The sequence below is a fragment of the Streptococcus sp. V869 genome, from assembly GCF_054353515.1.
The window spans coordinates 1-57671 of the sequence record NZ_JBTHHW010000004.1 but is presented as its reverse complement, the minus strand read 5'-3'; the positions used below and the strand labels follow the sequence as shown (position 1 = coordinate 57671).

The 57671-nt window shown below is 41.4% G+C and carries 42 protein-coding genes, 2 tRNA genes, 3 rRNA genes and 4 pseudogenes (1 of these 51 running past the window's edge); 40 read left to right on the top strand and 11 right to left on the bottom strand.

What is annotated here, in order from left to right; translation table 11 throughout:
* The 6 genes from cls to ACXYSN_RS08150 form a co-directional block, all read left to right on the top strand.
* Positions 1 to 380: the final stretch of a cardiolipin synthase gene (gene cls / locus ACXYSN_RS08175; RefSeq protein WP_458636715.1), read on the top strand. 1153 nt of this gene lie to the left of the window's left edge; the window shows 380 of its 1533 coding nt (coding positions 1154-1533); its start codon lies beyond the left edge, outside the window; the stop codon is at positions 378 to 380.
* Positions 381 to 632: 252 nt separating this feature from the next.
* Positions 633 to 923: a thiamine-binding protein gene (locus ACXYSN_RS08170; RefSeq protein WP_458636714.1), complete on the top strand. Its 291-nt coding sequence runs from the start codon at positions 633 to 635 to the stop codon at positions 921 to 923.
* On the top strand, positions 886 to 1644 hold the full coding sequence (locus tag ACXYSN_RS08165) for an ABC transporter permease (protein WP_458636713.1): 759 nt from the start codon (positions 886 to 888) through the stop codon (positions 1642 to 1644). Before ACXYSN_RS08170 ends, ACXYSN_RS08165 begins: the two co-directional genes overlap by 38 nt.
* Positions 1645 to 1681: 37 nt before the next feature.
* Positions 1682 to 2689, top strand: coding sequence for an ABC transporter substrate-binding protein (locus ACXYSN_RS08160; protein ID WP_458636712.1), 1008 nt, complete (start codon positions 1682 to 1684; stop codon positions 2687 to 2689).
* Positions 2689 to 3417 carry an ABC transporter ATP-binding protein gene (locus ACXYSN_RS08155; RefSeq protein ID WP_458636711.1) on the top strand — a complete coding sequence of 243 codons (729 nt, stop codon included), beginning with the start codon at positions 2689 to 2691 and terminating at the stop codon, positions 3415 to 3417. Before ACXYSN_RS08160 ends, ACXYSN_RS08155 begins: the two co-directional genes overlap by 1 nt.
* 364 nt (positions 3418 to 3781) lie before the next feature.
* A complete protein-coding gene (locus tag ACXYSN_RS08150) occupies positions 3782 to 4075 on the top strand; it encodes a DUF7675 family protein (protein WP_458636710.1) in 294 nt (97 codons plus the stop codon).
* 124 nt (positions 4076 to 4199) lie between these two features.
* Here ACXYSN_RS08150 and ACXYSN_RS08145 read toward each other — a convergent pair whose 3' ends face one another.
* Positions 4200 to 4760, bottom strand: coding sequence for a DUF4190 domain-containing protein (locus ACXYSN_RS08145; protein ID WP_458636709.1), 561 nt, complete (start codon positions 4758 to 4760; stop codon positions 4200 to 4202).
* Positions 4761 to 5030: 270 nt separating this feature from the next.
* Here ACXYSN_RS08145 and ACXYSN_RS08140 point away from each other — a divergent pair, with 270 nt between their 5' ends.
* The 3 genes from ACXYSN_RS08140 (at position 5031) to ACXYSN_RS08130 (ending at position 8775) form a co-directional block, all read left to right on the top strand.
* Positions 5031 to 5489, top strand: a complete 459-nt coding sequence (locus ACXYSN_RS08140) for a CtsR family transcriptional regulator (RefSeq protein ID WP_458636708.1) — start codon at positions 5031 to 5033, stop codon at positions 5487 to 5489.
* Positions 5490 to 5495: 6 nt separating this feature from the next.
* Entirely contained in the window at positions 5496 to 7928 is a 2433-nt protein-coding gene (locus ACXYSN_RS08135) for an ATP-dependent Clp protease ATP-binding subunit (protein WP_458636707.1), read from the top strand.
* Positions 7929 to 8001: 73 nt separating this feature from the next.
* On the top strand, positions 8002 to 8775 hold the full coding sequence (locus tag ACXYSN_RS08130; RefSeq protein WP_458636706.1) for an NUDIX domain-containing protein: 774 nt from the start codon (positions 8002 to 8004) through the stop codon (positions 8773 to 8775).
* Between the two features lie 36 nt (positions 8776 to 8811).
* Here ACXYSN_RS08130 and ACXYSN_RS08125 read toward each other — a convergent pair whose 3' ends face one another.
* Positions 8812 to 9042 (bottom strand): hypothetical protein, encoded by a 231-nt coding sequence (locus ACXYSN_RS08125; protein ID WP_458636705.1) that lies wholly within the window; start codon positions 9040 to 9042, stop codon positions 8812 to 8814.
* Positions 9043 to 9321: 279 nt separating this feature from the next.
* Between ACXYSN_RS08125 and ACXYSN_RS08120 the strand changes: the two genes are divergently transcribed.
* Positions 9322 to 10008: a hypothetical protein gene (locus tag ACXYSN_RS08120; RefSeq protein ID WP_458636704.1), complete on the top strand. Its 687-nt coding sequence runs from the start codon at positions 9322 to 9324 to the stop codon at positions 10006 to 10008.
* A gap of 122 nt (positions 10009 to 10130) precedes the next feature.
* The gene (locus tag ACXYSN_RS08115; protein WP_458636722.1) at positions 10131 to 10817 is read left to right on the top strand and encodes a YoaK family protein; all 687 of its coding nucleotides are present in this window, start codon (positions 10131 to 10133) and stop codon (positions 10815 to 10817) included.
* 52 nt (positions 10818 to 10869) lie between these two features.
* Here the strand turns inward: ACXYSN_RS08115 and dusB are convergent, their stop codons facing one another.
* A complete protein-coding gene (gene dusB, locus ACXYSN_RS08110; protein ID WP_458636703.1) occupies positions 10870 to 11850 on the bottom strand; it encodes a tRNA dihydrouridine synthase DusB in 981 nt (326 codons plus the stop codon).
* Positions 11837 to 12709: an Hsp33 family molecular chaperone HslO gene (gene hslO / locus ACXYSN_RS08105; RefSeq protein ID WP_458636702.1), complete on the bottom strand. Its 873-nt coding sequence runs from the start codon at positions 12707 to 12709 to the stop codon at positions 11837 to 11839. Before hslO ends, dusB begins: the two co-directional genes overlap by 14 nt.
* A 285-nt stretch (positions 12710 to 12994) precedes the next feature.
* On the opposite strand from hslO, the gene ACXYSN_RS08100 reads away from it, so the two are divergent.
* From ACXYSN_RS08100 to ACXYSN_RS08055, 10 genes and pseudogenes are all read left to right on the top strand, one after another.
* On the top strand, positions 12995 to 13126 hold the full coding sequence (locus ACXYSN_RS08100; RefSeq protein WP_006150987.1) for a teichoic acid D-Ala incorporation-associated protein DltX: 132 nt from the start codon (positions 12995 to 12997) through the stop codon (positions 13124 to 13126).
* A gap of 17 nt (positions 13127 to 13143) precedes the next feature.
* Positions 13144 to 14694: a D-alanine--poly(phosphoribitol) ligase subunit DltA gene (gene dltA / locus ACXYSN_RS08095; RefSeq protein WP_458636701.1), complete on the top strand. Its 1551-nt coding sequence runs from the start codon at positions 13144 to 13146 to the stop codon at positions 14692 to 14694.
* Positions 14691 to 15935, top strand: coding sequence for a D-alanyl-lipoteichoic acid biosynthesis protein DltB (gene dltB / locus ACXYSN_RS08090; protein WP_458636700.1), 1245 nt, complete (start codon positions 14691 to 14693; stop codon positions 15933 to 15935). Before dltA ends, dltB begins: the two co-directional genes overlap by 4 nt.
* 14 nt (positions 15936 to 15949) lie before the next feature.
* Positions 15950 to 16189 (top strand): D-alanine--poly(phosphoribitol) ligase subunit DltC, encoded by a 240-nt coding sequence (dltC, locus tag ACXYSN_RS08085; protein ID WP_000351968.1) that lies wholly within the window; start codon positions 15950 to 15952, stop codon positions 16187 to 16189.
* Positions 16182 to 17450: a D-alanyl-lipoteichoic acid biosynthesis protein DltD gene (gene dltD / locus ACXYSN_RS08080; protein ID WP_458636699.1), complete on the top strand. Its 1269-nt coding sequence runs from the start codon at positions 16182 to 16184 to the stop codon at positions 17448 to 17450. The genes dltC and dltD overlap by 8 nt, the downstream gene beginning before the upstream one ends.
* Before the next feature lie 248 nt (positions 17451 to 17698).
* On the top strand, positions 17699 to 18139 hold the full coding sequence (adcR, locus tag ACXYSN_RS08075; protein ID WP_458636698.1) for a zinc-dependent transcriptional regulator AdcR: 441 nt from the start codon (positions 17699 to 17701) through the stop codon (positions 18137 to 18139).
* On the top strand, positions 18139 to 18843 hold the full coding sequence (locus ACXYSN_RS08070) for a metal ABC transporter ATP-binding protein (protein WP_458636697.1): 705 nt from the start codon (positions 18139 to 18141) through the stop codon (positions 18841 to 18843). Before adcR ends, ACXYSN_RS08070 begins: the two co-directional genes overlap by 1 nt.
* Positions 18836 to 19642: a metal ABC transporter permease gene (locus tag ACXYSN_RS08065; protein WP_414271135.1), complete on the top strand. Its 807-nt coding sequence runs from the start codon at positions 18836 to 18838 to the stop codon at positions 19640 to 19642. Before ACXYSN_RS08070 ends, ACXYSN_RS08065 begins: the two co-directional genes overlap by 8 nt.
* Before the next feature lie 9 nt (positions 19643 to 19651).
* On the top strand, positions 19652 to 21154 hold the full coding sequence (locus ACXYSN_RS08060) for a zinc ABC transporter substrate-binding protein AdcA (protein WP_458636696.1): 1503 nt from the start codon (positions 19652 to 19654) through the stop codon (positions 21152 to 21154).
* A 126-nt stretch (positions 21155 to 21280) separates the two neighbouring features.
* A pseudogene (locus ACXYSN_RS08055) lies at positions 21281 to 22134 on the top strand (VOC family protein).
* Positions 22135 to 22183: 49 nt separating this feature from the next.
* Here the strand turns inward: ACXYSN_RS08055 and ACXYSN_RS08050 are convergent.
* The gene (locus ACXYSN_RS08050; protein ID WP_458636695.1) at positions 22184 to 24196 is read right to left on the bottom strand and encodes a DUF2079 domain-containing protein; all 2013 of its coding nucleotides are present in this window, start codon (positions 24194 to 24196) and stop codon (positions 22184 to 22186) included.
* A gap of 486 nt (positions 24197 to 24682) precedes the next feature.
* Between ACXYSN_RS08050 and ACXYSN_RS08045 the strand changes: the two genes are divergently transcribed.
* Positions 24683 to 24940, top strand: coding sequence for a metal-sensitive transcriptional regulator (locus tag ACXYSN_RS08045; protein ID WP_006150993.1), 258 nt, complete (start codon positions 24683 to 24685; stop codon positions 24938 to 24940).
* A gap of 97 nt (positions 24941 to 25037) precedes the next feature.
* On the opposite strand, the gene ACXYSN_RS08040 is transcribed toward ACXYSN_RS08045, so the two are convergent.
* Genes ACXYSN_RS08040 through ACXYSN_RS08030 form a run of 3 tightly spaced genes read right to left on the bottom strand, consistent with a single transcriptional unit; the run spans position 25038 to position 27301 of the window.
* Complete coding sequence (locus tag ACXYSN_RS08040) at positions 25038 to 25331, bottom strand: rhodanese-like domain-containing protein (RefSeq protein ID WP_458636694.1); 294 nt, start codon at positions 25329 to 25331, stop codon at positions 25038 to 25040.
* Positions 25321 to 26976, bottom strand: a complete 1656-nt coding sequence (locus ACXYSN_RS08035; protein ID WP_458636693.1) for an FAD-dependent oxidoreductase — start codon at positions 26974 to 26976, stop codon at positions 25321 to 25323. Before ACXYSN_RS08035 ends, ACXYSN_RS08040 begins: the two co-directional genes overlap by 11 nt.
* 19 nt (positions 26977 to 26995) lie before the next feature.
* Positions 26996 to 27301 (bottom strand): rhodanese-like domain-containing protein, encoded by a 306-nt coding sequence (locus ACXYSN_RS08030; RefSeq protein WP_006150962.1) that lies wholly within the window; start codon positions 27299 to 27301, stop codon positions 26996 to 26998.
* Between the two features lie 532 nt (positions 27302 to 27833).
* On the opposite strand from ACXYSN_RS08030, the gene rpoB reads away from it, so the two are divergent.
* The 5 genes from rpoB (at position 27834) to ACXYSN_RS08005 (ending at position 43636) form a co-directional block, all read left to right on the top strand.
* A complete protein-coding gene (gene rpoB, locus ACXYSN_RS08025; protein WP_458636692.1) occupies positions 27834 to 31436 on the top strand; it encodes a DNA-directed RNA polymerase subunit beta in 3603 nt (1200 codons plus the stop codon).
* A 32-nt stretch (positions 31437 to 31468) separates the two neighbouring features.
* Positions 31469 to 35119 (top strand): DNA-directed RNA polymerase subunit beta', encoded by a 3651-nt coding sequence (rpoC, locus tag ACXYSN_RS08020; RefSeq protein WP_458636691.1) that lies wholly within the window; start codon positions 31469 to 31471, stop codon positions 35117 to 35119.
* Between the two features lie 242 nt (positions 35120 to 35361).
* Positions 35362 to 41529, top strand: coding sequence for a CshA/CshB family fibrillar adhesin-related protein (locus ACXYSN_RS08015; RefSeq protein WP_458636690.1), 6168 nt, complete (start codon positions 35362 to 35364; stop codon positions 41527 to 41529).
* Between the two features lie 142 nt (positions 41530 to 41671).
* The gene (locus ACXYSN_RS08010) at positions 41672 to 42235 is read left to right on the top strand and encodes a sugar O-acetyltransferase (protein WP_458636689.1); all 564 of its coding nucleotides are present in this window, start codon (positions 41672 to 41674) and stop codon (positions 42233 to 42235) included.
* Between the two features lie 153 nt (positions 42236 to 42388).
* Entirely contained in the window at positions 42389 to 43636 is a 1248-nt protein-coding gene (locus ACXYSN_RS08005; RefSeq protein WP_458636688.1) for a carbohydrate-binding domain-containing protein, read from the top strand.
* A gap of 61 nt (positions 43637 to 43697) precedes the next feature.
* On the opposite strand, the gene ACXYSN_RS08000 is transcribed toward ACXYSN_RS08005, so the two are convergent.
* The 3 genes from ACXYSN_RS08000 to ACXYSN_RS07990 form a co-directional block, all read right to left on the bottom strand.
* A complete protein-coding gene (locus tag ACXYSN_RS08000; RefSeq protein WP_000020982.1) occupies positions 43698 to 43901 on the bottom strand; it encodes a CsbD family protein in 204 nt (67 codons plus the stop codon).
* A gap of 116 nt (positions 43902 to 44017) precedes the next feature.
* Positions 44018 to 44650, bottom strand: a complete 633-nt coding sequence (locus ACXYSN_RS07995) for a DUF421 domain-containing protein (protein WP_458636687.1) — start codon at positions 44648 to 44650, stop codon at positions 44018 to 44020.
* Positions 44647 to 45099, bottom strand: coding sequence for a DUF3290 family protein (locus ACXYSN_RS07990; RefSeq protein ID WP_458636686.1), 453 nt, complete (start codon positions 45097 to 45099; stop codon positions 44647 to 44649). The genes ACXYSN_RS07995 and ACXYSN_RS07990 overlap by 4 nt, the downstream gene beginning before the upstream one ends.
* A 189-nt stretch (positions 45100 to 45288) precedes the next feature.
* On the opposite strand from ACXYSN_RS07990, the gene ACXYSN_RS07985 reads away from it, so the two are divergent.
* The 13 genes and pseudogenes from ACXYSN_RS07985 (at position 45289) to rrf (ending at position 57670) form a co-directional block, all read left to right on the top strand.
* On the top strand, positions 45289 to 46053 hold the full coding sequence (locus ACXYSN_RS07985; protein WP_458636685.1) for a nucleoside phosphorylase: 765 nt from the start codon (positions 45289 to 45291) through the stop codon (positions 46051 to 46053).
* 32 nt (positions 46054 to 46085) lie between these two features.
* Positions 46086 to 47462 carry a TrkH family potassium uptake protein gene (locus tag ACXYSN_RS07980; RefSeq protein WP_458636684.1) on the top strand — a complete coding sequence of 459 codons (1377 nt, stop codon included), beginning with the start codon at positions 46086 to 46088 and terminating at the stop codon, positions 47460 to 47462.
* A 13-nt stretch (positions 47463 to 47475) separates the two neighbouring features.
* Positions 47476 to 48141 (top strand): potassium channel family protein, encoded by a 666-nt coding sequence (locus tag ACXYSN_RS07975; RefSeq protein WP_458636683.1) that lies wholly within the window; start codon positions 47476 to 47478, stop codon positions 48139 to 48141.
* A 152-nt stretch (positions 48142 to 48293) separates the two neighbouring features.
* Positions 48294 to 49193, top strand: a pseudogene (locus tag ACXYSN_RS07970) (SSURE domain-containing protein); the annotation flags it as partial.
* An 18-nt stretch (positions 49194 to 49211) separates the two neighbouring features.
* Positions 49212 to 49622 carry an LPXTG cell wall anchor domain-containing protein gene (locus tag ACXYSN_RS07965; protein ID WP_458636721.1) on the top strand — a complete coding sequence of 137 codons (411 nt, stop codon included), beginning with the start codon at positions 49212 to 49214 and terminating at the stop codon, positions 49620 to 49622.
* 80 nt (positions 49623 to 49702) lie between these two features.
* Positions 49703 to 50400, top strand: a pseudogene (locus ACXYSN_RS07960) (response regulator transcription factor).
* A pseudogene (locus ACXYSN_RS07955) lies at positions 50397 to 51431 on the top strand (sensor histidine kinase). The pseudogenes ACXYSN_RS07960 and ACXYSN_RS07955 overlap by 4 nt, the downstream one beginning before the upstream one ends.
* Before the next feature lie 201 nt (positions 51432 to 51632).
* Positions 51633 to 52244 (top strand): 30S ribosomal protein S4, encoded by a 612-nt coding sequence (gene rpsD / locus ACXYSN_RS07950; RefSeq protein WP_006144803.1) that lies wholly within the window; start codon positions 51633 to 51635, stop codon positions 52242 to 52244.
* A 240-nt stretch (positions 52245 to 52484) separates the two neighbouring features.
* Positions 52485 to 52556 (top strand) — tRNA-Glu (locus ACXYSN_RS07945).
* A gap of 227 nt (positions 52557 to 52783) precedes the next feature.
* Positions 52784 to 54329: ribosomal RNA gene (locus ACXYSN_RS07940) — 16S ribosomal RNA — on the top strand.
* Positions 54330 to 54379: 50 nt separating this feature from the next.
* Positions 54380 to 54452 (top strand) — tRNA-Ala (locus ACXYSN_RS07935).
* A gap of 124 nt (positions 54453 to 54576) precedes the next feature.
* Positions 54577 to 57478 (top strand): 23S ribosomal RNA (locus tag ACXYSN_RS07930).
* Positions 57479 to 57554: 76 nt separating this feature from the next.
* Positions 57555 to 57670: ribosomal RNA gene (gene rrf / locus ACXYSN_RS07925) — 5S ribosomal RNA — on the top strand.
* The 16S, 23S and 5S rRNA genes sit together here with 2 tRNA genes alongside, the layout of an rRNA operon.
* Position 57671 lies beyond the last annotated feature (1 nt).

The window sequence follows — 57671 nt, the reverse complement described above, 5'->3', positions numbered from 1 at the left end:
GAGGCGTAGATGTACGAATTGTAACTCCATATATACCGGATAAAAAGCTCATCCAGTTGGTAACTCGAGGATCTTATCCAGACCTCTTGTCTGCTGGTGTACGTATTTTTGAGTATACTCCTGGTTTTATCCATAGTAAGCAAATGATTGTCGATGATCGATTTGCAGCTGTCGGAACCATAAATCTAGACTATCGTAGCTTGGTTCATCATTATGAAAATGCGGTTTTATTATATGAAACACCGTCTATTGCAGCTATTCGTAAAGACTTTGAAGAGATTTTTGAAGTGTCGCAAGAAATCTTCTCAGATACCATAAATCCAACATGGTATCAAATGATGATCAAAGAAATTACACAGTTATTTGCACCTATGCTTTAATAGAAAGAGACGGTTTTTCGTCTCTTTTTCTGTAAGCAGTTTCCTTGACATCTTATTTATTTTTCGTTATCATATGTCCATATAATATATGGGAGTCTGTGTACAGTCTGAGAGGAAGTGTTAAACTTCGACCGCACCTGATCTGGGTAATGCCAGCGTAGGGAACGATACTTAGCCGAATTTTGCACCTTTTTCATATATGAAAAAGGTTTTTCTTTTTGTTAAAAGAAAACCTGAGAAGAGGAGGTTTTTATGAAAGCAAGCATTGCCTTGCAAGTTTTACCCTTATCACAAGGAATTGATCGAATAGCAGTGATTGATCAGGTAATAGCTTATCTACAAGCTCAATCAGTGACGATGGTCGTAACGCCTTTTGAAACAGTCTTAGAGGGAGAGTTTGATGAACTGATGCGCATTCTCAAAGAAGCGCTAGAGGTAGCAGGTAAAGGGGCAGACAATGTTTTTGCCAATGTGAAAATAAATGTAGGAGAGATTTTAAGCATCGATGAGAAACTTGAAAAGTATCATGAGACGGCATATTAGTCTGCTAGGATTTTTGGGTGTCTTATTTCTTTGGCAGGTAGCGGGTTTGTTAAAACTCTTACCAAAGTTTATCTTGCCGACACCACTTGAAATCCTTCAGTCTTTTGTTCGTGACAGAGAATTTCTCTGGTACCACAGCTGGGCAACCTTGAGAGTAGCCTTATTAGGTTTGGTCTTGGGTGTCTTGATAGCCTGTATCCTGGCCGTCCTTATGGATAGTCTGGGCTGGTTAAATGACCTGATTTACCCAATGATGGTGGTTGTCCAGACCATTCCGACCATTGCTATAGCACCTATCCTGGTTTTATGGTTGGGTTATGGAATTTTGCCCAAGATTGTCTTGATTATCTTGACGACAACTTTCCCGATCATCGTCAGTATTTTAGATGGTTTCAGGCATTGTGATAAGGATATGCTGACCTTGTTTAGTCTGATGCGAGCCAATCCTTGGCAAATCCTTTGGCACTTTAAAATCCCTGTCAGCCTGCCCTACTTTTATGCAGGACTGAGGGTCAGTGTCTCCTACGCCTTTATCACAACAGTGGTATCTGAGTGGTTGGGAGGCTTTGAAGGACTAGGTGTTTACATGATTCAGTCTAAAAAACTGTTTCAGTATGATACCATGTTTGCGATTATTATTCTGGTGTCGATTATCAGCCTTTTGGGTATGAAGTTGGTCGATATTAGTGAAAAATATGTGATTAAATGGAAACGTGCTTAAAATAGAGCGTTTTGGAAAAAGAAAAGAGGAAATAAAAATGAAGAAAACATGGAAAGTGTTTTTAACGATTGTAACAGCACTTGTGGCTGTCGTGCTTGTGGCTTGTGGGCAAGGAACTGCTTCTAAGGATAACAAAGAAGCAGAACTTAAGAAGATTGACTTTATCCTAGACTGGGCACCAAATACCAACCATACAGGGCTTTATGTAGCCAAAGAAAAAGGTTACTTCAAGGAAGCTGGAGTGGATGTTGACTTGAAATTGCCACCAGAAGAAAGTTCATCAGATTTAGTAATCAATGGAAAGGCACCGTTTGCTATCTATTTCCAAGACTATATGGCTAAGAAATTGGAAAAAGGAGCAGGTATTACTGCCGTTGCAGCGATTGTAGAACACAACACATCAGGAATTATCTCTCGTAAGTCTGATAATATCAATAGTCCTAAAGACTTAGTCGGAAAGAAATACGGAACCTGGAATGATCCAACTGAGCTTGCTATGTTGAAAACCTTAGTAGAATCTCAGGGTGGAGACTTTGAGAAGGTCGAAAAAGTACCAAATAACGACTCAAACTCAATTACACCGATTGCCAATGGCGTTTTTGATGCTGCTTGGATTTACTACGGTTGGGATGGAATCCTTGCTAAATCGCAAGGTGTGGATGCCAACTTTATGTACTTGAAAGATTATGTCAAGGAGTTTGACTACTACTCACCAGTTATCATCGCAAACAACGACTATCTGAAAGATAACAAAGAAGAAGCTCGCAAAGTCATCCAAGCCATCAAAAAAGGCTACCAATATGCCATGGAGCACCCAGAAGAAGCAGCCGATATCCTCATCAAGAATGCACCTGAACTCAAGGATAAACGTGACTTTGTTATCGAATCTCAGAAATACTTGTCAAAAGAATACGCAAGCGACAAGGACAAATGGGGACAATTTGATGCTGACCGCTGGAATGCCTTCTACAAATGGGATAAGGAAAATGGAATCCTCAAGGAAGACTTGACTGATAAAGGATTTACCAACGAATTTGTAAAATAATGACAGAAATTAGACTAGAACACGTAAGCTATGCCTACGATGATGAAAAGATTTTAGAGGATATTAACCTGCAAGTGACTTCAGGTGAAGTGGTCTCTATCCTAGGCCCCAGTGGTGTAGGAAAGACCACTCTCTTTAACCTGATTGCAGGGATTTTAGAAGTACAATCAGGGCGAATCATTCTTGACGGAGAGGAAAATCCCAAGGGGCGCGTGAGTTATATGCTACAAAAGGATCTGCTCTTGGAACACAAGACTGTGCTAGGCAATGTTATCCTGCCCCTCTTGATTCAAAAGGTGGATAAGGCAGAAGCTATTGCCAAAGCGGATGAAATCCTTGCTACCTTTCAGTTGACAGCCGTACGGGATAAGTATCCTCATGAACTCAGTGGTGGGATGCGCCAGCGTGTGGCTTTGCTCCGAACCTACCTTTTCGGGCATAAACTCTTTCTTCTAGACGAGGCCTTCAGTGCCTTAGACGAGATGACTAAGATGGAGCTTCATGCCTGGTATCTTGATATTCATAAACAGCTAGGTCTGACGACACTCATCATTACGCATAGTATTGAGGAGGCCCTCAATCTCAGTGATCGCATCTACATCCTAAAAAATCAGCCGGGCCAGATTGTATCTGAAATTAAACTAGATTGGTCTGAAGGCGAAGACAAGGAAGTTCAAAAAATTGCCTATAAACGGCAAATTTTAGCCGAATTGGGTTTAAATAATTAGAAACATAGAGAGTGGGTGAAGTTTAACCTTTACCAGCTCTTTTTTATCTATAAATGGGAATTTTGATAGATAAAAAGTGATATAATTGAGGTATGGTGTTGTGATGATAAAATAAGAAATTAAAAAGTATTTAGATACAGATTTTGAATTTAATGTAAATGGCTGAGGTGCTTGTTTTTTATCGAGTATATGTGTCGTTGGTTATGATTATGAAGGTCAGCAGTTTGATACAATTGATGAAGCTATGGAAGCTAAAGTTTTTGATGGAAAAAGTTTAGTGGATATATGGGATGAAGTTTTTCTACAAGTATCATAAAATAAAAATATGGACACATTCTTGCAATAGATGATAGAAAGTGATTAAATGATGTTAAATAATGAACTAAACGACTACAACAAACAAGACTCATCCGATGAAATAGATGAACCCATTTTTTCGGAGTCTAATCTTGAAGGGTACAGTGATTTTTACAAAGATAGTGAAGAGGAAGAAGTTTGGTGGATTGATAAAATAGGTGTTATAGGAGAGATTCTGTTCAGCTTTGATAAGAAAAAAATTTATAACCTTTTTCTTGACTATCCTCACAATATGACTGAAGAAGAGGTTAAAATTTTTGATAGCGAGAATCCGTTTTGGACTGACTTTTTCTCTCGGTGATAGAATATGAACTATAGTAGAAAAAACTGTGAACAATTCACACTACAAAAAACTTCGGTATACCATTAATGATACCGAAGTTTTATTTTTAGATGTTTAATATTCACGTCTGTAGATCAATGCTTTATTCTAATCCCATCGATACTTTAGAGATGAGCAAGTAAGAACCATCCTCTTGTTTGTCAAATGTCAGAGTAACAGACTGGATATTATTACCTGTTGATACATAAGAAATGACTTTGTTTTCGCGGTCCTTTTTCTTGGTTGTGCTTTCTTTTGATGGTTTTCCGTGCTCTTTGATAACATCTTCATAGTTGGTACCACCAGCACCTTGCTTCAGAATATCTCCTTGTTTGAGAGCATCGAATTGTGCTTTTGTCCATGTAAATTCTTCATCTGATTGATTAGTAGACACGGCATTTTGAGTAGCATTCTTTTGGATTTGATTATAGATAACTTGACTACCTACAGCAAAAACAATAGATGCTACAGAAAGAATAGTACCAATAATAGCTAATACTTTTTTATTTTTACGGTTTATGCATAATCCTACAATACCTAGGATAAGTGCAAGGATGGCGATTAAGAATGAAATTTGATTGATACCAGGAATCCAAGAACCAAGGAGTGCAATAGCTCCTAAAACAATAGCTAGGATACCAAAAATTTTATTTTCTTGTTTCATAGCGAAACCTTTCTCAGCTTTTATTGTGAATCAGAATTTGCACATGTTTGATACTCGTTAACATACTTTCAAAGGATTTGAAAGCTAGCTGTAACTTCTTTATTATAACATAAATGTAGAATAGAAAATAAAATAAAGCAAAGTTTGCTAACGGTAGCTATTTTTAAAAGTCAGTATTTTCAAGGCTTGAGCTCTAAAAATTTGACTTATAGAGTCTTAAATGATAGTATAGTCAAAGATAGTCAAAGTTTAAGAAGGAGGTAGCAAGCTATGAAATTTAAAAATACATCGGATCATATTGAAGCCTATATCAAGGCAATTTTAGAACAATCTGGTATCGTAGAATTGCAACGAAGTCAGCTAGCGGATACCTTTCAAGTCGTACCTAGCCAGATTAACTATGTAATTAAAACTCGTTTTACAGAAAGTAGAGGATACCTGGTTGAGAGTAAGCGAGGAGGTGGCGGTTATATTCGGATCGGTCGAATTGAATTCTCCAACCACCATGAAATGCTCCGCGATTTATTGTATTCAGTAGGTGAAGAAGTCAGCCAAGTCATCTTTGAAGATGTTTTAAAACTTTTACTTGAACAAGAACTCTTGACTCGTCAGGAGATGAATCTGTTAGTTGCAACGACCTCAGATCGTGTTTTGGGCGAGGAAGCTGATTATATTCGTGCCAATATGCTTCGTCAGATATTGCATGAAGTAGATAGAAAAGGAAAATAAAATTACATGAAATATTCAAAAGCATTGAGAGAATGTATAGACAGTGCCTTTCTAGTGGCGAGTCGCTTTGGAGCAGACTACCTGGAGTCTTGGCACCTACTGATTGCTATGGCTAATCATAGCTACAGTGTTGCTGGAGCAACTTTGAACGAGTTCCCGTATGAGATTGATCGTTTAGAGGAGGTCGCTGTTGAATTAACAGAGGCCAACTATAGCCACAAGGAAGATTATCAGGAACTCCCTTTTTCTTATCGTTTAAACGTCTTGATGTTGGAGGCGGAACATGTTGCCTCCGTTGTACATGCAAAAGCATTGGGGACTGAGCACCTTCTCTACGCAACCTTGCATGATGGTAATGCTTTAGCTACTCGCATTTTGGAAAAAGCAGGTTTTTCTTATGAAGACCAGAAGGACCAAGTCAAAATTGCTGGACTTCGTCGTAGTCTTGAAGCGCGTGCCGGTTGGACAAAAGAAGATTTGAAGGCTCTACGTCAGCGCCATCGCTCAGTAACAGATAAGCAAAATTCGATGGCCAATATGATGGGTATGCCTCAAACTCCAAGTGGTGGTTTGGAAGATTACACTCACGATCTTACAGAGCAAGCTCGTTCAGGCAAATTGGAGCCAGTTATCGGGCGTGACCAAGAAATCTCTCGTATGATTCAAATCTTGAGTCGAAAAACAAAAAACAATCCAGTCCTAGTTGGAGATGCGGGTGTCGGTAAAACAGCACTGGCACTTGGCCTTGCACAACGTATTGCTAACGGAGATGTGCCAGCTGAAATAACTAAGATGCGTGTCCTAGAGCTAGATTTGATGAATGTTGTTGCGGGAACCCGTTTCCGTGGTGACTTTGAAGAACGTATGAACAATATCATCAAAGATATTGAAGAAGATGGCAAGGTCATCCTCTTTATCGATGAGCTTCATACTATTATGGGTTCAGGAAGTGGGATTGATTCGACCTTGGATGCGGCCAATATCCTGAAACCTGCCTTGGCACGTGGAACTCTGAGAACTGTCGGAGCGACTACTCAGGAAGAATACCAAAAACACATCGAAAAAGACGCAGCCCTGTCTCGTCGCTTTGCTAAAGTGATGATTGAGGAGCCAAGTGTAGCTGATAGTATGGCTATCTTACAGGGCTTGAAGGCAACTTATGAGAAGCACCACCATGTCCAAATTACAGACGATGCTGTCGAAACAGCTGTTAAGATGGCGCATCGCTATTTGACAAGCCGTCACTTGCCAGACTCAGCGATTGATCTTTTGGATGAAGCAGCGGCGACAGTTCAAAATAAATCAAAACATGCAAAAAAAGATGAGTCAGGTTTAACACCAGCTGACAAGGCCTTGATGGATGGCAAATGGAAACAAGCAGCGCAACTCATCTCAAAAGAGCAGGAAGCCCCTGTTTATAAAGATGTAGTAAAAGAATCTGATATTTTGACAACCTTAAGTCGCTTGTCAGGTATTCCAGTTCAAAAATTGACGCAAACAGATGCCAAAAAATATCTCAATCTTGAAGCCGAACTGCATAAACGTGTGATCGGGCAGGAACAAGCGGTATCTAGCATCAGTCGTGCCATTCGTCGTAACCAATCGGGTATCCGCAATAACAAACGTCCAATTGGATCCTTTATGTTCCTTGGACCAACAGGTGTCGGTAAGACCGAATTAGCCAAGGCTTTGGCAGAAGTCCTCTTTGATGACGAGTCTGCCCTTATCCGCTTAGACATGAGTGAGTACATGGAGAAATTTGCGGCCAGTCGCCTCAATGGAGCTCCTCCAGGTTATGTAGGTTACGAAGAAGGTGGAGAGTTGACCGAGAAGGTTCGTAACAAACCATACTCAGTCTTGCTCTTTGACGAGATAGAAAAGGCTCATCCAGACATCTTTAACGTTCTCTTACAAGTCTTGGATGACGGTGTCTTGACGGACAGTAAGGGACGCAAGGTTGATTTTTCAAATACCATCATTATCATGACATCAAACCTTGGTGCAACAGCTCTTCGTGATGACAAGACAGTCGGTTTTGGAGCTAAGGATATTCGTTTTGACCAGGAAAATATGGAAAAACGGATGTTTGAAGAGTTGAAAAAAACTTACCGCCCAGAGTTTATCAACCGTATTGATGAAAAAGTGGTCTTCCATAGCTTGTCAAGTCAAGATATGCAAGAAGTGGTTAAGATTATGGTCAAACCATTGATTGCAAGCCTGGCAGAAAAAGGAATTGACTTGAAACTCCAAGCATCTGCCCTTAAGCTTCTAGCTCAGAAGGGATATGACCCAGAGATGGGAGCTCGCCCACTGCGCAGAACTCTGCAAACAGAAGTAGAAGACAAACTAGCAGAGCTCCTTCTTACAGGTGAACTGAAAGAAGGTAAGACACTTAAAATTGGTGTCAAAGCAGGTCAATTGAAATTCGACATTGTATAAAACAAGAACTATGAATCAATAATTTGTAGATCCGCCCTCTTTATTGCCATCAAAAGCAGAAAGGAAGTAGAAGATGATGAATCAGACAATTCCAACCGGGATGACAGAAAAAGAGTACTTTGAAGTTCACGCTAGTCAAGCTGAATTTTTAGACTGGTACCACAAGCAAGCACTCCCTCAGTATGAAAAACCAAGCGTGACTGTGGATATGGTGGCCTATTGCTTTGTAGAAGGGAAAATGAAACTATTTTTGATTCGTCGGAAGGCACACCCTTTTCAAAATTGTTTAGCGTTAGTTGGTGGATTTATGGATAAAGGGGAAGATGCTGCCCATGCTTGTCAACGTGAGGTAAAAGAAGAAATTAATCTTGAACTTCCACTGGAAAAGATTGAACAACTTGTGACAGTATCTACTCCTGGTCGTGATCCCAGGGGTTGGACAGTTACCATTGCCCACTTGGTTTACCTACCTAGTCGAGCTCTTGACTTAGTCCAGGCAGGAGATGATGCAAAAGAAGTCGTTCTTGTAGATGTTGATTTTCACACAGGCAAGTGTTACTTGGATGGCAAAGAACTTGACGAGAAGGACTTTGCATTTGACCACTTATCCATTATTCAAACCTCCATCAAGAAAATTAAAAAAGCTATCGACTATGACCCTCGTTTCCTTTATCTACTAGAGGATGAGTTCACAGTGGATGATGGGTTAGCCCTCATTGAGACTCTATGCCCAGGCAAATCATGTACGAGTGATAGTTTCTTATCGAAATATGGTCATAGCTTAGAGGAAGTTGGTTTTAAACGGATTCCTCAAAAGGAAGTTATCACTATTTATCGATTAAAATAAAAAAGTGAGGTCGGGATTTTCCCGACCTCTTTTTGTTTAAGGATGTTTATCTTTATTAGAATTGCTCATGATTCGAATGAATAAATCTTTGTATTTATATTTTAAATAATGTTCGTGTAAATACAATAAAGCCACGTAGACAATCATGAAAATGGCAGTTAGGTAGAACAAATCAAATGTTGTTTGAGCGTAATGAGTAGCACCCCCATAAGAAACGAAAGCAGCTAAAATCAACCAAGGAAGATATTTGTAATATTTGCTTGACATAAACCTATACCTCCAATATCCTATTTCAATTTTATTATAGCCCTTCAAGAAAAAAATGCAAGCGATTACACTTTTAAAACATAGCATTTCAGTAGAAAGAATCTTCTTTTTTGAATTCTTTACGAATAGTAGAGATAGGAGGGGTGAAAGCAAACAAAAAGTATCAATAAATTTGCTAAAAAACTTATATAAATAGTTGACAAAAACCAGTACAAATATTGCAATAATATTACAGAAATATTACACAACATTTTAAAAGGATTACAGGAGGCAAATATTATGAAAACAAAACAATCCATTCGTTTACTAGCAGTTGCCGTATTGGCTTCGACTTTGCTTTTAGGAGCATGCGGAAATAAAAAAGAGGAAGCTAAAAATGACAATGCTAACAAGACAACACAAGCATCTTCTAGTTCTAAGGCAAGTTCTTCAAGTAAAGATAACAAGACTCAGAAGTCATCAACTACATCAGAAAACACTAAGTCGTCATCTTCTGATCAGTCAAGGTCTACTGCTAATCAATCGCAAGCAACAACAGCGCCAGAAACAAAGCAGAATCAAAAATCTTCTGCTAAGCAGACGACTTCTCAAACCCCATCAAATCAAGAAGGAACACAAGCAAAATCGAATCAGTCAACTTATGATCCAACAACTGATCGCAAACTTCAAGACAAGCAGGCAGAATATAACAAACGTTATAAAGGAGTCTTGACTATGGTGGATAAAGATTTTTCGGCTGCAGCTGGAAATTGGAAGGGCGCTAATGGTGAAACTATCACTGTTTCATCAGGTGGCCAATTTACAGTAGAATCTGCTGATGGTAAGAAAGAAAACTATTCTATCCAAAGCTATTCTTATACTCTTGATGATGGGAAATACAATGCTGAAGTAGGTGGAGGAAAAGTTATCCAAATTACAACAGGGGCAGATGGTACGGTATCTAGTGTTGTTCTGATTCAACCATAAAAAGCTGTCTCAAATCTTGTCTAGACTTAGATTTATAAAAGAGTAGTTCAACTGTTTTTCACTTAATTTCTCTAATAGAAGTGGTATAATAAATGAATCAAAAGGGAATGAGTGATAAATCAATGACGGATAAATTAATTTTACCTCAAAATACACGACTCATGGGAGTGTTTCTTGGCTTTATCGGTGGTTCTTTGGATGTGTTCTGTCACATCCAGTACCATAGTTTGGTGGCGACACAGACAGGGAATATTCTCCTACTGATATCAGATTGGCACGATTCACATGTCATCAATACCATGTTGCGGTTCTGCTCCATTATTTTCTTTTCCCTAGGATTTCTGTTTGCATTACACATGAAAGAATATCGCAAAACAGCCTATTGGCGTGTTAAGATGCTGCTTCCCTTATTTATTGGAACTCTTCTTTTGCCCTTCTTTTCTCGATTTCCTTTACTAGAAGTACCTTTTATTGCTTTTGGAACAGGTATGATGATGCTAACATTTACGGGTAGTTTGATTGAAGATCATCCTTATGTCATTTTTATGACTTCTGGAAATTACCGAAAGATGTTGACTGCTTTGTATCGCATCGTTAGAGGAGAAGGAGATGTTCAAGAATATCGTCGCCAAGCCTTGAACTATGGAATTGTTGTAGGGAGTTTCGTTTTGGGGGCAATTAGTTTAGCTGTATCTATGCATTTTTTCCATGAATGGTCTATTTGGATTGTCAGTTTCAATCTGTTTTTGATTATGTCCTACTATATTGCTAGAGTGAAGCAACTAGATTTGCAAGTTGAAAATATATAAAAAGGCAAGGCTCGTTTTTGAGCTTTGCCTTTTTTGTGAGGTGGATAGAAGATTATGCTTTCTCTAACTGTAAGAGAGTTTCAATCTCTGCCAGTGTGCTTGCTTGTGAAATAGCTCCACGAAGTTTAGCAGCTCCGGATGTACCACGGAGATAGTGAGGAGCTAGTCCACGGAATTCACGGACAGCAACCTTTTCTCCCTTGAGATCAATCAAGCGTTTCAAGTGTTCATAAGCGATTTTCATTTTATCTTCGAAGGTCAAATCAGGAAGGATTTCTCCCGTTTCGAAGTAATGATTGATTTGATTGAAGAGATAAGGATTACCCATAGCAGCTCGACCAATCATAACAGCATCAGCACCGACTTCTTCAATGCGTTGTTTGGCATCTTGGACAGTGCGGATGTCACCATTAGCAATAAATGGAATCTTAGTCAGAGCTTGTGCAACCTTGTGAAGAGTTTCGAGGTCAGCGTGACCAGTATACATTTGCTCACGGGTACGACCATGCATAGCAAGGGCAGAAACACCTGCAGCTTCAGCGGCAAGGGCATTTTCTACTGCTAGGGATGGGTCAGACCAGCCTGTACGCATTTTGACAGTGAGAGGGATATCAAGGACTGATTGAACCTTGTTAACGATAGAATAGATCTTGTCTGGATCCTTGAGCCACATAGCACCAGCCTCGTTTTTTACGATTTTATTAACTGGGCAGCCCATGTTGATATCGACGATATCGGTCTTAGTATTTTCCTGGATGAATTCTGCTGCGCGTGCTAGGCTATCTTCGTCACTTCCAAAGAGCTGGATCGATACTGGGTTTTCCCCTTCATCGATGTGGAGCATATGTAGGGTCTTTTCATTGTTGTATTGGATCCCTTTGTCAGAGACCATTTCCATAACAACAAGTCCGGCCCCGAGTTCTTTTGCAATAGTGCGGAAGGCAGAGTTGGTTACTCCTGCCATGGGTGCTAAAACAGTACGATTGGGAATCTCAACATTACCAATCATAAAAGGTGTATTAAGATTTGTCACGAATGAGTCCCTCCAGATCGTTTTCATCAAAATGATAAGTAGTTTGACAGAATTGACAAGTAATCTCAGCCCCGTGATCTTCATCCTTCATTTCCTGCAAATCTGAACTTGGAAGGCTGGCAAGAGCATCCATAAAGCGTTCTTTGCTACAGTCGCATTGGAAACGAATTTCTTCTTCAGACAGGCGTTTGTATGGTTCGTTACCGTAGATAGCCTTGAGAAGGGCTTCGATATGGTCGTCGCTTTCTAGAAGAGTCGAAATGGCTGACATTTCTTGGATGCGTTTTTCAAAACGGGCGATTTCTTCTTCCTTGGCATTTGGCAATACTTGTAGCAAGAAGCCGCCTGCAACCTTGACCTTATCGTCTTCGTCTAAAAGGACATTAAGCCCTACAGCTGAAGGGGTTTGTTGGCTTTCTGCCAAGTAGAAAGCTAGGTCTTCACCGATTTCTCCAGAAATAAGAGGGGTCATGGAATTGTATGGATTTCCAGTACCGTAGTCTGTGATCACTAGGAATTGGCCATTGCCGACAAAAGGTCCGACTAGAACTTCACCAGTAGCAGTTTTTTTGATGTCAACGCCAGGATTTTGTACATAGCCTTTGACATTCCCCTTAGTATCTGCAACGGTGATGATGGCTCCGAGTGAGCTAGTTCCGAGGACTTTGACAGTAATTTTGGTATTTCCCTTTTCGTTTGCGGCGAGAATCTGACTGGCAATCAAAGTACGACCAAGTGCCACAGTTGAGCTAGCTTGAGTTTGATGTTTTTCTTGAGCAGTGCGGACGGTTTCAGTGCTGTCTAGTACATAAGCACGAAAAGATCCACTTTCTGATATTGTTTTAATAATTTTATCCATAGCTACTATTTTAGCATAAAAATGCTCAAAGGGGGAGCCGTGTGTTTGCTAGTCTTTCAAATTGTTTGATTTATAATTTGCTGGTATTAGGATGTCATAAGATTTAGATTTTCAAAGGATGTTTTTATCAAGATTTTGCCTTGTCTTAAAATAAGCTAAAATCAACTTCTAAAAAATGGTAAACAGTTGAAAACAAAGGGAATAAAGTGGTAAAATGGGAACGAGATAAAATAGTAATTGTATTTTTGCAAAAATTGATGAAAATTTACAGAAAAGAAATCAATCATGAATAAAAAGAAATCATACTATGTTTTTTTAGGGCAAACTGTCCTGTATTTTATTGTTTTGCTGGGTTTACTTTATTTCTTTAGTTATTTAGGGCAAAGTCAGGGAAGCTTTATTTACAATGAATTTTAGTTTAAGGAGAGAGCGTCGTGTCTAATAAGCCGATTAGAGATATGATTGAAAGAATTGAGCATTTTGCTCAAACTCAGCCCAATTTTCCGGTCTATAATGTCCTTGGTGAGGAACATACCTATGGTGATTTGAAAGCCGATTCTGATAGCTTGGCTGCAGTCATTGATCAGCTAGGATTACCTGAAAAATCTCCTGTTGTGGTCTTTGGTGGTCAAGAATATGAAATGTTAGCAACTTTTGTGGCTTTGACAAAATCTGGCCATGCCTATATCCCGATTGATAGTCATTCTGCCTTAGAGCGCGTGTCGGCTATTTTGGAGGTTGCAGAACCAAGTCTGATTATTGCCATCAATGAGTTTCCAATCGAAAACCCAGCTGCTCCAATCATGTCCTTTGAGCAAGTGCGTGAAGCTTATGCAGCTCAGAATGCCTACGACTTGCAACATCCGGTCAAAGGGGATGATAACTACTACATCATCTTTACGTCTGGAACAACAGGTAAACCAAAAGGGGTGCAAATTTCGCACGATAACTTGCTCAGCTTTACTAACTGGATGATTACGGACAAGGAATTTGCAACGCCAGAGCGTCCGCAAATGTTGGCGCAACCACCCTATTCTTTTGACTTGTCTGTCATGTATTGGGCACCGACCTTAGCTCTTGGAGGAACGCTCTTTGCCCTTCCATCAGCCATTACTCAAGACTTCAAACAACTCTTTGCGACTATCTTTTCTCTTCCGATTGCTATCTGGACTTCGACACCATCTTTTGCAGATATGGCTATGTTGTCTGAAGATTTCAATGCTGAAAAGATGCCAGGAATCTCCCATTTCTACTTTGATGGGGAAGAGTTGACCGTTAAAACCGCTCAAAAATTGCGTGACCGTTTCCCAAATGCGCGCATCATCAATGCTTATGGGCCGACGGAAGCAACGGTTGCTCTTTCGGCAGTTGCTATCACAGATGAGATGTTGGCAACTCTGAAACGTCTGCCAATCGGCTATACCAAAGAAGATTCTCCAACCTTCATCATTGATGAGGAAGGCAATAAATTGCCAAATGGTGAGCAAGGGGAAATCATCGTTTCTGGTCCAGCCGTTTCAAAAGGTTATATGAATAATCCAGAGAAAACAGCAGAAGCCTTCTTCGAATTTGAAGGTCTTCCAGCCTACCATACGGGAGATGTCGGAACCATGACAGATGAAGGTCTCCTTCTCTACGGTGGACGGATGGACTTCCAAATCAAGTTTAATGGCTATCGTATTGAGCTAGAAGATGTTTCTCAAAACTTGAACAAATCTCAGTACATCGATTCTGCTGTTGCAGTGCCACGCTACAACAAGGATCACAAGGTTCAAAATCTTTTGGCCTATGTCATCTTAAAAGATGGCGTCAAAGAGCAATTTGAGCGCGAGATTGATATTACCAAAGCGATTAAGGAAGACTTGGAGCATATCATGATGTCTTACATGATGCCGTCTAAGTTCCTTTATAGACAAGATTTGCCATTAACTCCAAATGGCAAGATTGATATTAAAGGATTGATTAACGAGGTGAATGATAGATGATGGATTTCCTAAAACAGCTACCTCATATTGAGCCGTATGGGAATCCGCAGTACTTTTTGTACGTGATTACTGCTACCTTGCCAATCTTTATCGGACTTTTTTTCAAAAAACGTTTTGCCTGGTATGAAATATTGGTTAGTTTGTTCTTTATCGTCACTATGTTGACGGGGGGCAAGACTAATCAGATAGCTGCCTTAGGTATTTATCTGATATGGCAAATATTACTGGTACTTTTGTACAAGCAGTATCGAAAAGTCCGAGATGGCAAATGGATTTTCTACTTGGTGAGTCTATTATCGTTACTTCCCATCATTTTTGTGAAAGTGCAACCGGCTATTAACGGCACACAGTCTTTATTAGGATTTATTGGTATTTCCTATTTGACTTTTCGTTCGGTGGGAATCATTATTGAACTCAGAGATGGAGTCATTAGGGAATTAAAGTTGTGGGAGTATTTACGTTTTCTCCTCTTCATGCCGACATTTTCAAGTGGTCCCATTGATCGATTCAAGCGTTTTAATGAAAATTATAAGACGATTCCAGAACGTGATGAGTTGATGGACATGCTAGCTGAGTCAGTTCGATATATCATGTTGGGGTTTCTGTATAAATTTATCTTGGCTCATATTTTAGGCGAAATTATGTTAACGCCCCTAAAAAATCTAGCTCTACAGGCAGGTGGATTCTTTAACTATTATGTAGTGGCAGTCATGTATACATTTGGTTTGGATCTTTTCTTTGATTTTGCGGGCTATTCTCTGTTTGCTTTAGCAATTTCAAATCTGATGGGAATTCGTAGTCCGATCAATTTCAACAAACCTTTCTTGTCGAGAGATTTGAAAGAGTTTTGGAATCGTTGGCACATGAGTTTATCTTTCTGGTTCCGTGACTTTGTCTTTATGCGCATGGTTCTGTTGATGACGAGAAAGAAATTGTTTAAGAATCGAAATATGACTTCAAGTGTCGCTTATATCTTGAACATGCTCCTTATGGGATTCTGGCATGGGATAACATGGTTTTATATCGCTTACGGACTCTTTCATGGGGTAGGCTTAGTGATGAATGATGCCTGGATTCGGAAGAAAAAAACGCTCAATAAGGAACGTAAGAAAGCAGGGCAACCTCCCTTGCTTGAGAATCGTTGGGCTCAGTTACTTGGCATGGTGCTAACCTTCCATGTCGTAATGGTTTCATTCTTAATCTTTTCTGGATTTTTGAATGATTTATGGTTTAAAAAATAGAAGGAATTAAAAAAATGGATATCAAATCAGAAGTTATTGAAATTATCGATGAATTGTTCATGGAAGATGTTTCTGACATGATGGATGAAGATCTTTTTGATGCAGGTGTCTTGGATAGTATGGGAACAGTTGAATTGATCGTGGAAATCGAAAATCGCTTTGATATTCGTGTCCCGGTTACAGAATTTGGTCGTGACGACTGGAATACAGCCAATAAAATCGTAGCAGGGATTACGGAGTTAAAGAATGCTTAAACGTCTGTGGTTAATTTTTGGGCCACTCCTTGTTGCTACTTTATTGCTTCTTCTACTTATCCTTTTTTATCCTGGTAGCAAAAGTCATAACCTTATGGAGGAAAAATACTCTGCAGCCTCTATAAGTGCAGAGAGCTTCAAGGAGAGAAGTCAAAAAGTGCGAGCTCTTACAGACCCTGATATGCGGTTTATCCCTTTCTTTGGGTCAAGTGAGTGGATGCGCTTTGATAATATGCATCCGGCGGTACTAGCTGAAAAGTATAATCGTTCTTACCGCCCTTACTTTATGGGGCAGGCAGGAGCAGCGTCTCTTAGCCAGTATTTTGGAATGCAACAAATCACATCTGAACTTGAAAACAAACAAGCGGTATTTGTGATCTCTCCACAATGGTTTACAAAAGAAGATCATGACCCGACTATTTTCCAAACTTACTTTAATAATGATCAGCTGACTTCCTTTTTGGAAAATCAATCTGGAGACGCTGCCTCTCAGTTTGCTGCCAACAGACTTTTGAAACAAAATCCAGGAATCTCTCTGAAAGGGATTGTTGAAAAGTTGGCTAAGAATGAACAGTTGTCAGACTTCGATCATTCAATAATTACAGCTTCTGCAGAATTCAACGAAAAGCAATCTGCTCTTTTTGGCCAATTCTCGATTCGTGGGCGATTAAGTTACAAAGATCACGTTGAAAAATATTTGGGCAATCTCCCTGATCAATTCTCCTATGAAGAATTGGAAGCTATCGCTCGAAAAGAGGGGGAAGAAAATACGACCAATAATGATTTTGGTATGGAAAACCATTTTTACAATACTCAGCTAAAGAAGGATTTGAAAAAGTGGGAAGGCTCTCAAAAGAATTTTAACTTTCTAAAATCGCCTGAGTACAATGATCTACAGTTAGTACTCGATCAATTTGCCAAGTCTAAGGTCAATGTGATTTTTGTTTTTCAACCTGTCAATAAAAAATGGATGGATTATACAGGCTTGAGTGAAGAAATGTATCAACACACTGTCGAAAAAATTCGATACCAATTGGAAAGTCAAGGGTTCACCAACATCGCTGACTTTTCAAAAGATGGTGATGAACCATACTTTGTCAAGGATACGATTCATATCGGTTGGTTAGGTTGGTTGGCGTTTGATAAGGTTGTAAATCCTTTTTTGAGCAATCCAACAACAGCACCTAATTACCAAATGAATAATCGATTTTTCAGCCAAGATTGGGCGGATTACGATGGGAACATCAAAGATTTTCAATAAATAGCAAAAGAGTCTGAACCTTGGTTTGGGCTTTTTGTAATCAATGAATTTTGGGTAAAGGTTAGTGTAGTAGTGAAGTTTCCTTTTGAATGAAGGAAGTAAAAAGTCTGTAGAGGAAATGAAAACATATCAGATGTTTTCATCTTTTTTCTTGACTTTTAACTGGGATGTGATATACTTAACTGGTAAAGAAACGAAGTAAAAATCTTGTATTTTAAAGTAATTCTGTTCTGAGAAAGGAGCAAATCATGAGACAATTGGCGAAGGATATTGATCAATTTTTAAATGAGATTATTTTAAAAGCTGAAAATCAGCACGAAATTTTGATTGGTCATTGCACGAGTGAGGTTGCTTTGACAAATACCCAGGAGCATATTCTCATGCTCTTGTCAGAGGAATCGTTAACCAATTCTGAGTTGGCACGTCGTCTGAATGTCAGTCAAGCAGCTGTTACCAAGGCTATCAAATCTTTGATTAAAGAGGGTATGCTTGAAACTTCTAAGGATCCCAAGGATGCTCGAGTTATTTTTTATCAATTGACAGACTTGGCTCGACCAATTGCTGAAGAGCACCATCACCATCATGAACATACCCTCTCGACCTATGAGCAGGTCGCGACTCAGTTCGCGCCAGATGAACAAGAAATTATCCAGCGGTTTTTAACTGCTTTAGTAGGAGAAATCAAGTAATGAGATACATCACAGTAGAGGATTTATCCTTCTATTATGACAAGGAACCTGTGCTTGAACATATCAATTACAGTATTGATAGTGGGGAGTTTGTCACCCTGACAGGAGAAAATGGAGCGGCGAAGACAACGCTAATCAAGGCTAGTCTGGGAATTTTACAACCGCGAATTGGGAAAGTAACTATTTCAAAGACAAATATTCATGGTAAAAAACTAAGAATTGCCTATCTTCCTCAGCAAATTGCTAGTTTCAATGCAGGCTTTCCAAGTACTGTTTATGAATTTGTCAAATCAGGTCGTTATCCTAGAAAGGGTTGGTTCCGTCGTCTTAACGCCCATGATGAAGAACACATCAAGGCGAGTTTAAACTCTGTCGGCATGTGGGAGCATCGGGATAAACGTATTGGTTCTCTCTCCGGTGGGCAAAAGCAAAGAGCTGTCATTGCACGTATGTTTGCTTCAGATCCAGATATCTTTATCTTGGATGAGCCAACGACAGGGATGGATACGGGAACCAAGAATGAATTTTATGAACTCATGCACCATAGTGCCCACCACCATGGCAAGGCTGTTCTGATGATTACTCACGATCCTGAAGAAGTCAAGGACTACGCAGATCGTAATATTCACCTGGTTCGAGACCAAGATTCCCCATGGCGTTGCTTCAATGTCCATGAAAGTGATCAGGAGGTGGACCATGCTTAATCTACTGTCTTATGATTTTATGCAGCGGGCCTTTTTGGCTGTTATTGCCATGAGTCTCTTTTCACCAGTTCTTGGGACCTTCCTAATCTTGCGCCGTCAAAGTCTCATGAGTGACACTCTAAGTCACGTCTCGCTTTCAGGTGTTGCCTTTGGTTTGGTTTTAGGGATTTCTCCGACCATCTCAACCATTGCTATCGTCTTGATAGCGGCGGTTTTCCTTGAATATCTGCGTACGGTTTATAAAAGCTTTATGGAGATTGGGACAGCCATTCTCATGTCTACAGGACTTGCAGTGTCCTTAATTGTTATGAGTAAAGGTAAGAGTTCCAGCTCGATGAGTTTGGACCAATACCTCTTTGGTTCTATTGTGACTATCAGTCAGGAGCAGGTAATTGGGCTCTTTGTCATTGCAGCGGTTGTACTAATCCTGACCTTCCTCTTTTTAAGACCCATGTATATCCTGACCTTTGACGAGGATACAGCTTTTGTCGATGGTCTTCCAGTGCGTACCATGTCTATTCTCTTTAACATGGTAACGGGTGTAGCTATTGCCCTCATGATACCAGCTGCGGGAGCACTTTTAGTATCGACTATCATGGTCTTACCAGCAAGTATTGCTTTGCGTCTAGGGAAGAACTTTAGTTCAGTGATGATACTTGCTAGCGCCATTGGTTTTCTAGGTATGGTAGCAGGGCTTTATATATCCTATTATGCAGAGACACCGCCGAGTGCAAGTATTACCCTTATCTTTGTAGTTGTCTTTTTGTTAGTCAGCTTACTCAAACGTTTTATCAAATAGGAGAAGAAAATGAAAAAACTAGGCCTACTTTTGGCAAGTCTTGTAACACTATTCTTAGTCGCTTGTTCCAATCAAAAACAGGCAGACGGAAAATTAAATATCGTTACAACTTTCTACCCTGTCTACGAATTTACCAAACAAGTGACAGGGGATACAGCCAATGTCGAACTCTTAATCGGGGCTGGAACAGAGCCACATGATTATGAACCATCGCCTAAGGCAGTCGCTAAAATCCAAGATGCTGATGCCTTCGTTTATGAGAATGAAAACATGGAAACTTGGGTTCCTAAGCTTTTAGAATCTCTAGATGCGAAAAAAGTAAAAACTATAAAAGCTACTGGAGATATGTTGCTTCTTCCAGGAAGTGAAGAAGATGAAGACCATGACCACGGTGAAGAAGGTCATCATCACGAGTATGACCCTCATGTATGGTTGTCTCCTGTGCGTGCCATTAAGCTTGTAGAACATATCCGTGACAGTTTATCAGCTGACTATCCAGATAAGAAGGCGACTTTTGAACAAAATGCAGCAGCCTATATTGAAAAACTACAAGCCTTGGATAAATCCTATACTGAAGGTCTTTCTAGTGCTAAACAAAAGAGTTTTGTGACTCAGCACGCAGCCTTTCGTTATCTAGCTTTGGACTACGGACTCAATCAAGTCTCTATCTCAGGTCTGTCACCAGATGCTGAACCGTCAGCAAGTCGCTTGGCAGAATTAACCGAATACATCAAGAAAAACAAGATTTCTTATATCTACTTTGAAGAAAATGCCTCTCAAGCTCTAGCCAATACTCTTTCAAAAGAAACAGGAGTTAAGTTAGATGTTCTAAATCCTCTTGAAAGTTTAACCGAAGAGGATATGAAGTCGGGAGAGAATTATATCTCTGTCATGGAGAAAAATCTAAAAGCCCTCAAGCAAACAACTGACCAAGCAGGGGCAGAAATTGAACCAGAAAAAGTAGAGGAAACTAAAACCATTCAAAATGGTTACTTTGAGGATGCAGATGTCAAGGATCGTACTTTAAGTGACTATGCTGACAACTGGCAGTCTGTTTATCCTTTCCTTGAAAATGGTACTCTAGACCAAGTCTTTGATTACAAGGCTAAATTGACTGGCAAAATGACCAAGGATGAATACAAAGCCTACTATCAAAAAGGCTATCAAACTGATGTATCTAAGATTAATATCACGGATAACACTATGGAATTCATCCGAGGTGATCAAAGTAAGAAATATACTTACAAGTATGTTGGCAAGAAAATCCTGACCTATAAGAAAGGGAATCGAGGAGTTCGTTATCTCTTTGAAGCGACAGATGCGGACGCTGGACAATTTAAGTATGTTCAATTCAGCGACCACAATATCGCACCAGTTAAGACTGGGCACTTCCATATTTTCTTTGGAGGAACTAGCCAGGAAGCCCTCTTTGACGAGATGGACAACTGGCCAACCTACTATCCAGAGAATTTATCTGGTCAAGAAATCGCCCAAGAAATGTTGGCTCATTAAATCGAAACAATCCTTCCTACATGGGAGGATTGTTTGTTTTTCCATCCCTAAGCATCTGAATTGACATTAGTTGATAAGGGAGTATAATAGATGTAACTAAAAAAGTTACAACAAAGGAGTTTTTCTATGGTTTATGAATATAATAGTCGCATTCATTTGGCAGAGGTGGCTTTAAATGTTAGAGATTTAGGAAGCCAGACGGCTTTTTATCACAATTACTAGGTTTGGAGATTTTGAATCAATCGGAGAAAGAAGTTCTTTTAGGTGCTGGAGGAAAACCGTTAGTAAAACTGATCCAAATAGAGGATGCCAGCAATCCTAAGCAGAGCTACGGACTTTATCATATGGCCTTGCTCTTACCGAGCCGAGAAGACTTGGCTAATGTTTTTAAACACTTGCTCGATTTAAAGATACTGTTAGTTGGTGGAGCGGACCATGGTTATAGCGAGGCTATCTATTTGGAAGATATAGAGGGTAATGGTATTGAACTCTACAGAGACAAACCTGTAACAGTCCGGGATATTCGTGAGGATGGGCGTATTATTGGTGTGACAGAAGAACTGTCTGCCCAAGATATCTATGAACTGGGACAAGAACTAGATCCCTTTGTAATTGCAAGTGGTACTAGAATGGGACATGTTCATCTATCCGTTAAAAACAGTCGAGAAGCGTCTGCCTTTTACCAAGGTTCTCTAGGTCTTAAGGATAAATTCACGATTCCACACGCCAGTTGGATTGCATCGGGGAATTACCATCATCATCTAGCAGTTAATGAATGGGGAGGTAAAAACTTAGCTCCTCGTGAGCAAGGAATGGCAGGCCTAGCCTACTATGTCGTTGAAGTTGAGAACAAAGAGGAATTATTAAAAGTATTTGCTCAATCTCAAACTGGCAAGGCGATAACTCAGTGGATTTCCTCTTCAGAGTTCAGCATGATTGATAAAGATGGTATCGTGACGCGAGTTAGAGTGGGAAATTAGAAAAGAGCGGTTCAGTCTACTTTAGAAGTAGTTTGAACTGCTCTCTTTTTTATTCAGGTTTTTCGAGAATGAAAAGTTCTTTTGTTGCGTACTTACTTTCTTTATATCCTAGTGTTTCATAACTAGTAATTAAAGGATCATAGACATCGTTCTTCCCTTTTTGTTCACGTGGAATTACGACATAATCAATTGATGGGTCGGCTTTCCGTTGGTTGTGGTAGAAAATATCGTATAGGGCCCGATGTTTTCTAAGTGCAGGTGTATAGCCTCCTTCTGCAACGATTGAGGCATCTTCTGGTAGAATTTCTAGGCCGTATTTGATTGCTTCAAATTTCTCTTTATTTTGTTGATAATAGCCAATGTTGAAAGACCAACTTTGAGTAAGGCGATGAAGAATAGTACCAGAAAAAATCATGCCAACAAAAATAAATGAAATCACAATTTTTTCGTTAATGAGTTTGTGCAATTTTAAATCTTCCAAAGCGAGTAAAGCCATAATAAAGAGTAAAGCGCTAGTACCGTAGCTATATTGAAATCCGATGTCATGTTGATAAGGCCAATCTGACAATAGATTTATAACAATCAATGGTAGGCTAAGGAAGTAAGTTGACCAGTTTCTTTGAATTAAAGGTAAGAAACATAAAGGGGCAAGGGTTAAGAATAAATATCCTAACTTTTTAGCCATAAACAGATGGCTGATAGCGAAAGTCGGGTGAAGAAGCAAATTTTTTAACACACTAGAAATCCCGCTCTCGTTACTCATTAAGAACGCATCATATCGAGAAATCAACCCTCCTTCTCCATAAGTCTTTAAAAGATACATTGAAAATCCAAAGTAGAGAACTGGTAAAACAAATTCTGAAAAAACAATCCATTTCCTTGTCTTAGCGGTTAGAAAGAAGCGTTTTTGTGATAAGAAATACATACCAATGCTAATAACATAGATAAAAGCATCTTCTTTCACAAGTAGTAGTAAAATAGTCGATACTAGAATACCCCACTTCTTCTCATTTACTATGAAATAGAATACCCAAAATATCAAAGGAACCAAGAAACAATTTTCGTGTAGGTGATAACCTCCTGCAGTAGTTAATACAGGTAAAAGTACGAACCAAAGAATTGTCAAAATGTTTTCCAATTTCGATAGATTCAATTTGGAGAGAAGCAATTTTAAAGGAATAACTGCAGAGAATACAACCCAAATTTGTAGTACCTCTAAAGTTTCAACATGAGGGAAAAGCTTGTAGAAAGGTAACATCAGATAGAAAATGGGTGAGATGTGAACTGCAAAGTGCGATAATACTCGATCGCGCTCTAGTGTTGTGATGGCTGTCAAGTCAGTACTCATCCGATGAAACATCTGTGAGAATAGACCAATATCAAAGGTGGAACCATCAAAGGTTTTTACCTTATAGACAAAAACAACTGAGAGATAGACTATATAGAGAGCAACTATAGAAAATACACCATAGGTTAGTAATTTTCTGTAGCGTTCTAAATATTGCTTAATAGGAGAGTTATGGATAAAAAGAAGGGTGGTTCCTGAAAGCAAACCAGCAAAGATTACAGGCCAAATAATAATGTTAAATCGAGTGTCTGCCAAATTGAAAGCATGAAACTCAAGTGCAGTATCTTGGAAGTTTGAATTAAGCAATGTCAATAGACGAGGTGTTGTAAATAAAATAACTAGTAGGTACAGAAATGAAAATTTTTCTTTTCTGAGAAAACTGCCAATATATAGTACTAATGTCAGCAATAGCAAACCTAGGGATAAGAAAAAGGACACGCTCTTATAGATAGAAATAAATAATACAATGTTTAATAATAAAGTATTGATTTTGGAAATACTTAATGCAGGAATTTTTTTAGCAAAAAGAATCAAAGCGGACCCAACTATAAAAAAAGTCCCTATTATTAAAGCTGACACGGGAGCTAAGGCGAGAAATACATCGTGTGGTGTTGAAGTTAACAATTCGATCAAAATCATCAGAAGATAGGCCCCGAATAAACAAGATAAGTAATACATTCGTTGCTCTATCAAGTTTGTTAGAATTCGTTTCATTTCATAAAGTCCTCCAGCTATTATTCTATCATAAAAAAGTAATTTCTTTAGCTTGTGACTGATTATTATTTAGTTTTGAGTTGCCTTTAAAAAATATCTCTTACATTTTTTGAAGAATTACTCAACGTATTATCAGTTAGCATTTTTGAAATAAAAAGGAAAGAAAAGATAAGATTATGAAAATTAACCTTTCAGAAAACAAGCTACAACTATACCAAAGCAAGAAAAAACCGTCAAAGTCCTAGCCTACTATGTGGCTGAAATTGAGAACAAAGAGGAATTATTAAAAGTATTTGCTCAATCTAAAAGTAGCGAAGCGGTAACTCAGTGGTTTTCATTCTCAGAATTAAGCATGACTGACAAAGACGGTATCGTTACGCGAGTTAGAGCGGGGAACTAGAAGTCTTTACCTTTAAGAAAAGTGCTCCTTTTGACAAAGGTCTGTATTAGAGATATAATGTAGAAAAATCGTTTAAGGATAAAGACATGACAAATTCAAAATACATTACACGCCTCAAACGCTCAGAGGGTCAATTGCGAGGTATTCAAAAGATGATGGAGGAAGAGCGTGATTGTGTCGATATCATTACTCAATTAACAGCAGTGCGATCCAGTGTTGATCGTATTATTGAACTGATGATAACGGAGAATTTAACATCTTGTATTAACGACCCTTTAGAGGATCCTCAAGCACAGAAGGAAAGATTGGAAAAGGCGGTTAAATACTTGATTAAACGCAAGTAATAAAAAACATACGTTTCTCTTAAATAGTGAATAAATGATTAAAAGAGCAGTTGGTTTTCTTGAAATTAGACCAATTGCTCTTTTTGAATTTTATTTATTAAATATCACCTGGCCAGTGGTTCATGCCACCTTCTACATTTGTGACGTTGAGCCCTTGGGCACTGAGAAATTGACAGGCAGAGGCAGAACGTACACCTCCTTGACAGATGACATGGTATTCATGGTCAGGTTTGAGTTCTTTGTAGCCTTGCTCCAAGGTACTTAACGGAAGATTTTTGGCACCTGGTGCATGTCCTACTTGGAATTCATGTACTTCACGGACATCGATAAGATCTAGATTTTCATGTTGATATTTTTCATAAAAGTCAGCCATGCTGATATTAGTTAGCATATTTTACTCCTTCTGGATTCGCCATTTTGTATAGTGAATAAGCGCCGTCAAGGTTTTGGACGGTAAATCCTGCTTGCTTGAGGATACGCTCTGCGATATAGCTGCGTAAACCACTGTGGCAGCTAACGATGTAGGCTTGGTTCTTGTCTAGTTCATCCAAGCGTTCCCGTAGTTCGTTTAGGGGGATGTGGATGGTGTCAACCTTAAGTCGACCACTTTGGAATTCGCCACTTGTCCGTACATCAAGAAATTTCTTACCCTTAGCCAGTTCGTCTTCGAGCTGGTACCATTGAACGTTGTCGCTGAGACCTTCGATAAGGTTCAAGGCTGCGTAACCCAGTATATTGACGGGATCCTTGGCAGAACCAAATGGTGGCGCATAGGTAAACTCTAACTCTGGTAAGTCAAAGACGGTGAGATTTCCCTTGATAGCAGTTGCTAGGATATCGATTCGTTTGTCAACACCTTTCTTCCCAACTCCTTGGGCACCATAGATTTTTCCAGTGTTTGGGTCAAAAAGGAGCTTCAAGGTCATATCAGTAGCGCCAGGATAATAACCAGCGTGGTCTTTACCGCTGACATGAAGTGCCTTGTAAGGAAGTTGATTCATGGTAAGGATACGCTCGCTGAGACCAGTCGAAGCAGCTGTCATATTAAAGGCACGAACGATCGCAGTGCCGATACTGCCTTTGTTTGTACGACCAAGTCCTGCGATGACGTCCGCCACTTGGCGTCCTTGACGATTGGCAGGAGAAGCGAGTGAAATGAGAGCGTCTTGACCCGTAATCTCTTGCTTGACGACGATGGCATCCCCAACTGCAAAAATATCTTTTTGACTGGTTTCGTAATGTTCATCGACCAGGATCCCGCCACGAAGTCCCAGTTCAATCCCCGCAGCTTTAGCCAGACTATTTTCAGGTTCAACACCGACAGAAAGGATGGTAAGGTCAGAAGTGATTTTTTGACCGTTTTCGAGAACGATGATTTTTCCTTGGTCTTCAAATCGAGTCGCAGACTGAGAAGTGATAACGCGAACGCCGTTTTTAACCAATTCTGTTTGGACAAAGGCTGCCATTTCTTGATCTAATGGTGGCAAGACATGAGGTGCTTTCTCCACGATAGTAACCTGCAATCCATGTTTTGCCAGGTTTTCAGCCATTTCAAGCCCGATAAAGCCTGCACCGATAACGACAGCTTCTTTTGGTTGATTATCCAAGGCTGCCATAATTTCATCGAGATCGGGAATATTGCGCAGCGTGTAGGCGTTCTTAGCTTCTGCCAAGCCTTCAATGGCAGGAACAAATGGTTTAGCTCCAGGAGAGAGGATCAGTTTATCATAGCTTTCTGTGAATTCTTGTCCATCATGGCGGACAGTCACAGTATGCTCTGCTGGCGAAATGCTGATGGCCTCATGGAAAGGACGTACATCGAGATTAAAGCGTGACTTGAGACTTTCAGGGGTTTGGACTAATAAACTATCACGGTTTGCAATTTCTCCTGAAACATAGTAAGGAAGTCCGCAATTTGCAAAGGAAACAAAGGGACCTTTCTCAAAAATAGTGATTTCAGCGTCTTCTAAGAGACGTCTGAGACGGGTTGCTGCAGACATACCGCCTGCAACTCCTCCAATAATGATAATTTTCATTAATTTTCTCCCTCTTGTTCTATATGATTTTGCCTGTCCAAGCGCTCATACCACCTCGGACGTTGATAACATCATAGCCTTTTTTCTTTAGTTTTTTTGCAGCCATCTTGCTTCGAACACCGGAATGGCAAATGACATAAAGTGTTTCGTTTGTCGCAGGTGTGTAAGCTCCGATTTCGGTTAGAGGAACATTCTTGGCGTTTTTGATATGGCCTCTACGGAATTCCGTAGGCGTCCGCACATCCAGTAGTTGAATTGGTTCCTTGAGTTTAGCTTCCAATTCGCTGGTAGAAATACTATCAATTTTTGTAAATAAATGAAACATAGGCACCTCCGATATACCCTTATGGGGTATATTAAACCACTAAGCAACGCTTTTGTCAAGCAAGTTGAATTGATTAGTATTGTTTCTTTTTCAGTATACAAGATGCCGACTTACAAACTAAAGAGTTGGTTGATAGGTTAATGAATAGAACCTGTCTTATTTATTCAACAACTACTTGTCTAGAAAGTTACCTTTTCTGAAAACAAGCTACAACTATACCAAAGCAAGAAAAAACCGTCAAAGGACTTGAAAAATTAGAGAAAATCGGGTATAATATAAGTAATCATTTGTCGTAGGTTTTGTCTGAAATATTGTCCAGACAAGGCTCACAGCAGTTAAATCTCCTGAAAAAAGTCGGATTTAACTGCTCTTTTTGTGCTTTTTTTCGGTATTTTTTGCATCTGTAATAGACATTTAAAGATTCTGAAAATTAGTCAAGGGGGATAAGGTGATAGAGGTTTTAGAACCATTTAACGATAATTATTAGCTTAGATAACTAAGCTTGGAACTTTATTTACAAAGGAGAATCATCTTGGCAGGACATGACGTTCAATACGGGAAACATCGTACCCGTCGTAGTTTTTCAAGAATTAAAGAAGTTCTTGACTTACCAAATTTGATTGAAATTCAAACTGATTCATTCAAAGATTTCCTAGACCATGGTCTGAAGGAAGTGTTTGAAGATGTATTGCCAATTTCAAACTTTACTGACACTATGGAGTTAGAGTTTGTTGGCTACGAAATCAAAGAACCAAAATACACGCTTGAAGAAGCTCGTATCCATGATGCAAGTTACTCAGCACCAATCTTTGTAACTTTCCGCTTGATCAACAAAGAAACTGGCGAAATCAAAACTCAAGAAGTTTTCTTTGGTGATTTCCCAATCATGACTGAGATGGGTACTTTCATCATCAACGGTGGTGAACGTATCATCGTATCACAGTTGGTGCGCTCACCAGGTGTTTACTTTAATGACAAGGTAGATAAAAACGGCAAAGTAGGCTACGGTTCAACAGTTATCCCTAACCGTGGAGCTTGGTTGGAACTTGAGAGTGACTCAAAAGACATCGCCTACACTCGTATCGACCGTACGCGTAAAATTCCATTTACGACCTTGGTTCGTGCGCTTGGTTTCTCAGGTGATGACGAAATCTTTGATATCTTTGGTGACAGCGAATTGGTTCGTAACACTGTTGAAAAAGATATCCATAAAAATCCAATGGACTCTCGTACAGACGAGGCTTTGAAAGAAATTTATGAACGCCTTCGTCCAGGTGAACCAAAAACTGCTGAGAGCTCACGTACCTTGCTTGTAGCTCGTTTCTTCGACCCACGTCGTTATGACTTGGCAGCTGTTGGACGCTACAAGATCAACAAGAAACTCAATATCAAAAACCGTTTGTTGAATCAAACAATTGCTGAACCATTGGTAGACCCAGAAACTGGTGAAATCTTGGTTGAAAAAGGGACTGTCATGACTCGCGATGTCATCGAAAGCATCGAAGGTCACTTGGATGGTGATTTGAACAAGATTGTCTACACTCCAAATGACTCAGCAGTATTGACAGAACCAGTCGTACTCCAAAAATTCAAGGTTGTAGCACCAACTGATCCAGATCGTGTTGTAACAATCATCGGTAATGCAAATCCAGGTGATAAAGTTCGAACTATCACACCAGCAGACATCCTTGCTGAAATGAGCTATTTCCTCAACTTGGCTGAAGGTATCGGTCGTGTCGATGATATTGACCATCTCGGAAACCGTCGTATCCGTGCCGTTGGTGAATTGCTTGCCAACCAAGTACGTCTTGGACTTTCACGTATGGAACGTAACGTTCGTGAACGTATGTCTGTTCAAGATAACGAAGTGTTAACACCTCAACAAATCATTAATATCCGTCCAGTAACTGCTGCAATCAAAGAATTCTTTGGTTCATCTCAATTGTCACAGTTCATGGATCAACACAACCCACTTTCTGAGTTGTCACACAAACGTCGTTTATCTGCCTTAGGACCTGGTGGTTTGACACGTGACCGCGCTGGATATGAAGTGCGTGACGTGCACTACACTCACTATGGTCGTATGTGTCCGATTGAAACGCCTGAAGGCCCCAACATCGGTTTGATCAACAACTTGTCTTCATATGGACACTTGAACAAGTATGGTTTCATTCAAACACCATACCGCAAGGTTGATCGTGCGACTGGTAAAGTAACCAACGAAATCGTTTGGTTGACTGCCGATGAAGAAGATGAGTACACAGTTGCTCAGGCTAACTCTAAATTGAATGCTGATGGAACTTTCGCAGAAAAAGTTGTCATGGGACGTCACCAAGGGGTTAACCAAGAATATCCAGCATCAAGTGTTGATTATATGGATGTTTCTCCAAAACAGGTAGTTGCCGTTGCGACAGCATGTATTCCTTTCTTGGAAAACGATGACTCCAACCGTGCCCTCATGGGTGCTAACATGCAACGTCAGGCTGTGCCTTTGATTGATCCAAAAGCACCATTTGTTGGTACTGGTATGGAATATCAAGCAGCTCACGACTCTGGAGCGGCTGTTATCGCTCAATACGATGGTAAAGTTACCTATGCAGATGCAGATAAGGTAGAAGTTCGTCGTGAAGACGGTTCGCTTGATGTTTACCATATCCAAAAATTCCGTCGTTCAAACTCAGGTACTGCCTACAACCAACGCACCCTTGTAAAAGTTGGTGATGTCGTTGAAAAAGGCGACTTTATCGCTGATGGACCTTCTATGGAAAAAGGTGAAATGGCGCTTGGACAAAACCCAATCGTTGCCTACATGACATGGGAAGGTTACAACTTCGAGGATGCCGTTATTATGAGCGAACGCTTGGTCAAAGATGATGTCTACACATCTGTCCACCTTGAAGAATACGAATCAGAAACTCGCGATACAAAGCTTGGCCCTGAAGAAATCACTCGTGAAATTCCAAACGTTGGTGAAGATGCCCTTAAAGACCTTGACGAAATGGGGATTATCCGTATCGGTGCTGAGGTTAAAGAAGGAGATATCCTTGTAGGTAAAGTAACACCTAAGGGTGAAAAAGACCTTTCTGCTGAAGAACGCCTCTTGCACGCTATCTTCGGAGACAAATCTCGTGAAGTTCGTGATACTTCTCTTCGTGTACCACACGGTGCCGACGGTGTTGTTCGTGATGTTAAAATCTTTACACGTGCAAATGGTGATGAATTGCAATCTGGTGTTAATATGCTGGTTCGCGTATATATCGCTCAAAAACGTAAGATTAAGGTCGGAGATAAGATGGCCGGACGTCACGGAAACAAAGGGGTTGTCTCTCGTATCGTTCCTGTAGAAGACATGCCTTACCTTCCAGATGGAACTCCAGTCGATATCATGTTGAACCCACTTGGGGTGCCATCGCGTATGAATATCGGTCAGGTTATGGAGCTTCACCTAGGTATGGCTGCTCGTACTCTTGGTATCCACATCGCAACACCAGTCTTTGACGGAGCAAGTTCTGAAGATCTTTGGGACACTGTCAAAGAAGCAGGTATGGATAGTGATGCTAAGACAATTCTTTACGATGGACGTACAGGTGAGCCATTCGATAACCGTGTGTCAGTCGGTGTCATGTACATGATCAAACTTCACCACATGGTTGATGATAAATTGCACGCACGTTCAGTCGGACCATACTCAACCGTTACACAACAACCACTTGGAGGTAAAGCTCAGTTTGGTGGACAACGTTTCGGTGAGATGGAGGTTTGGGCACTTGAAGCCTATGGTGCATCAAATGTCCTTCAAGAAATCTTGACCTACAAGTCTGACGATATCAACGGACGTTTGAAAGCTTATGAAGCTATTACAAAAGGAAAACCAATTCCAAAACCAGGTGTTCCAGAATCGTTCCGAGTTCTTGTAAAAGAATTGCAATCTCTTGGTCTTGACATGCGTGTCCTTGACGAAGATGATCAAGAAGTGGAACTTCGTGACCTCGATGAAGTGGAAGACGATGATGTCATCCACGTAGATGACCTTGAAAAAGCCCGCGAAAGAGCAGCTCAAGAGGCAAAAGCAGCTTTTGAAGCTGAGGAAAATGCAAAAGCGGAAGCAACAGAAGAAGCTGCTGAACAAGAATAAGCAGTTCACTTAAAATAGAAAGGGAAGAAATAGTGGTTGATGTAAATCGTTTTAAAAGTATGCAAATCACACTAGCTTCTCCAAGCAAAGTCCGTTCATGGTCTTATGGAGAAGTCAAAAAACCTGAAACAATCAATTACCGTACGTTGAAACCAGAACGTGAAGGACTCTTTGACGAAGTGATCTTTGGTCCTACAAAAGACTGGGAATGTGCTTGTGGTAAATACAAACGCATTCGTTACAGAGGGATTGTTTGTGACCGTTGTGGTGTTGAAGTAACGCGTACAAAAGTTCGTCGTGAACGTATGGGACACATCGAGTTGAAAGCTCCTGTATCTCATATCTGGTATTTCAAGGGGATTCCAAGCCGTATGGGCTTGACCCTTGATATGAGTCCTCGTGCCCTCGAGGAAGTTATCTACTTTGCTGCTTATGTGGTGATCGATCCAAAAGATACACCACTTGAGCACAAATCTATCATGACAGAGCGTGAATACCGTGAACGCTTGCGTGAATATGGTCAAGGATCATTCGTTGCCAAAATGGGTGCCGAAGCTATCCAAGACCTCTTGAAACAAGTAGATCTCGAAAAAGAAATTGCTGAACTCAAAGAAGAGTTGAAAACAGCTACTGGGCAAAAACGTGTCAAAGCTATCCGTCGTTTGGATGTTTTGGATGCTTTCCACAAGTCTGGAAATAAACCTGAATGGATGGTTCTTAATATCCTTCCGGTTATTCCGCCAGATCTTCGCCCAATGTTGCAATTGGATGGTGGTCGTTTTGCCTCATCTGACTTGAACGACCTTTACCGTCGTGTGATCAACCGTAACAACCGTTTGGCTCGTTTGCTTGAGTTGAATGCACCAGGTATCATCGTTCAAAATGAGAAGCGTATGCTTCAAGAAGCAGTTGATGCTTTGATTGACAATGGTCGTCGTGGTCGTCCAATCACAGGGCCAGGTAGTCGTCCGCTTAAATCATTGAGCCACATGCTCAAAGGTAAACAAGGACGCTTCCGTCAAAACTTGCTCGGTAAACGTGTTGACTTCTCAGGACGTTCTGTTATCGCCGTTGGTCCAACTCTTAAGATGTACCAATGTGGTGTGCCACGTGAAATGGCTATCGAGCTCTTTAAACCATTCGTGATGCGTGAAATCGTTGCACGCGATATCGTGCAGAACGTGAAAGCTGCGAAACGTTTGGTAGAACGTGGAGATGAACGCATCTGGGATATCCTCGAAGAAGTGATCAAAGAACACCCAGTTCTTTTGAACCGCGCACCGACCCTTCACCGTTTGGGTATCCAAGCCTTCGAGCCGGTCTTGATTGATGGTAAAGCTCTTCGCTTGCACCCACTTGTCTGTGAAGCCTACAATGCCGACTTCGACGGTGACCAAATGGCCATCCACGTACCGCTTTCAGAAGAAGCTCAAGCAGAAGCTCGTATCTTGATGCTTGCTGCTGAGCACATCTTGAACCCTAAAGATGGTAAACCAGTTGTTACTCCATCTCAGGACATGGTTTTGGGGAACTACTACTTGACCATGGAAGAAGCTGGTCGTGAAGGTGAAGGAATGGTCTTCAAAGACCGTGACGAAGCTGTCATGGCTTACCGTAATGGTTATGTTCACCTTCACTCACGTGTAGGTATCGCAACTGATAGCTTGAACAAACCATGGACAGAAGAGCAAAAACACAAAATCTTGCTTACAACTGTCGGTAAAATTCTCTTCAACGATATCATGCCAGAAGGTCTACCTTACTTGCAAGAGCCAACAAATGCGAACTTGACAGAAGGTGTTCCAGATAAGTACTTCTTGCCACTAGGTGGAAATATCAAGGAAGCTATTAGCAAACTTGAAATTAACGCCCCGTTCAAGAAGAAAAACCTTGGAAATATCATCGCTGAAATCTTCAAACGTTTCCGTACGACAGAAACATCTGCCCTACTTGACCGTATGAAGAACCTCGGTTACCACCACTCAACTCTTGCAGGTTTGACAGTGGGTATTGCCGATATCCCAGTCGTTGAAGATAAGGCTGAAATCATCGAAGAGTCACACAAACGTGTAGAGCAAATCACCAAACAATTCCGTCGTGGTATGATCACGGATGATGAACGCTATAATGCTGTTACAGCTGAATGGCGTGCTGCTCGTGAAAAACTTGAGAAACGTTTGGTTGCCAACCAAGATCCTAAGAACCCAATCGTTATGATGATGGATTCTGGTGCCCGTGGTAACATCTCAAACTTCTCACAGCTTGCCGGTATGCGTGGTCTGATGGCTGCTCCGAACGGACGTATCATGGAATTGCCAATCCTTTCAAACTTCCGCGAAGGTTTGTCAGTACTTGAAATGTTCTTCTCAACTCACGGTGCTCGTAAAGGTATGACCGATACGGCCCTTAAAACAGCTGACTCAGGTTACCTGACTCGTCGTTTGGTTGACGTTGCCCAAGACGTTATCATCCGTGAGGATGACTGTGGAACTGACCGTGGACTCTTAATCCGTTCTATCACTGAAGGTAAAGAGATGATTGAGTCTCTCGAAGAGCGTCTCAATGGTCGTTACACTAAGAAAACTGTTAAACACCCAGAAACTGGTGCAGTTATCATTGGTCCAAATGAATTGATTACAGAAGACAAGGCACGTGAAATTGTTAATGCTGGTGTTGAAGAAGTAACAATCCGTTCCGTATTTACATGTAACACTCGTCATGGTGTCTGCCGTCACTGTTACGGTATCAACTTGGCGACTGGTGATGCGGTTGAAGTTGGTGAAGCAGTTGGTACAATCGCTGCCCAATCTATCGGGGAACCTGGTACACAGCTTACAATGCGTACCTTCCACACGGGTGGGGTTGCCTCAAATACCGATATCACTCAAGGTCTTCCTCGTGTCCAAGAAATCTTTGAAGCCCGTAATCCGAAAGGGGAAGCGGTCATCACAGAAGTCAAAGGGGAAGTTACAGCAATCGAAGAAGATGCTTCAACTCGTACTAAGAAAGTCTTTGTTAAAGGTGAAACTGGAGAAGGCGAATATGTGGTGCCATTTACAGCACGTATGCGTGTAGAAGTTGGAGACCAAGTTTCTCGCGGTGCAGCCTTGACAGAAGGTTCTATCCAACCAAAACGTCTCCTTGCTGTACGTGATGTCTTGTCAGTTGAAACTTACCTGCTCGGTGAAGTACAGAAAGTTTACCGTAGCCAAGGGGTAGAAATCGGTGACAAACACATCGAGGTAATGGTTCGTCAAATGATCCGTAAAGTTCGCGTCATGGATCCAGGAGATACAGACCTTCTCATGGGTACTCTCATGGATATCAACGACTTTACAGATGCTAACAAAGATGTTCTTATCGCAGGTGGAGTTCCAGCAACAGGTCGTCCAGTCCTAATGGGAATCACAAAAGCCTCACTTGAAACAAATAGTTTCTTGTCAGCTGCTTCCTTCCAGGAAACAACTCGTGTCCTTACAGATGCAGCTATCCGTGGTAAGAAAGACCATCTCCTTGGTCTCAAGGAAAATGTTATCATCGGTAAGATTATCCCAGCTGGTACTGGTATGGCTCGCTACCGTAACATTGAACCACTAGCGATCAATGAAGAATCATCTCTTGCTGATTCACAAGAGGAAGAGCAAGTGGATGTCCTAGTAGAGACTGTTGAAACAAGTGAATAATCTACTCATCTAAAAGAGGGGAACTTCCCTCTTTTGGTGTGTGTTGGTCATGAAAGTGTAATGTATATTTTCCTAAAAAATAGGAATATTATGGAATTAAAACATATTAATTTCATTTTGAAAAAAGTGAGCAAAAAGCTTTGCTTTTTAGACTTTGTCATGATAAAATAAGACAGTTGCATGTTTAGGATTTTGTAAAAAACAATGCATAAATGATAAAAAAATATACTCCCAAAAGGGGAATGGAGGAAAAAATCGTGAAAAATGATTTGTTTAACGACCGAATCAGTCGATTCTCGATCCGTAAACTTCATGTAGGAGTTTGCTCGGTCCTACTAGGAACGTTAGTGATGCTCGGAACTGCCACAGGTGTTGGTGCCGATGAAGTGACGGAAGAAAAACAAGCTGATGGGGTTGCAGCAACGACAGAAGTCGGTAAAGTTGAAACTCCAGTTGCGACTGAAGCAACAACAGCTAAAGAAGTGACTTACCAAGCAGAAGCGGCTCCTGCTGTTTCAACTGAGGTAAAACCTGAGCTTAAGACTGAAACATTGGCAGCTTATGTTGCTGAAGTTGAAGCAAATTTGGCAAATGGTAAATACAGTAACAAGACAGATGAGAGTGTAGAAGTTCTCAAAGCAAGTCTTGCAAACGCTCAAAATGCTCTTGCAACTGCTACAAGCCAAGCTGAACTTGACGCAGCTTACCAATCACTCGTAACGACTGTCAATGCGAAACTTAAAAACAAGGAAGTAGCTAAAGTAGAAAAACCAGTAGTTGAAACTCCTGCTACAACAGAAGCCACTACAGGGAAACCTGCAGAAAACACAAAACCAGCTGAAGGTACAAACGCAATCGCAAATACAGGGAAAAACGACCCTCGTAATGGAAAAGAGATTGATAAAAACACAGCTTTCCGTGCAGATACTGCAACAGCTACTGGAATTGGTGCAGACGTTGTAGATGCAACTTCAACTCCAAAAGTTGAAAAACCTGGCTTTACAACAGATGTTGATGCCAAATCTATGACTAGCCAAATCTCATGGTTGGACTTTGGAGATGTAGCTAACTGGACAGGTGCGAAAACAATCAAAGTCGCTAAAAATGAACTTAAACCAGATGAGCTAACAGAGGTCTTAGCTCTTCAAGAAGGGGCTACTTATACCAAGGAAATCATGCCTGGTTATGTAGTCACTGTAAAAGTCAAATCCTTGAAACCATTCCAAGCAACTGAGATCTATAAAAAGCGGATGGAAGACCAAGGGGCTACAGAAGCCGAAAAAGCAACCTATGACCCAAATGCAAAAAATGGATATGTAAACGGAGTCACTTCACCACTTGCTAAGCAAAATTTTAATGAAGGAAAAGAAGCTGACGTTATCGCTGATGCCCAAAACGGTTGGACTGAAATTAAACATGAAAATGTTGATACGAAAGCCAAAAAGACTACCATGGGTTCTGCATATAATGGTGGGAATATTGGAGTTCAATTTGAAATTTCTGCAACCTTCCGTGGCAAGAAAGTGAAGCCAGCTGTTGTCATGGCTGATGGAGAGTCTGCTAACCCTGGTGAATTTGTTATGTTCACTACCAATGGACAAGGTTGGCAACATATTGGAGAATGGAAAAAGAATAACAGACTAGCTACCTCTGTTCCTTATGAAACACAAGATACAGAGAACCTTCTGGGATCTAAACCTAAATATAATAACACTAACCTAAGACAACTTCGTGATTCTAATCAAGTTGGTCCAGATAAGAAACCAGTAGCCTGGAAGTACTTTGGAAATCCTGACAAAGTTACGGGTGGTCTAGGAACTGGTGTCTTTGGACCAAACATTTCTGAAGGAAATAGAACAGTTCCCCTTGTGATGACACGTGGAGCATCTGAAGTGGGACTTTACATCGCTTCAGGTGGTAAACAGTCAGCAATGCTAGGATTCTTCCCAATTGATGAAGGAGATGCTCCTGAGTCATACGGCAAGGCGATGCATAGCATTGCAACTGTAGATGGTGTTACTGGAGCTAAAGTAAATCAACCGTATCTTGGTAGCGTAAGCCCAGATATGGATGAAAATACAACTCTTGACTGGTCCGGGGATGATAAGGCAACTACAGCCGATGAAGGAATTGATCAATTGCTTCCAGATGAACTCAAAGGGACAACCAATGAGATGATCAAGATGGACCGTACCAAACCAGGCAACTACAAGATGTCAGTTCAAGCCCATTTGGATGGAGCTTCAGAAGCACATATCTATGGTTGGGTAGACTTTAACCAAAATGGTAAATTCGATGAGGATGAACGCTCAAATCTCGCTACAATCACACAAGATGGCACTGTTGAGTTGACCTTTGCAAACAGCAAGACTTACGTCGACCCAAGCGTTAAAGAGCTAGGTGCTCGTGTTCGTATCGCTAAGAAAGAGAACGAGATCGAAAGCCCAACTGGCATGGCCTTCTCAGGGGAAGTAGAAGACTTCAAGACTCAAATCACCCACCCACCAAAAGGGGAATTCAAGGAAACTTCTGGCCCTCAAGCTACTAAACAAACAGCAACAGTAACCTTTACAGCACGTGGAGAGCACAAGTATCAACGTGACTCTCAGGCAGTCATCGACGAAACAGTAGCACCATACATCGTTGACAAAGATGGGAACCGTGCAACTCTTGATGCTGAAGGTTACTATGTCGTACCAGGTCAAGGGAAATACAAGATCACTGCCAATGGTAAAGACGTAGACGTTGAGTTTATCCCAGAAGATAACTTCCTAGGAACTGCAGATGGTATCTCTATCCGTCGTGTAGATAACAATGGTTACGATACGGGTTGGTCATCAAAATTCCCAGATCAAGAAGCAAACATTGATGGTCAGTTGAATACTATGGATGGTCTTTACATCCCAACAGTTACTCCGATTGAAATCGAAGGGGTTGACAAGACATCGACTGATATTCAAGGTGCAACTCAAAAAGAAACACCAACCTTTAACACAACTGCTACTAACGCAAAAGGTGACAAGATTGCAGTCACTCCAAGCGCAGAATATCCTGCTAAGTTGGTAGACCCAACAACTGGTCGTACTACTGATGCGACATCTGTAACAGTAGCGGGAGAAGGAACATACACGATCAATCCTTCAACAGGTGAAGTAACCTTCACTCCAGAACCTAGCTTTACGGGTAAAGCAAAAGGTGTAGAAGTTACATTGTCAGCTCCAGTTGGTCGAAATAAAGACGGTAAGATTCAAGAAGAGTACATTAAGACTGCTACAGCTAAGTACACACCAACTGTAGTAGGAGTAACACCAACCGCAACACCAGCAGAAACAACAGATATTCAAGGTGCAACACAAACAGGTAAACCTGAATTCAAGGGTGGTACAGTTGAAGTTAACGGTGTTGAAAAGACTGTTCCAATCAATGAGACTGTTCCAGCAACATTTGATGACGGCTCAACAACTAAAACAGTAGATGGAGTTGGTAAGTTCACGGTTGCTGCAGATGGTACCGTAACCTTCGTTCCAGAACCAAACTTTGTAGGTACTGCACCAGCAGTAACAGTCGTCCGCGAAGATATGAATGGAACCAAAGCATCAGCGACATACACCCCAACTGTTGTAGGAGTAACACCAACCGCAACACCAGCAGAAACAACAGATATTCAAGGTGCAACACAAACAGGTAAACCTGAATTCAAGGGTGGTACAGTTGAAGTTAACGGTGTTGAAAAGACTGTTCCAATCAACGAAGACGTTCCAGCAACATTTGAAGATGGATCAACAACTAAGACAGTAGAAGGTGTTGGTAAATTTACGGTTGCACCAGATGGAACAGTAACATTTGTCCCAGAAAAATCATTCGTTGGAACTGCACCAGCTGTGACGGTTGTTCGTGAAGATAAGAACGGAACCAAAGCATCAGCGACATACACCCCAACAGTAACTCCTGTTAAACCAACTGCAACACCAGCAGAAACAACAGATATTCAAGGTAAAACACAAACAGGTAAACCTGAATTTACTGAGGGTGATAGCCGTGTACCAATCAACGAAGATGTTCCAGCAACATTTGATGATGGATCAACAACTAAGACAGTAGAAGGTGTTGGTACATACACAGTAGCAGCAGACGGAACAGTTACATTTGTTCCTGAGAAGTCATTCGTTGGAACTGCACCATCTGTGACAGTTGTCCGCGAAGATAAGAACGGAACAAAAGCTTCAGCGACATACACCCCAACAGTAACTCCTGTTAAACCAACAGCTGAAGATGCAACATCAACTGACAAACAAGGTCAAGAACAAACAGGTAAACCTAACTTTACAGAAGGTAACCCAAGCGTACCAATGGATGATGATGTTCCAGCAACATTTGAAGATGGTTCAACAACTAAGACAATTCCAGGTGAAGGTACATACACAGTAGCACCAGATGGAACAGTAACATTTGTACCAGAAAAATCATTCACAGGTAAAGGAACAGGTGTGACTGTTAAACGTGTTGACAAGAACGGTACGCCAGTTACAGCTAAGTACACACCAACTGTAACTCCAGTAACTCCTACAGCAACTCCAGCTGAATCAGAAGCACCTCAAGGTGTGGTTCAAACTGGAACAGTAACCTTCACAGAAGGTGACCCAGTTGCACCAATCGACAAAGATACTATTACTCTTCTTGACGAAAATGGCCAACCAGCAGAATCAGTAGTTGCTAAGTCACCAGAAGGTAAAGAAATCGGTACTTTCACAGTTGATAAAGAAACAGGCCTTGTAACCTTCACACCAACTGATAAATCTTACTCAGGTGAAGTCGTTCCAGTTAAAGTTCAAGCTAAAGATGCCAACGGCACTCCAGCTGAAACAACATACACACCTAAGATTACTCCAGTTGTTCCAACAGCTGATCCTACAACATCTACTGATATTCAAGGTAAAACACAAACAGGTAAACCAACATTCACACCAGGTAACCCAGATGTACCGATGGATGATGATACACCTGCAACATTCGAAGATGGTTCAACAACTAAGGTAATTCCAGGCGAAGGAACTTATACAGTAGCTCCAGACGGAACCGTTACATTCGTACCAGAAAAATCATTCACAGGAACAGGAACAGGCGTGACTGTTAAACGTGTTGACAAGAACGGTACACCAGTTACAGCTAAGTACACACCAACTGTAACTCCAGTAACACCAACAGCAGAACCAGCAACATCAACAGATATCCAAGGTAAGACACAAACAGGCAAACCAACTTTCACAGAAGGTAACCCAGATGTACCGATGGATGATGATACACCTGCAACCTTCGAAGATGGATCAACAACTAAGGTAATTCCAGGTGAAGGAACATATACTGTAGCTCCAGATGGAACCGTTACATTCGTACCAGAAAAATCATTCACAGGAACAGGAACAGGCGTGACTGTTAAACGTGTTGACAAGAACGGTACGCCAGTTACAGCTAAGTACACACCAACTGTAACTCCAGTAACACCAACAGCGGAACCAGCTACATCTATTGGACCAAAAGGTAAAGAACAATCTGGTAAACCAACCTTCACACCAGGTAACCCAGATGTGCCTATGAATAATGATGTTCCAGCTACATTTGAAGATGGTTCAACAACTAAGACTGTTGAAGGAGTTGGTACATACACAGTAGCTCCAGATGGAACAGTAACCTTTAAACCAGAACCAGAATTTACTGGAACTGCTCCATCAGTGACAGTTGTGCGTGAAGATGTTAACGGAACAAAAGTTTCTGCAACTTACACCCCAACTGTAACCCCAGTTACTACGTTTGTAGACAAAGATGGTAAACCAATTCCAGGTAACCCAACAGAAGACGGTGAACAACCTAAGAAAGATATCCCAGGTTACCGCTTCGTTGAAACTAAGAAATTGCCTAACGGAGATACAGTCCATGTCTACGAAAAAGTAACAACTTCATATGTTGATGAAAATGGTAAACCAATTCCAGGTTACCCAACAGAAGATGGCGAACAACCTAAGAAAGATATTCCAGGTTATGAATTTGTGAAGACTGTTGTAGATGCAAATGGAAACATCCAACACATCTACAAGAAAGTTGTAACTCCAAATCCAGTACCAACACCAAATCCAACACCAACGCCAACGCCAGCACCAGTGCCAACACCAGCACCAGTGCCAACGCCAGCACCAGTGCCAACGCCAGCACCAGTGCCAACGCCAGCACCAACACCAGCTCCGGTGCCAGCACCAGTTCAAGAAAAACCAGCCCCAGTTGCTGAAGAGGTCGTTTGGACAACTGACCAATTGCCAAATACTGGTACTGAAGATCATGCTAGTCTTGCTGCCCTTGGTTTAGTAGGTGTCTTGAGTGGATTTGGACTTATCGCTCGTAAAAAGAAAGAAGACTAATCTGACTTTTAAAGAAAATAGTTAACTTTCTACTTAAAAACTAGTACATCATTAGATGTACTAGTTTTTTTAATCTCTTTGCTGCTTGTCTAAAGGATAGAACTATGCTACAATCTTGTAAAGCAAACAAGGAAGTCAAACGATGAAAAGTGAATATCAAAAAATGATTGCGGGAGAACCCTATCACCCGTTCGATCCAGAACTTCGTGCTCTAGCACAAATAGCACGACAAAAGCAAGCCTCATTTAATGAAGAAGTCGATCCAGTAAAAGGTTTGGAAATCATCAAAGGATGGTTTGGCTCAACTGGTGAAAATCTCTATGTCAATACTCGTTTGGTGGTGGATTATGGTGTCAATATCTATTTGGGAGAAAATTTTTATTCCAATTGGAATTTAACCATGTTGGATGTTTGTCCAATTACCATTGGTGACAATGCCATGATTGGTCCTAACTGCCAATTTTTAACACCTCTTCATCCCCTGGATCCCGACGAACGAAATTCGGGTTTAGAATTTGGAAAACCAATCACGATTGGTAAAAATTTCTGGGCAGGTGGTGGAGTCACCGTTCTTCCGGGAGTTACGTTAGGTGACAATGTTGTTGCGGGTGCAGGAGCAGTTATTACTAAGTCGTTTGGCGACAATGTAGTCCTTGCAGGAAATCCAGCACGAGTTATCAAGGAAATTCCAGTTAAAGAAAACTAAAAGAACAGCGAAAAGCTGTTCTTTTTATTTGTAAATGATTTTACTTATCAATAGTGCTAAGTAGGTTTAAGAAAATTTTCAGAAAAAATTTAGGATATTTTTAGGGAGTTTCTATAGAATGATACTAAGTAAAATGAAGATGAGGAAACTAGTATGAAAACAAAAAAATGGACTTTCTTATTAACGACGATTGCTACTCTGTCTCTGGTGACGGCATGTGCCCAGTCAACATCAAATTCAACAACTAGCAATACCGCAACAAGCACCACATCAACTACAAATGCTAAGAAAACTAGCTATTTTACGGATAAAGACTATGATACTTCTTATGATGAAAAGTCTGCATCAACTGTAACGCTGTCAGGATCAACAGCGACAGTATCTGGTGACGGAGTTGCCGTATCAGATTCTACCGTCACAATTTCTAAGTCTGGTACCTATGTGATTTCAGGTCAATCTGACGGTGTTCAAATCAAAATTGAAGCTGAAAAGACTGATGATGTACATATTGTTCTAAATGGCGTTACCATGACCAATACCAATGCAGCTATTTCTGCCACATCAGCCGGTCATGTTTACTTAACTCTAGCAGATGGTACAACCAATAGCCTGTCAGATTCTGCTTCTAATAGCGATGAAAAAGCTGATACAGCCCTCTTCTCTAAAGTGGACTTGACCATCAATGGTAAAGGAACTCTTAATGTAGATGGCAAGAAAAATAATGGTATCAAGGCAAATGATACACTTCACATCACAGGCGGAACCTACAACATCACGGCAGTCGGAGACGCCTTTAATGTCAATGATGAACTCAATATTACTGGCACAACCATGACTATCGATGCCAAGGAAGATGGGGTCAAGGTAGATAATGATGACGATACATCTGTAGGAACCATGTATCTCTCTGACAATACCATTACTGTTACTGCAGGGGACGATGGTATCCACGCATCAGGTGATTTGGTTATTGATAGTGGTACCTATACCGTTAAGAATTCTACAGAAGGGCTTGAAGGTAAGTCAATTACTATCAACGGTGGAGATATCGCCATCTATTCAACGGATGATGGTGTTAATGCAGCCAACAAAAATGCCCAACAAAGTGAAATCTTCTTTACTATGAATGGTGGAAACTTGACAGTTGAAGTTGGCCAAGGAGACACAGATCCGATTGACTCAAATGGGAATATCACGGTCACAGGCGGTACCATTAAAATGACTGGTCAGACAGGTTTTGACTTTGACGGAATAGCTAGCTATACAGGTGGAGATATCTACCTCAATGGTGAAAAACAAACTGAAATCGTTAACTCTATTCCTGGAGGCGGAGGATCACCTGGTGGTGGTCCTCAAGGAAATGGTGGCCCTGGTGGTGGGGCACCTGGAGAACACCCATAAAATAAAAACCTCCTTTCTCGAAAGAGAAGGGAGATTTTTATGATATTAGGACGAGAAAGAATTATTCTCCATCTTTTTTAAAGATGTTTTTCACGCCAGATACTGCACCTTCGACAGCTTCTTTAGCATCTTCAGCAACTTCTTTAGCTTTTGAAGCTACCTTTTCTGCAGCTCCTTCTGCTTGAGTTTTTGTATCGCCAGTTAGTTTACCAAAACCTTCTTTAACAGAACCTTTAGCTTGGTTGAATTTTTCTTCGATTGACATGGGGGATACCTCCGTTAATTTATTTTATCATCTAAAATCCATCAGATAATAACTTAAGTATATACCCATTATTGTCAAAAAGCAAAAAACTGATACGAAAAGTATCAGTTTATTTTTTAATAGGTTACAATGTTCAATTGACCTTTATCATATTCAGCGATAAAGATATTAGAGACTTCTTCGAAACCTTCTTCTTTCAATTTTTCTGTTAGCCATTCCTCAGATTTGCCAATGGTTTCTAGGATTTCAACTTGGACAACACCATCGGTAATCACTGGATATTTAGGATTTTCGTCACCCATTTTTACGACAATCAACTGTCCGTTTTGCTCAATCACAGCTCGCTTGACGTCTTTTAGTTGGAAGATTCCTTGAGCGCGTAATTTTAGAGCTACATCTGCAGCTGCAAGACCTTTTGAGCGGCAGGCTTCTGGATCTAATGTTCCATTTTTAATGATAATAGTTGGTTTCCCGTCAATTAAGTGTTTGAAAAAGGAAATATTGGTATTCAACCATTTAAGGAGTAAGATGAGAATAGTCCAAATAATGAGGATAACAATGTATTGGATGATGGTGATTGAACTATTGTAGATGATCCCGCCGATAATACCCCCGAGAACAAAGTTCTGTATTTGGTCTACTGCAGAACTTGGTGCTAGATTTCCTTTCCCTGTTACGTTAATAACAAAAACAAGAGAAAGTAGCCCCAAGGCTAATTTAATCGCAATTGTAGCAAAAAAGCTTATCATTTTTCAACCTCCACGAGTTCAACATCTGATTTATAGAGTTCCATTTTTTCTAATAAATAGCTATCTTGGGCAGTCCCGCTAATGGCGCGATAAAAATTGTTGCCAACCTTAATAATCGCTCCATTAGTAGTAGCTGAAGTATTGACATAAATATCTTTTTTATCAACACCTAACTCTTTTGATACAATCTCGATGAAGTGTAAGGAACTACGAAATTGATTATCATTGGATTGACTAGTTTGGAAATTCGTAATGCTAATCAATACAAAAGCAATTAAAGTCAAGATAGAAATGATCGATAATTCACGGAACTTGCTCCCTTTTTTATCTTTGAAAGCCTTAAATGCAAAGAATCCAGTCACAATCACTAAGAATGTCGACACAATAATCATGACCCAATTCTGTTGACTGATTTGGCTTAGAACATAGTCGTATGAATAAAATTTCATAAGAACCTCCCTTTTTCAAATTCAATCTATTATAAACTAATTCCTAAACTATAGCAATTTTATTAGTAGGGAAAAAGCATTTAATGGTTGTTTCCTACTCAAGGTAGTTTTTTCTGATTTGACTTAGCCTCCCGTCTTGACTTTCGTTTTGCTTTTGTTATAATAGTACAAATTTAGAGGAGGTATTCTATGATTCAGAAACATGCCATTCCTATTTTAGAGTTTGATGCCAATCCTCAGGCAGTCATTATGCCCAATCACGAAGGCTTGGATTTACAGTTACCAAAGAAGTGCATCTATGCATTTTTGGAAGAAGAGATTGACCGCTATGCTCAGGAAATAGAAGCAGAGTGCGTAGGGGAGTTTGTTTCTGCCACTAAAACCTATCCAGTTTATGTCATAGACTACAAAGGCGAAAAAGTTTGTCTAGCCCAGGCTCCTGTTGGTTCTGCTCCTGCAGCCCAGTTTATGGATTGGTTGATTGGCTATGGTGTGGAGAAAATCATTTCCACTGGTACTTGTGGAGTCCTAGCCGATATAGAGGAAAATGTCTTTCTCGTTCCTGTTCGCGCTCTGCGAGATGAGGGAACCAGCTACCACTATGTAGCGCCTTCTCGTTATATGGATGTACATGTAGAAGCGATTTCTGCTATCGAGCAAGTCTTGGAACAACTAGGCATTCCTTATCAAGAGGTGATGACCTGGTCGACAGATGGTTTTTACCGAGAAACAACTGAAAAAGTTGCCTATCGTAAGGAAGAAGGTTGTGCAGTTGTGGAGATGGAGTGTGCAGCTCTTGCAGCAGTTGCCCAGCTTCGAGGAATTGTTTGGGGACAACTTCTATTTACAGCCGACTCTCTAGCGGATTTAGAAAATTATGATAGCCGCGATTGGGGTTCAGAAGCTTTTGACAAGGCCTTAGAACTCTGTCTTGAAATCGTTAGTCATATGTGACTGCTTTAACTGTTTTATGGTACAATGTAACTATGTTATTCAAATCATTTTCGGAAAAAATAAACACGACCTTGGGGCGTTTATCACCTGCTCGTCGAATTTTTTTAAGTTTTGCTTTGGTTATTCTCGCAGGCTCTATCCTTTTGAGTCTGCCATTTGTGCAAGCAACAAGCTCCCAAGCGACCTATTTCGACCATCTCTTTACAGCAGTATCCATGGTCTGTGTGACAGGACTCTTTACTCAACCAGTAGCTTCAACCTACAATATCTGGGGCCAGTTAATCTGTATGTTTTTGATCCAGATTGGTGGTTTGGGTCTCATGACCTTTATAGGGGTCTTTTATATTCAAAGTAAGCAAAAGCTCAGTCTTCGTAGCCGTGAAACAATTCTGGAGAGCTTTAGTTATGGAGAAACTCAGTCTTTAATGGTTTTCATACGTTCGATTTTCTTGACGACTTTTATCGTTGAAGGACTCGGAGCCTTCCTGTTAAGTTTTCGTTTTGTTCCGGAATTTGGTTGGGGCCGAGGAATTTTCACCTCTATTTTCGTAGCTATTTCAGCTTTCTGTAATGCTGGTTTTGATAATTTTGGAAGTACAAGTTTAGTAGCTTTTCAAACTGATCCTTTGATTAATCTAGTGCTTGCTGCTTTGATCATCACAGGTGGTCTAGGGTTCATGGTTTGGTTTGACCTGGCCACGCAGTTGAGCAAGAAAAAACGTCGGCTTCGCTTCCATACCAAGTTGGTTCTCTTCTTGACAGCAGGAATTTTATTTACTGGAACAGTTTCAACCCTCTTGATAGAGTGGAACAATCCGGGAACGATTGGGAATCTCAGCATCCCTGATAAATTGCTAGTCAGTTTTTTCCAAACAGTTAGCATGAGAACGGCGGGTTTTGCTTCTATTGATTTTACCCAGGCTCGGCCTGTTACTTTGCTGATTTATATCTTACAAATGTTTCTCGGTGGGGCGCCTGGTGGAACAGCCGGCGGGCTTAAAATCACAACCTTCTTTGTATTATTGGTCTTTGCACGCAGTGAGCTTTTAGGATTACCCCATGCCAATGTAGCTCGGAGAACAATTTTACCTCGTACAGTCCAAAAATCTTTCAGTGTTTTTATCATCTTCTTGATAACTTTTTTAGCGGGCTTAATATTAGTAGGAATAACAGCTGAGGGGAATCCGCGCTTTATCTACATCATGTTCGAAACAATTTCTGCCCTTGCTACGGTCGGAGTAACTGCAAATTTGACACCAGAGTTAGGCAGATTAGCTCTTAGCATTATCATGCTACTGATGTTTATCGGACGAATTGGGCCACTGACGCTATTAGTTAGTTTGGCTGAGTATCAACCAGATAAGAAAGATATGATCCACTATATGAAAGCAGATATTACCATAGGATAAGAAAGGATAAACTATGTCAGATCGGACAATTGGAATTTTAGGTTTGGGAATTTTTGGGAGTAGTGTACTTACCGCTCTCGCTCAGCATGATATAAATATAATCGCCATTGACGACCATGAGGAGCGAATCAATCAGTTCGAACCTGTCTTGGTACGTGGAGTTGTTGGAGATATAACAGATGAAGAGCTCTTGCTCTCGGCAGGAATTGATACCTGCGATACAGTTGTTGTGGCAACTGGGGAAAATTTAGAATCTAGTGTGCTTGCAGTCATGCATTGCAAGAGTCTAGGAGTACCAACTGTTATTGCTAAGGTTAAAAGCCATACAGCAAAAAAAGTCCTTGAAAAAATTGGCGCAGATTCAGTTATTTCACCAGAATATGAGATGGGTCGTTCGTTGGCGCAGACTATTTTATTTAATAATAGCGTTGATGTTTTTCAGTTGGACAAAAATGTCTCTATTGTTGAGATGAAAATTCCACAATCGTGGGCAGGCAAAAGCCTTAGTCAACTAGACCTTCGAGGACAATACAATCTCAATATCCTAGGTTTTCGTGACTATGAAAATGCTCCTCTAGACGTTCAATTTGGGCCGGATGACTTATTAAAACCTGATACCTATATCATGGCGGTGATTAATAACCAATATTTGGATAATCTAGCACACCTCAATGATTAAAAGAAAAATGACTATTCTTTTTTCTAGTGACTATTGAGTCAATATAAGTATTTTATAAGAAGGATTTAAGAAAAATTTTAACTTTTTCTTAATCCTTTTTAATTTTAGGAGATTATACTTAAATCATCAAAAACATATCAAAGGAGAATCCTATGAAATCCAATCCCAATCAAAGATATACTCGCTGGTCTATTCGCCGTCTCAGTGTCGGTGTAGCTTCAGTTGTTGTGGCTAGTGGCTTCTTTGTCCTAGCTGGTCAACCAAGTTCTGCACGTGCTGATGTCGTCAATCCGACTCCTGCTCAAGTCGTGCCAAACGCCGCCTCGGTGAGTGAAAAGGGGGACTTACCAGCAGAGGTTCTCAAAAAAGCAGTCGATGTAGCTCTTCCTTCAGAACAGTCTATTCCAACACCTCAAGCAAGTGTGGACACCACAAGCTCTTCAGAAAAAGCGGATGTAGCTGATAAAGACCAAGTAGTAGTTCCCAAAGAAGAAGTGCAAGCAAAACCAGAATCTAAGAAACAAACAGAAGATACGGTTAAACCTGCAACAAATTCTGCTCCTGTAGTCTCTAGACAAGACCGTGAGGCAAGTGAAGCTCAACCAGCAACCACTCCAGCTGAAGTTCAAAAAGGTGTGGCCGACAATACCAAAGATACAGTAGATGTCCCAGCTTCTTACTTGGACAAGGCTAACTTCCCAGGTCCATTCACAGCCGGTGTTAACCAAGTCATTCCATATGAATTCTTCGCTGGTGACGGTATGTTGACTCGCCTCATCTTAAAAGCTTCTGACAAGGCTCCGTGGTCAGACAATGGCTCAGCAAAAAATCCCGTTCTCCCACCAGTAGAGAAATTGGGCAAAGGCCTTTACTTCTATGAAGTCGATTTGGCAGGTACTCAAGGAAAATCAGATAAAGAGCTTCTTGACCTCTTGAAATAAAACGGCACTCAAAGCTATAAAGCTACTATTAAAGTGTATGCTGCGAAAGATGGCAAAGCAGATTTGAGCAACCTCGTAGCGACTAAGGATTTGACAGTGAACTTGAACGGACAACAGTCCCCTATTCCGATGCAGTCAGGCTTTGCTCCATCTTCTAATGGTTCAGCTATGCCGACTCCAATGATAAATAGTCATCAAGATGCGTCTAATATGAAATCTCAAATGCCAGCTGCTAGCCAGGATAAGATGATGCCTAGCAAAGAGCAGGACAAAACCATGAACGCTAGCCAGCCAATGGCAACACCAAGCATGAAACAAGACCAAGCTCTAGCAGCCTCAAGCAAAGCGTCTGATGAAGGCAAGATGGCATCTAATAACAAGGTGTCAAGTCCAATGATGGTTGATCAAATGAAAGACCAAAAAGACATGCTTCCATATACCGGTGAAGCCCAAACCTCAATGGCTACTCTTGGATTCTTTGGACTCGCCTTGGCCGGTCTTGTTGGATTTTTGGGTTGGAAAACCAAAAGAGAAGATTAAGGTTCAAATCATTTAAACATTACGGAAAATAGTGTTATACTAAAGCAAGTATAACACTGTTTTTGTCAAAGGAGTGTCAGATGAAAAAGACAATTTTGTTGGTTGATGATGAGATAGATATTCTAGATATTCAAAATCGCTATCTTTTACAGGCAGGCTACGATGTTTTAGTCGCCCATGATGGTAAGGAAGGATTGGAACTTTTTAGAAAAAAACTATCGACCTCATTATCACAGATATCATGATGCCTAATATGGACGGTTATGATTTCATCAGTGAAGTTCAGTATATTGCTCCTGATCAACCCTTTCTCTTTACAACTGCTAAGACAAGCGAACAAGATAAGATTTATGGATTAAGTTTGGGGGCAGATGATTTTATAGCTAAACCGTTTAGCCCACGGGAATTGGTTTTGAGAGTGAATAATATCTTGCGCCGCCTTAGTCGTGGCGGAGAGACCGAGCAAATTGAGTTTGGTGACTTAGTGATCAACCATGTGACTCATGAGGTTCGCATTGGGGAACAGCCTTTGGAATTGACAGTGAAATCTTTTGAACTTCTATGGATATTAGCCAGCAATCCTGAGAGAGTCTTTTCAAAGACTGAACTTTATGAGAAGGTATGGCAAGAGGACTATGTGGATGATACCAATACACTCAATGTTCATATTCATGCTTTGAGACAAGAGTTGAGTAAGTATACGAATTTAAACACTCCTGCTATCAAAACTGTTTGGGGATTGGGCTATAAGATGGAAAGACCGAGAGGAAAAAAATGAAATTAAAAAGCTATATTTTAGTGGGGTATCTAGTTTCGACTCTACTAACGATTTTGGTTGTTTTCTGGGCAATCCAACGAATGTTGATTGATAAAAGTGAAGTTTACTTTCTAGTTGGAATGACCTTGATTGCTAGTTTCATTGGCGCTGCAGTGAGCATCTTTCTTTTGTCGCCCGTTTTCTCTTCTCTGAAACATTTGAAAAAACAAGCTCAGGATATAGCAAGCAAGAATTTCAGTACAGAAATCGAAGCCAAAGGCCCATTAGAATTTCAAGAGCTAGGCCAGGCTTTTAATGACATGTCCCACAATTTGCAGGCTACCTTTCAATCACTTGATGAGAGCGAGCAAGAAAAGAGAATGATGATTGCGCAGCTCTCTCACGATATTAAAACTCCCATTACCTCCATTCAGGTTACTGTGGAGGGAATTCTAGATGGAGTGATTAAAGAAGAGGAGCGGTTCCACTATTTAACCACGATTAGTCGGCAAACTGAGCGTCTAAACAAGCTAGTGGAGGAATTGGATGTTTTGACTCTTAACAGACAACCTCAAGATACTGCTGATGAAGAAGTCGAAGAGGTCTTTTTAGATCAGCTGTTGATTGAGTCAATGAGTGAATTTCAACTCCAGATTGAACAAGAGGAGCGGGATGTTTACATTCAAGTATCACCTGAGTCGGCGAAAATCAAGAGCCATTCTGACAAACTTTCTCGTATTCTGGTCAATTTGTTAAACAATGCCTTTAAATATTCAGAACCAGGAACCAGAATCGAGGTTCTTGCTCAATTAACAGAACAAGAGCTGACAATCAGTGTGAAAGACGAGGGGCAGGGTATCCTTCCTGAAGATTTGGGAAAAATTTTTAACCGATTGTATCGTGTAGAAACTTCACGAAATATGAAGACAGGTGGGCATGGATTAGGTCTTGCGATTGCACAAGAATTGGCCTATTAGCTTGGTGGCAAAATCACAGCAGAAAGTCAATATGGCTTAGGAAGCAAGTTCACATTCTGCCTTAATTTGAAATAAAGGCGTAAAATCTCTTTACAAATCGACGGATTCATGATACAATATCCTTTGTGTGAAATAGCAGCAGGCAAGCATGAAGCTCGTCAACAGGTGTCTTATGATAAGTAACCTTGGCTGTTTAGGCGAAGGGCATCTGCACGAATCAGGGCTTTCTAAGTGACTATTTCCACCGAATATTATTTATATCAGGAGGACATACATATGTCACGTTATACAGGACCATCTTGGAAACAAGCTCGTCGCCTTGGCCTTTCACTTACAGGTACAGGTAAAGAATTGGCACGTCGTAACTACGTACCAGGTCAACATGGACCAAATAACCGTTCAAAATTGTCAGAATACGGTTTGCAATTAGCTGAAAAACAAAAACTTCGTTTCACATACGGTGTTGGTGAAAAACAATTCCGTAACTTGTTCGTAGAAGCTACAAAAATCAAAGGTGGAATCCTTGGTTTCAACTTCATGCTTCTTTTGGAACGTCGCTTGGATAACGTTGTTTACCGACTTGGCCTTGCGACTACTCGTCGTCAAGCACGTCAATTCGTAAACCACGGTCACATCCTTGTTGATGGAAAACGCGTTGATATCCCTTCATACCGTGTAACTCCAGGTCAAGTGATCTCAGTTCGCGAAAAATCATTGAAAGTTCCAGCAATCCTTGAAGCTGTTGAAGCAACCCTTGGACGTCCAGCATTCGTATCATTCGACGCTGACAAATTGGAAGGTTCATTGACTCGTTTGCCAGAACGTGATGAAATCAACCCAGAAATCAACGAAGCACTTATCGTTGAATTCTACAACAAAATGCTTTAATTTTAAGAAATATCTTACGAAAAGCCTACAACAGTGGGCTTTTCGTTTTACACTTTAAATCAAGATCTCTCCTATTTTATAATAAAAAGTTAATAGTGTTTTATCTTATATAAAGAGTAAGTTTATTAGACGGTAGTTAATATGCAGGAAAAGATAAAAACAAAAATTTTACAAAAAATCAGAAAAACCAGTTGACAAGCGTCAAAAAGTAGGTATAATAGAAAGAGTTGACAAGCTCAGGGTCCGTTGGTCAAGGGGTTAAGACACCGCCTTTTCACGGCGGTAACACGGGTTCGAATCCCGTACGGACTATGGGTGTATCGCGGTTAAGGTTGATAGGATTTTAAAAAAGTTAAAAAAACCTGTTGACAGAGAAAAATGACTGTGATATACTAATATAGTTGTCGCAAGCGCGACAAAGACCTTTGAAAACTGAACAAGACGAACCAATGTGCAGGGCACTATAACGGAAGTTATAGTACTGAACAATGAAAAAACAATAAATCTGTCAGTGACAGAAATGAGTGAGAACTCAAACTTTTAATGAGAGTTTGATCCTGGCTCAGGATGAACGCTGGCGGCGTGCCTAATACATGCAAGTAGAACGCTGAAGGAGGAGCTTGCTCTTCTGGATGAGTTGCGAACGGGTGAGTAACGCGTAGGTAACCTGCCTGGTAGCGGGGGATAACTATTGGAAACGATAGCTAATACCGCATGACAACAGTTATTGCATGATAACTGTTTAAAAGGGGCAACTGCTCCACTACCAGATGGACCTGCGTTGTATTAGCTAGTTGGTGAGGTAACGGCTCACCAAGGCGACGATACATAGCCGACCTGAGAGGGTGATCGGCCACACTGGGACTGAGACACGGCCCAGACTCCTACGGGAGGCAGCAGTAGGGAATCTTCGGCAATGGACGGAAGTCTGACCGAGCAACGCCGCGTGAGTGAAGAAGGTTTTCGGATCGTAAAGCTCTGTTGTAAGAGAAGAACGAGTGTGAGAGTGGAAAGTTCACACTGTGACGGTATCTTACCAGAAAGGGACGGCTAACTACGTGCCAGCAGCCGCGGTAATACGTAGGTCCCGAGCGTTATCCGGATTTATTGGGCGTAAAGCGAGCGCAGGCGGTTAGATAAGTCTGAAGTTAAAGGCTGTGGCTTAACCATAGTACGCTTTGGAAACTGTTTAACTTGAGTGCAAGAGGGGAGAGTGGAATTCCATGTGTAGCGGTGAAATGCGTAGATATATGGAGGAACACCGGTGGCGAAAGCGGCTCTCTGGCTTGTAACTGACGCTGAGGCTCGAAAGCGTGGGGAGCAAACAGGATTAGATACCCTGGTAGTCCACGCCGTAAACGATGAGTGCTAGGTGTTAGACCCTTTCCGGGGTTTAGTGCCGTAGCTAACGCATTAAGCACTCCGCCTGGGGAGTACGACCGCAAGGTTGAAACTCAAAGGAATTGACGGGGGCCCGCACAAGCGGTGGAGCATGTGGTTTAATTCGAAGCAACGCGAAGAACCTTACCAGGTCTTGACATCCCTCTGACCGCTCTAGAGATAGAGATTTCCTTCGGGACAGAGGTGACAGGTGGTGCATGGTTGTCGTCAGCTCGTGTCGTGAGATGTTGGGTTAAGTCCCGCAACGAGCGCAACCCCTATTGTTAGTTGCCATCATTCAGTTGGGCACTCTAGCGAGACTGCCGGTAATAAACCGGAGGAAGGTGGGGATGACGTCAAATCATCATGCCCCTTATGACCTGGGCTACACACGTGCTACAATGGCTGGTACAACGAGTCGCAAGTCGGTGACGGCAAGCTAATCTCTTAAAGCCAGTCTCAGTTCGGATTGTAGGCTGCAACTCGCCTACATGAAGTCGGAATCGCTAGTAATCGCGGATCAGCACGCCGCGGTGAATACGTTCCCGGGCCTTGTACACACCGCCCGTCACACCACGAGAGTTTGTAACACCCGAAGTCGGTGAGGTAACCATTTGGAGCCAGCCGCCTAAGGTGGGATAGATGATTGGGGTGAAGTCGTAACAAGGTAGCCGTATCGGAAGGTGCGGCTGGATCACCTCCTTTCTAAGGATAAGGAAAGCACATTGGTCTTGTTTAGTCTTGAGAGGTCTTGTGGGGCCTTAGCTCAGCTGGGAGAGCGCCTGCTTTGCACGCAGGAGGTCAGCGGTTCGATCCCGCTAGGCTCCATTGGTGAGAGATCACCAAGTAATGCACATTGAAAATTGAATATCTATATCAAATAGTAACAAGAAAATAAACCGAAAACGCTGTAGTATTAATAAGAGTTTATGACTGAAAGGTCAAAAAGTAAGGTTAAGTTAATAAGGGCGCACGGTGGATGCCTTGGCACTAGGAGCCGAAGAAGGACGTGACAAACGACGATATGCCTTGGGTAGCTGTAAGTAAGCGATGATCCAGGGATTTCCGAATGGGGGAACCCAACAGGTACTACCTGTTACCCATATCTGTTAAGGATATGAGGAGGAAGACGCAGTGAACTGAAACATCTAAGTAGCTGCAGGAAGAGAAAGCAAAAGCGATTGCCTTAGTAGCGGCGAGCGAAACGGCAGAAGGGCAAACCGAAGAGTTTACTCTTCGGGGTTGTAGGACTGCAATGTGGACTCAAAGATTATAGAAGAATGATATGGGAAGATCAGCCAAAGAGAGTGAGAGCCTCGTATTTTAAATAGTCTTTGTACCTAGCAGTATCCTGAGTACGGCGGGACACGTGAAATCCCGTCGGAATCTGGGAGGACCATCTCCCAACCCTAAATACTCCCTAGTGACCGATAGTGAACCAGTACCGTGAGGGAAAGGTGAAAAGCACCCCGGGAGGGGAGTGAAATAGAACCTGAAACCGTGTGCCTACAACAAGTTCGAGCCCGTTAATGGGTGAGAGCGTGCCTTTTGTAGAATGAACCGGCGAGTTACGATATGATGCGAGGTTAAGTTGAAGAGACGGAGCCGTAGGGAAACCGAGTCTGAATAGGGCGCCTTAGTATCATGTCGTAGACCCGAAACCATGTGACCTACCCATGAGCAGGTTGAAGGTGCGGTAAGACGCACTGGAGGACCGAACCAGGGCACGTTGAAAAGTGCTTGGATGACTTGTGGGTAGCGGAGAAATTCCAAACGAACTTGGAGATAGCTGGTTCTCTCCGAAATAGCTTTAGGGCTAGCGTCGACATTAAGATTCTTGGAGGTAGAGCACTGTTTGGGTGAGGGGTCCATCCCGGATTACCAATCTCAGATAAACTCCGAATGCCAATGAATTATGGTCGGCAGTCAGACTGCGAGTGCTAAGATCCGTAGTCGAAAGGGAAACAGCCCAGACCACCAGCTAAGGTCCCAAAATAATTGTTAAGTGGAAAAGGATGTGGGGTTGCACAGACAACTAGGATGTTAGCTTAGAAGCAGCTATTCATTCAAAGAGTGCGTAATAGCTCACTAGTCGAGTGACCCTGCGCCGAAAATGTACCGGGGCTAAAACAATTTACCGAAGCTGTGGATACCTTTATAGGTATGGTAGGAGAGCGTTCTATGTGTGGCGAAGGTGTACCGTGAGGAGCGCTGGAACGCATAGAAGTGAGAATGCCGGTATGAGTAGCGAAAGACAGGTGAGAATCCTGTCCACCGTAAGACTAAGGTTTCCAGGGGAAGGCTCGTCCGCCCTGGGTTAGTCGGGACCTAAGGAGAGACCGAAAGGTGTATCCGATGGACAACAGGTTGATATTCCTGTACTAGAGTATGTAGTGATGGAGGGACGCAGTAGGCTAACTAAAGCAGACGATTGGAAGTGTCTGTCTAAGCAGTGAGGTGTGAACTGAGTCAAATGCTTAGTTCTATAACATTGAGCTGTGATGGGGAGCGAAGTTTAGTAGCGAAGTTAGTGACGTCACACTGCCAAGAAAAGCTTCTAGCGTTAAACATACTCTACCCGTACCGCAAACCGACACAGGTAGTCGAGGCGAGTAGCCTCAGGTGAGCGAGAGAACTCTCGTTAAGGAACTCGGCAAAATGACCCCGTAACTTCGGGAGAAGGGGTGCTGACTTTAAGTCAGCCGCAGTGAATAGGCCCAAGCAACTGTTTATCAAAAACACAGCTCTCTGCTAAATCGTAAGATGATGTATAGGGGGTGACGCCTGCCCGGTGCTGGAAGGTTAAGAGGAGTGCTTAGGAGTAATCCGAAGGTATGAATTGAAGCCCCAGTAAACGGCGGCCGTAACTATAACGGTCCTAAGGTAGCGAAATTCCTTGTCGGGTAAGTTCCGACCCGCACGAAAGGCGTAATGATTTGGGCACTGTCTCAACGAGAGACTCGGTGAAATTTTAGTACCTGTGAAGATGCAGGTTACCCGCGACAGGACGGAAAGACCCCATGGAGCTTTACTGCAGTTTGATATTGAGTGTCTGTACCACATGTACAGGATAGGTAGGAGTCTATGAGATCGGGACGCCAGTTTCGAAGGAGACGTTGTTGGGATACTACCCTTGTGTTATGGCCACTCTAACCCGGATAGGTGATCCCTATCGGAGACAGTGTCTGACGGGCAGTTTGACTGGGGCGGTCGCCTCCTAAAAGGTAACGGAGGCGCCCAAAGGTTCCCTCAGAATGGTTGGAAATCATTCGCAGAGTGTAAAGGTATAAGGGAGCTTGACTGCGAGAGCTACAACTCGAGCAGGGACGAAAGTCGGGCTTAGTGATCCGGTGGTTCCGTATGGAAGGGCCATCGCTCAACGGATAAAAGCTACCCTGGGGATAACAGGCTTATCTCCCCCAAGAGTTCACATCGACGGGGAGGTTTGGCACCTCGATGTCGGCTCGTCGCATCCTGGGGCTGTAGTCGGTCCCAAGGGTTGGGCTGTTCGCCCATTAAAGCGGCACGCGAGCTGGGTTCAGAACGTCGTGAGACAGTTCGGTCCCTATCCGTCGCGGGCGTAGGAAATTTGAGAGGATCTGCTCCTAGTACGAGAGGACCAGAGTGGACTTACCGCTGGTGTACCAGTTGTCTTGCCAAAGGCATCGCTGGGTAGCTATGTAGGGAAGGGATAAACGCTGAAAGCATCTAAGTGTGAAACCCACCTCAAGATGAGATTTCCCATGATTTTATATCAGTAAGAGCCCTGAGAGATGATCAGGTAGATAGGTTAGAAGTGGAAGTGTGGCGACACATGTAGCGGACTAATACTAATAGCTCGAGGACTTATCCAAAGTAACTGAGAATATGAAAGCGAAGGTTTTCTTGGAATTTGATAGATATTCAATTTTGAGTAGGTATTACTCAGAGTTAAGTGACGATAGCCTAGGAGATACACCTGTACCCATGCCGAACACAGAAGTTAAGCCCTAGAACGCCGGAAGTAGTTGGGGGTTGCCCCCTGTGAGATATGGAAGTCGCTTAGCT

What these genes read in the sequence shown, in the direction of transcription:
- ACXYSN_RS08170 (WP_458636714.1), top strand. Translation starts at nt 633, where the DNA reads ATGAAAGCAAGCATTGCCTTGCAAGTTTTACCCTTATCACAAGGAATT.
- ACXYSN_RS08165 (WP_458636713.1), top strand. Translation starts at nt 886, where the DNA reads ATGAGAAACTTGAAAAGTATCATGAGACGGCATATTAGTCTGCTAGGA.
- ACXYSN_RS08160 (WP_458636712.1), top strand. Translation starts at nt 1,682, where the DNA reads ATGAAGAAAACATGGAAAGTGTTTTTAACGATTGTAACAGCACTTGTG.
- ACXYSN_RS08155 (WP_458636711.1), top strand. Translation starts at nt 2,689, where the DNA reads ATGACAGAAATTAGACTAGAACACGTAAGCTATGCCTACGATGATGAA.
- ACXYSN_RS08150 (WP_458636710.1), top strand. Translation starts at nt 3,782, where the DNA reads ATGATGTTAAATAATGAACTAAACGACTACAACAAACAAGACTCATCC.
- ACXYSN_RS08145 (WP_458636709.1), bottom strand. Translation starts at nt 4,760, where the DNA reads ATGAAACAAGAAAATAAAATTTTTGGTATCCTAGCTATTGTTTTAGGA.
- ACXYSN_RS08140 (WP_458636708.1), top strand. Translation starts at nt 5,031, where the DNA reads ATGAAATTTAAAAATACATCGGATCATATTGAAGCCTATATCAAGGCA.
- ACXYSN_RS08135 (WP_458636707.1), top strand. Translation starts at nt 5,496, where the DNA reads ATGAAATATTCAAAAGCATTGAGAGAATGTATAGACAGTGCCTTTCTA.
- ACXYSN_RS08130 (WP_458636706.1), top strand. Translation starts at nt 8,002, where the DNA reads ATGATGAATCAGACAATTCCAACCGGGATGACAGAAAAAGAGTACTTT.
- ACXYSN_RS08125 (WP_458636705.1), bottom strand. Translation starts at nt 9,042, where the DNA reads ATGTCAAGCAAATATTACAAATATCTTCCTTGGTTGATTTTAGCTGCT.
- ACXYSN_RS08120 (WP_458636704.1), top strand. Translation starts at nt 9,322, where the DNA reads ATGAAAACAAAACAATCCATTCGTTTACTAGCAGTTGCCGTATTGGCT.
- ACXYSN_RS08115 (WP_458636722.1), top strand. Translation starts at nt 10,131, where the DNA reads ATGACGGATAAATTAATTTTACCTCAAAATACACGACTCATGGGAGTG.
- hslO (WP_458636702.1), bottom strand. Translation starts at nt 12,709, where the DNA reads ATGGATAAAATTATTAAAACAATATCAGAAAGTGGATCTTTTCGTGCT.
- ACXYSN_RS08100 (WP_006150987.1), top strand. Translation starts at nt 12,995, where the DNA reads ATGAATAAAAAGAAATCATACTATGTTTTTTTAGGGCAAACTGTCCTG.
- dltB (WP_458636700.1), top strand. Translation starts at nt 14,691, where the DNA reads ATGATGGATTTCCTAAAACAGCTACCTCATATTGAGCCGTATGGGAAT.
- dltC (WP_000351968.1), top strand. Translation starts at nt 15,950, where the DNA reads ATGGATATCAAATCAGAAGTTATTGAAATTATCGATGAATTGTTCATG.
- dltD (WP_458636699.1), top strand. Translation starts at nt 16,182, where the DNA reads ATGCTTAAACGTCTGTGGTTAATTTTTGGGCCACTCCTTGTTGCTACT.
- adcR (WP_458636698.1), top strand. Translation starts at nt 17,699, where the DNA reads ATGAGACAATTGGCGAAGGATATTGATCAATTTTTAAATGAGATTATT.
- ACXYSN_RS08070 (WP_458636697.1), top strand. Translation starts at nt 18,139, where the DNA reads ATGAGATACATCACAGTAGAGGATTTATCCTTCTATTATGACAAGGAA.
- ACXYSN_RS08065 (WP_414271135.1), top strand. Translation starts at nt 18,836, where the DNA reads ATGCTTAATCTACTGTCTTATGATTTTATGCAGCGGGCCTTTTTGGCT.
- ACXYSN_RS08060 (WP_458636696.1), top strand. Translation starts at nt 19,652, where the DNA reads ATGAAAAAACTAGGCCTACTTTTGGCAAGTCTTGTAACACTATTCTTA.
- ACXYSN_RS08050 (WP_458636695.1), bottom strand. Translation starts at nt 24,196, where the DNA reads ATGAAACGAATTCTAACAAACTTGATAGAGCAACGAATGTATTACTTA.
- ACXYSN_RS08045 (WP_006150993.1), top strand. Translation starts at nt 24,683, where the DNA reads ATGACAAATTCAAAATACATTACACGCCTCAAACGCTCAGAGGGTCAA.
- ACXYSN_RS08040 (WP_458636694.1), bottom strand. Translation starts at nt 25,331, where the DNA reads ATGCTAACTAATATCAGCATGGCTGACTTTTATGAAAAATATCAACAT.
- ACXYSN_RS08035 (WP_458636693.1), bottom strand. Translation starts at nt 26,976, where the DNA reads ATGAAAATTATCATTATTGGAGGAGTTGCAGGCGGTATGTCTGCAGCA.
- ACXYSN_RS08030 (WP_006150962.1), bottom strand. Translation starts at nt 27,301, where the DNA reads ATGTTTCATTTATTTACAAAAATTGATAGTATTTCTACCAGCGAATTG.
- ACXYSN_RS08015 (WP_458636690.1), top strand. Translation starts at nt 35,362, where the DNA reads ATGGAGGAAAAAATCGTGAAAAATGATTTGTTTAACGACCGAATCAGT.
- ACXYSN_RS08010 (WP_458636689.1), top strand. Translation starts at nt 41,672, where the DNA reads ATGAAAAGTGAATATCAAAAAATGATTGCGGGAGAACCCTATCACCCG.
- ACXYSN_RS08005 (WP_458636688.1), top strand. Translation starts at nt 42,389, where the DNA reads ATGAAAACAAAAAAATGGACTTTCTTATTAACGACGATTGCTACTCTG.
- ACXYSN_RS08000 (WP_000020982.1), bottom strand. Translation starts at nt 43,901, where the DNA reads ATGTCAATCGAAGAAAAATTCAACCAAGCTAAAGGTTCTGTTAAAGAA.
- ACXYSN_RS07995 (WP_458636687.1), bottom strand. Translation starts at nt 44,650, where the DNA reads ATGATAAGCTTTTTTGCTACAATTGCGATTAAATTAGCCTTGGGGCTA.
- ACXYSN_RS07990 (WP_458636686.1), bottom strand. Translation starts at nt 45,099, where the DNA reads ATGAAATTTTATTCATACGACTATGTTCTAAGCCAAATCAGTCAACAG.
- ACXYSN_RS07985 (WP_458636685.1), top strand. Translation starts at nt 45,289, where the DNA reads ATGATTCAGAAACATGCCATTCCTATTTTAGAGTTTGATGCCAATCCT.
- ACXYSN_RS07980 (WP_458636684.1), top strand. Translation starts at nt 46,086, where the DNA reads ATGTTATTCAAATCATTTTCGGAAAAAATAAACACGACCTTGGGGCGT.
- ACXYSN_RS07975 (WP_458636683.1), top strand. Translation starts at nt 47,476, where the DNA reads ATGTCAGATCGGACAATTGGAATTTTAGGTTTGGGAATTTTTGGGAGT.
- ACXYSN_RS07965 (WP_458636721.1), top strand. Translation starts at nt 49,212, where the DNA reads ATGCAGTCAGGCTTTGCTCCATCTTCTAATGGTTCAGCTATGCCGACT.
- rpsD (WP_006144803.1), top strand. Translation starts at nt 51,633, where the DNA reads ATGTCACGTTATACAGGACCATCTTGGAAACAAGCTCGTCGCCTTGGC.